Origin of the sequence: Pseudomonas saponiphila (genome assembly GCF_900105185.1) — a bacterium.
Taxonomy (GTDB): Bacteria; Pseudomonadota; Gammaproteobacteria; order Pseudomonadales; family Pseudomonadaceae; genus Aquipseudomonas; species Aquipseudomonas saponiphila.
Genome location: NZ_FNTJ01000001.1, coordinates 4,033,474 through 4,088,400, shown reverse-complemented (window position 1 = coordinate 4,088,400; position 54,927 = coordinate 4,033,474). Strand labels below are relative to the sequence as shown.

Sequence of the window (54,927 nt, the reverse complement as noted above, 5' to 3'; positions counted from 1 at the left end):
GATCTGCGACACGCGCAAAAACACCAGCTCCACCAGGGGCAAGCCCAGGGGGCTGGCGACCAGGGCGCTGTTGGTGGCGAGCAGGCCTTGATAGGCGGCCGGCGACAAAGTGGCAAAGGGCAGTCTGAGTTGGCTCATGGTGAAACTCCGATAGGGAAAAAAGTGATCAGGCACAAACAAGAGGGGTGAACAGTGGCTGCAAGGACAGTGCGCTGCGGGCCTCGTCGAGGGTTGCGCGCAGCGCTTCGTCACCGAACACCAGGCCCTGCAGATACGTGAACTGCAGGTCGAACAGGCCGAGGGTGTTCAGCACCTGGCGCAGGTAAGGCGTGAGAAAGTCCGGTTGGCGTGCCCGCGGGCCCTGGTGAAAGCCGCCGGAACTGACCAGCACCTGCACCGGACGGTCTTTCAGCAGGCCGACCTTGCCCTCCGGGCCGGAGCTGAAGGTGCGGTGAATGCGCAGCACGTAGTCGATCCACAGCTTGAGCGCGGCCGGCAGGGTGAAGTTGTGCATGGGCGTGGCAATCAGCAGGGCATCGCAGCGCTCCAGCTCACGGATCAGCCCTTCGGACACCTCGAACAGCGGCGCATCGAAGGGCGTTGGGGTGGTCAGGGCGTGGGCGTAGTCCATGCCCAGTGGCGGCAACGGATTGGCCCCCAGATCGCGCTCGACCAGCTCCAGCTGCGGATGGCGTTGGCGCAGGGCGCTCACCAGCTCCAGTGCCAACTGGTTGCCATGGGAAACCTGCCCACGGGGGCTGGCGTTGATCAGCAGCAGATTGTTCATGCCGGCTCCCCACCCTGAAGTCGCTGAGTGAAATGCATGCCCCGGGCCAGCAGCCCCTGGCGGAAATAGAAGCGCTGGGCCAGGGGCATATGCAGGCCGGTATCCAGCACCAGGTGCTCGCATTGACGCTGCACGGCCTCATCCCGCACCGCGCTCAACAGCCGCGCACCCAAGCCGCTGCGCTGAAGCTCCGGGCTCACCACCAGGTCATCGACATAGATGAAGCGCCCGTAGAGCAGGTTTTCCAGCTCGCGGTAACCCGCCAGGCCGACGATGCGCTCTGTGTCCCACGCGGCGAGCAAGCGGTAGCCCTGCTCGGTTTGCCGGGCCACTTGGGCGACATAGGCCGCCGGGCTGCCGAGGTGCGGGCGCAAGACCCGCATTAAGTCGAAACTGGCCGCCAGGGCCGCTTCGCTGTCGAGGTGTTGAAGGGTGTAGGGCATGTCCGTCATCCGCTAAAAAGAGATGGCCCACTGTAGAAGGCCGATGGCTTAAGCTACAGGGCCAAAAAATGCATAAATGACTAGGCCATGATGTTTCCTTTCGAAGTGGACCGCAGCCAGACGGCGCCGATCTATCGCCAGCTTTACCAGAGGTTTCGCGAGTCCATCGCCGATGGCCGCCTGCGCCCGGGGGATCGCGTGCCGGCGGTGCGCGCCCTGGCGGCGGAACTCAACCTGGCGCGGGGCACCGTGGAAGCGGCCTACCAGCTGCTGATAGGCGAGGGCTACCTGACTGCTCGCGGCGCCGCCGGGACCATTGTCACCCCGCAACTGGCATCGGTTGGCGCACCCACGCAGCGCCCCCCAGCGGCTCCCGCGACCCACCAAGCGACCCATGCCGGCACCTCGCCCCTGGCCCTGCAAATGGGCCTGCCAGCGCTGGACGCCTTTCCGCGCAAACTCTGGACCCGCCTGGCGGGCCGGCAACTGCGCCAGGCGGGCGTCGAAGGCCTGGTCTACCCGGACGTGCGGATTTCGGAGCACCGTGACCGGCCGTTTCGGTTGATCGTGACCGGTCATTTCGCTAACGCGTGACCGCTCATTTCGGTAGCAACGTGACCGATTTTCCGCCTGTTCCGAAACAGGTGGTCACGGCTTACCGAAATCGCCGGTCACGACTTAGCGAAAGCCTTCCCCTTCGTTGCGCATGACCTGATGCGCCGCCATCCTCGACCGATTTCGGGAGAGGAAGATGGCGGCGCCGCGAGTAGCCATGCGAAACATCAAAGAATGTCTGCGCCTCAAGTTTGAGGCCGGCTTGTCCCACGAGAAGATTGCCCGTGCCTTGCAGCTGTCCAAGGGCGTGGTTAGCAAGTACATCGCGGCGGCGCGGGTGGCCGGGCTGGACTGGCCGGCGCTGGTGGCCATGGACGAGGCCGCGCTGGCGGCCGCCTTGTTTGCACCGACGTCGACGAACAAGCCGCGCGGTGAGCGAGTGCTGCCCGATGTGCTGAGCATCCACCGCGAGTTGCGACGCAAGGGCGTGACCTTGCAGCTGCTGTGGGAGGAATATCTCGCCGCGCATGCGGGCCAGCCGACCTACCGCTACACCCAGTTCGTCGAGCACTACCGGCGCTACGCCCAGACGCTCAAACGTTCGATGCGTCAGCTGCACCGTGCGGGCGAGAAGCTATTCATCGACTATGCCGGGCCGACGCTGCCGGTGGTCGACCCGGCCACCGGCGAAGTGCGCCGGGCGCACATCTTCGTCGCCGCCCTGGGCGCCTCGAATTACACCTATGCCTGCGCGACGCCAGGCGAAACCCAGGTGGACTGGCTGACCTCGCTGGGCCAGGCTCTGACCTACTTTGGCGGCGTGCCGGAAATGGTTGTGCCGGACAATCCGCGCGCCCTGGTCGCCCAGCCGGATCGCTACGAGCCGGGCCTGAACCGGGCCACGCTGGAGTGCGCGCGTCATTACCAGACGGTGATCCTGCCGGCACGGCCACGCAAGCCTCAGGACAAGGCCAAGGCCGAGGTGGCGGTGCAGGTGGTCGAGCGCTGGATCATGGCGCGGCTGCGCCATCGGCAGTTCTTCAGCCTGCATGCGCTTAACCAGGCCATCGCCGAGCTGCTGGAGGATCTGAATCGGCGCCCGTTCAAGCGGCTCGATGGCTGCCGGCGCGACTGGTTCGAGCGCCTGGATCGCCCGGCCTTGCGAGCGCTGCCGGTGCATCCCTACGAGGTCGCCACCTTCAAGCGCTGCAAGGTCAGCATCGACTACCACATCGAGGTCAATGGCAGCTTCTACAGCGTGCCCTCCGCCCTGGCCCGGCAGAACGTGGACGTGCGACTGACGGCACACACCCTGGAAGTGCTGCATGGCAACCGGCGGGTGGCCAGCCACCTGCTGCTGGGGCGACGCGGCGCTTACAGTACCCAGCGCGAGCACATGCCCGCGGCGCACCAGGCGCATCGCGAATGGACGCCACAACGCCTGCTCGACTGGGGCGCGCGGATCGGCCCCTACACGCGCCAACTGATCGATCACCAACTGACCCACAAGCCGCACCCGGAGATGGGCTACCGCGCCTGCCTCGGCCTGCTCTCGCTGGCCCGGCGCTATGGCAATGCACGCCTGGAAGCCGCTGCCGAACGTGCCGTACACCTGCGCGCCTTCACCGGGCGCAGCGTGCGCAACCTGCTCCAGCAAGGCCTGGATCAACAGCCGCTGCCCCAGCGTGCCGCCGAAACGACCTTACCCGGCGACCACGAGAACGTCCGTGGCGCCGACTACTACCAACCCCCGCAACAGGAGCTGTTCGATGATGCCGCAACACACCCTGAATCAACTGCACCAGCTACGCCTGGACGGCATGGCCCGCGCCCTGGAAGAGCAATGGACGCTGCCGGCCAGCCACAGCCTGAGCTTCGATGAACGCCTCGGCCTACTGCTCGACCGCGAACTGGCCTGGCGTGACAACCAGCGCCTGGTACGGCTGCGCAAGAAGGCCAAGCTCAAGTACGCCAACGCCTGCCTGGAAGATCTCGACCGCCGCACCGGACGCGCCCTGGACGAGCGTCTGATCGCCACCCTGGCCAGTGGCGACTGGATCCGCCAGCAGCACAACCTGCTGCTGACCGGCCCGACCGGTGCCGGCAAAACCTGGCTGGCCTGCGCCCTGGGCAACCAGGCCTGCCGCCAGGGCTATAGCACCCTGTACCTGCGCACCCCGCGCCTGCTGGAACAACTGCGCATCGCTCATGGCGACGGCAGCTTCGGCCGTACCCTGCAACAGCTGGCAAAGGTCGACGTCCTGGTGCTGGACGACTGGGCGCTAGCCCCGCTGGAGGAAGGAGCCCGGCATGACCTGCTGGAGGTGATCGACGACCGCGCTGGCAGCCGCTCCACCATCCTGACGAGCCAACTGCCCATCGAGCACTGGCACGGCTGGATCAACGACCCGACCCTGGCCGATGCCATCCTCGACCGCCTGGTGCACAACGCCTACCGACTGACGATGAAAGGCGAGTCGCTGCGCCGAAAAAAAGCCGAGGAACAAGCCGCATCGTGACCGATGCGATTACAATCCAGAACCCGCGCAACCGGGGTGGAAGCACCGGTCACGTATTAGCGAAACGCTCGGTCACGTTCACCGAAATCCGCACGGACGCGCGCGGCTACGCCCCGTTGCGGGCGGCCATTGCCACCTACCTGGGGATTTCCCGGGGCATCAACTGCCACCCGGAACAGATTTTCGTCTGCGCCGGCTACCGCGCCTGCCTCGACCTGATCAGCCACACGCTGATGGGCCCGGGCGCCACCTGCTGGCTGGAAGAGCCCGGTTACTTCATGGCCAGGAACGCGCTGCTGGAAGCTGGCGCGCAACTGGTGCCGGTGCCCGTGGACGATCAGGGCCTGGACGTGGCGCAAGGCATCGCCCGCGCCCCGGAGGCCGGTTTCGCCGTGGTCACCCCGACCCACCAGAGCCCGCTGGGGGTGTCGCTGTCCTTGCCGCGGCGCCTGGCCCTGCTGGACTGGGCCAACCGCCAAGGCAGCTGGATCATCGAGGACGACTACGACAGCGAATATCGCTACCAGGGCAAGCCCTTGCCGGCCCTCAAGAGCCTCGACCAGCAGGGCCGCGTGCTCTACACCGGTACCTTCAGCAAAGTCCTGTTTCCAGGGCTGCGCCTGGCCTACCTGGTGGTGCCCGCCGAACAGACCGCAGCGTTCGCCCGCCAGGCGGATCGTTTGCACAACCACTGCCCGCACCTGCAGCAGGCAACGGTCGCGGCCTTTCTCAACGAGGGGCACTTTGCCCGGCACCTGAACAAAATGCGTGGCCTGTATGCGCGTCGGCGGCAGTGGCTGGTGGAGGCGTTGCACCAGCAGGTGGGTGGGCGGTTGCAGATTGATCCGCAGGCAGGGGGCATGCATGTGGTGGCTGGGCTGGGGGAGGGGGACGATGTGCAGATTGCGCGGCGGGCTCGGGAGGTGGGGATTGCGGTTGAGCCGCTGTCGCAGTGGTATCTGGGGGACGGGGGTAGGCAGGGGTTGGTGATGGGGTTCACCAATGTGGTCAGTGCGGAGCAGGCGGTGAGTGTGGCGGTGCGGTTGGCTCGGGTCATTGCATGAAAGGGAGCTACGGCCGCTGAGGCTGGAGTCTTCCCTCTGTCAGCCCCCACCATTTGGCAGGCCACACCCCCTGTGGCGAGGGAGCTTGCTCCCGCTGGGTTGCGCAGCAACCCCAACCGGCCTCACTCCGCTCGGCCAGCCCTCTGCAGCCGCTTTCAGCGCCCGAGCTTTTCCAGCGCGGCATCGGCCAGGAAGGACGACCGGCTCTTGATGTTGTGCTCGCGGACAAAGCGGTCGATCTGCTGGATGACATAACCCGGCAGGGTCACGTTGACCTTCTCGGTCTTGCCCAGGTAAGGCGCGATATCGATATCCAGCATGCCCCAGCCCATGCCCTCGAAATCGGGGTTGGCGCGGTGCTTGCGGATGGGAGAGGGCAGGGGAATGGCGTGCCCCGCACGGGCCAGCTCTTTTAGCATGACGTGGGCAATCTCGATGGCGGCACTGTAGGCGGTTTCGAAGGTTTCGCCGGCGGTGACGGCGCCGGGAATGTCGGGAATCTGGATGCCGGTGGCGGTGTGTTCGTCGCCCCATTCGATGCAGATGGGATAGTGCATGGGGATCTCCTCAATAGATGAAGGCTGAAGGGCTAGATCAGTCCAGCCAGTTTCCTGATGGCCCTGACCGTCGAAACCTGTAGCCGCTGTCGAGCGCAGCGAGGCTGCGCACGAGGACGCAGTCCTCGCCAAACCTGCCGATGCTTTTCACCTGGCTGCATACGGTTTTGTGGACATATCCGTTGCTGCGGTCACGGCCGCTTAGGGTTTCGCTCTTACAGCGACTCACTTTTGAACAGCGCAAAAGTAAGCAAAACGCTCCTGCCCCCGCATCCGGCGCCTCGCCTAGGCTCGGCGTTCCCTCACTCCGGCATTGCTCCGGGGGCCCGCCGCCACAGGCCATCCATGGCCTGGTGGCGGCTAGCTCGGCATCCATGCCGAGCTGCCCCCTGCGCAACGCCTGCGTTCGGCCTTCTGGAGGGGGCAGGAAGATCAAGATCAAGAGCAAGATCAAAAGCCAAAGCAAAACCGAGCGCGTTTTACGCGCTTTCGTAGGAGCCGGCTTGCCGGCGAATTGGCCCATAAGCCATACATCAGCCCTTGCTGACGCCTGCGCTCGGCTTCCTGAATAGCCAGGAAAATCAAAAGCCAAAGCAAAGCCATGCGCGTTTTACGCGCTGGTTGAGTTCAATGGCCTTCAGGCCTCTTGCGCTGTTCGCCACTGAATCACCTCCAGCACCGCGCAACCCTCCCGGGTGAGCAGATGCACCCCTCGGGTGACCCGCGTCAGGTCGCAGTCGGCAATGTCTTTCAGGTTAAGCGTGGACAGCGTGTCCATCAGATCCCGCACCACAGTGAAACGATGGGCAGCACTGCTGGCCAGATCGCTCAGAGAGGCTTGGGTGTCGAGGTAGAAAACGGCTTGGTTGGCGTCGTGGGTGTCGACGGCGGTAAAGCGCGAGAGTGGCTGGTCAATCATCGGTACAGCTCCTGTTTATGGAGCAATCACCTGAGTTGCCGACGACGAAGAAAATGACCGCTGTACGCGCCTATGACGACCGGAGAATCACCGCGCACAGCCGTCATAACATCCTGTCGCGGGCACCGGAAAGGCGACTGCAAAGGTGTTGTGGACGCTGATGCTGCGTTGTAATTCGACCGGCCAAGGTCGTCGCGGATGTTGCTGCGAGGGGGAACTATAGGGGCGGGGAATGGGGACCAGCAACGGTGGATTGGAGGGGATGTTTGAGTGGGTGTGTCTAGCGGCAGCAATGGCTGCGGTAAGGTAAATCGCGTTCTGTTTTTTCAGGCGTGTATGAGAGAAGCTATCGGCCAGAAGCGGACGAAAAACTAATTCCGCTCCCCATTGCTTTAGTCGTCCTGATCGCGGTCACGACACCACCGGAGGAAGCCACTAAAGGTAGTTGCGATAGGTGCTAATTCGCCCTTTAGAAGAAGGTCGAACTGACCGAACTCTACATCAAACACAGCTTGGGATGAGCGATGGTAGAGCACGATGCCTTGCCCCACTACTCCGGTAAGAGCCAGATAACCAACTGGTACTCCAAGCTCGTTGATCGCATAGGTAGTCATCTGCTCAACCTGATCTATTTCGATCAACTCATACCATCCCCGAACAGGCATTGCGCCGTGACGAAAATAAAGATCGGCTAGCTCAGTACCCTCGATTTCCAACTTGGTGACGTAAAACGAGACGTCAGCTTGGTGAGCTAGCAAATGTGCTCTATAGCCAGAGGAAGAGTTAGATTGGAGCCATTCTTCGATGTCGGAAGGGAGCATATGTTGAGGGCCAGGAGCGAAGTTTGTTCGGCAGGCTACTAGAGTATTTTTACCGTGCAAAGCTCTAGGTAAGCGCTGTCCGCTCATGGCCGTTTGCAGCCCTTCCTCAGGGGCAGCTATCAGCCAATTGCAGTCATACAGGAACGGCAGAAAACGACCCGGGGCAGGACCTCGGCTATTCGGACGCTGCCCTCAGTTCGACTTTTATCTTGAGCCGCTCCCAACTCGTTCCAACCGCAGTTGTATAAACTCCAGCAACGCGCGAACCCGTGCAGTCACGGAATGCCGGTGGCTGTACGCGCCAAGCAATTGCATCGGTGCAGGGCGCAGGTCCAGCGACACTTCCCGCAATCGGCCCGCGGCAAGGTCTTCCTGGCATGGATAGGCTGCCACTATCGCGAAACCGATACCTTGCCGCGCGCCCGCCAACGCAAGTTCTCCGCTGTTGACACGATAGCGGCTACGCACAGATACCTTCACGATTTCGCCTGTGGCGTCGAGAAACTGCCAGGGCTGGCCCTTCAATGCGCTCAGTGTAGTAATGCACGGCAAGGACTCTAGTTCGCGCACTTGGCGCGGGGTTCCCGTTTTGGCTAACAGAGCGGGGGCCGCGACCACAATGCTGGGGAGCGTCGCGAGTTCGCGGGTGATAATGGTGCTGTCATCCTGGCGCCCACGATGGAAGAGGATGGAGAGGTCCACGTCTTCCCGGAGCGCTTCTATACCGGTCAGGCGCGTGTCGCACTCCAGCTCGATGCCGGGATGGAGGCTACAGAATTCGGCCAGGATTGGGGCTAGCAGCCTTGGCGCTTCGCCTGGCATGCACATCCTCAGGGGCCCCCGCAGTTCACGTTGCACCGCGCCAAGTTCTTCCTCAGTGGAGAGCAAGGACTCGAGCAAAGGTTTTGCACGTTCATAGAGAAGTCTGCCGGCTTCAGTCATGCGCAGGTGGCGAGTACTGCGCTCCAGCAAGCGGACGCCCAATCTGCGTTCCAACGAGGCGACGTGGCGGCTGACGTTAGAGGATGGCAGGGACAGTAGGCGCGCCGCGCCTGCAAAGCTTTGTGCATCGACGACCGTCACGTATACACGGACGGTGTTCAGGTCGAGGGCATTGCGCATGATTATCCCGATTAAGGTATTAAAGTTGCCCATTTTTACATAATGGTTCTCCACATTGACGGAATCTAAGATGCCGTCTCGTCCGATGGGCTGTCGCCGATGGCGCGTCGGGACGGATTGAATAGGAGAGCCAGCGTGGAAATCGGAATACTTGGCGGCGGAATTGCGGGGTTGAGCGTGGCGCTTGCCTTGCGCAAGCAGGGACACACTCCCCGGGTATATGAGCGCCGAGCGGGGCCAGCGACCATGGGGGCAGGCGTGACGCTCTGGCCCAACGCAGGCTTTGTGCTGGAGGAACTGGGCCTCCTCCAAGACATCGCGGCAGCGGGTGGTCGGCCGCTGGTAGTGCGCCGCCAGGACGCTGCGGGCAATTCGTTGGGGGGCATCGATATCGCGCTGCTGGACCAGACAATGGGATATCCGACTCATACCATTTTGCGGAGGGACTTGCAGGCAGTGCTGCTGAACCATGCGGCACAGGCCGGAATCCCGGTGGAGTTCGGGCATCGGGCGGTGGGGATTGATCTGGAGGCCAACGGCAAAGCGGTGGCGCGCTTCGAGAACGGGGTGAGTATCTGTCCAGATCTGCTTATCGGCGCCGATGGCCGTATGGGGTCGGTGGCACGCGAGTTCGTTGCGGGGGACAACACGCCGGTTTATCAGGGATTTGTGAACTGGATAGGTGTGGCGCAAGGGGAGAGTGCGTTGCTGGGCGATGTAGCAATTCAGGATTACTGGGGGGCGGGCAATCGCTTCGGTTGCGTGGCGGTCCGGCCAGAGTTGGTCTACTGGGCAGCGGCGCAGGCGCGACCATTGTCAGGGGCGACGCCCGCAGCCGAGATGCGCAAGGAGATTGAGGATCTGTTCGCGGGATGGCCGGAGCCTATCGCCCGTGTCATCCAGGCGACGCCGGCGCACGCCATCCGAATGATTGCCGTGCACGATTTGGAGGCGCTGCACACATGGAGCCGGGCTAATGTGCTGCTGGTGGGAGATGCGGCGCACGCGCCGTTGCCGACATCGGGCCAGGGCGCTTGTCAGGCGCTGGAAGACGCTTGGCACCTTGCTAGATGCCTGGAAGGAACGAGCGGCCTTGATGAAGCCTTGCTGCGCTTCGCGAAGATCCGCGGGCCCAAGACAGCCAAGCTGGCCGAGCAGGGTCGAGTCTTCGCTCGTGGTCTGTTTGCCACTGATCCTGAAACCTGCCGCATTCGCAATGAACGCGCCAAGGCGTCCGATCCCTTGCGTGACGTGCAGGCCTTGGCGGCAGGATGGTCCCAGGGTTTGCCGATGACCGGCTCGCACAGCACGCCTATGAATGGCGCTGACTTCGGCAGTCTGTACCGCCTCTGAAAGACGCTGGCAATCTGGACAGTGCATGGCGTCTCCTACCCCGAGGCGCCGCGCTGGAGCGCCAACTCTAGCCGCGCACACCGATGCTTTTCAGATGTCGGCTTCTGGCCGATAACTGCCCGTCACGAATGCTTGTTAATGGCCGTTTGCTGTTGGCTGTGATCATTGCAGCACGCAATATTTTCGGTCTATCGATTTGCTCCTTTGCTCATTCTTGGTGATGGGTGACGACTGAGGGGCTGCTCCAGGTAGTGCGGTGCAGGACCTTCTTTTTGTGCTGGTAGGTACCAGGACTCCTGGGAGGGATAACGCGGAGTGTCACTCGAAGTTCGAATTGTATAGATAGCCTCCCTTGAGATCGCTGCGCCCGCTTCGCGGTCGTTCGCAGCCTTCGGCAGCGGCTACATGTAACGCAAACAGCAATAAAACAGGCCGGTCGGTAGGCCGCCGTCTGCTTTTGCTCTTGCTCTGGCTTTTGATCTGCCTGCCCCCTTAGACACGATGGCCGGAGAGAGGGCATGCCGAGCCTAGGCGAGGCACCGAGTGGAGGGGCACCGAGTGGAGGGGCAGGAGCCTTTGGTTACTTTGGGCTTTTCAAAGTGACTCGCTGTAAGAGCGAAACCATAAGTGGCCGTTACCGCAGCAACGGATATGCCCCCAATCTCAATGCACAATCTGCGCAAGAAACGCCTTAGCCCTCGGGCTCTTTGGCGCCCCGAAGAACTCTTCAGGCGGCGAGTCTTCAACAATGCGCCCCCCATCCAAAAACAACACCCGCTCCGCCACCTGCCGCGCAAACCCCATCTCATGGGTCACACAAAGCATGGTCATCCCACTCCCGGCCAGCTTCACCATCACATCCAACACCTCACTCACCATCTCCGGGTCCAGCGCCGAGGTCGGTTCATCAAACAACATGATCTTCGGCTCCATACACAACGCCCGGGCAATCGCCACGCGCTGTTGCTGCCCACCTGAAAGCTGGCTCGGGTACTTATCCGCCTGATTCTCAATCCCCACCTTGGCCAGAAACCCCCGCGCCAGTTCTTCAGCCTTTTTCCGCGACAACCCGCGCACTGTCATCGGTGCCAGGGTGCAGTTATCCAGTACGCTCATGTGCGGAAACAGGTTGAAGTGCTGAAACACCATGCCCACTTGGCTGCGTACCTGCGCCGCTTCGCGGGTGTTTTGCGAGAGGTCGGTACGGTCCACCAGGATGCGGCCCCTTTCGGCAATCTCCAGGCGGTTGATGCAGCGGATCAGGGTCGATTTGCCGGAGCCGGAAGGTCCGCAGAGGACGATACGTTCGCCCTGGCGCACTTTGAGGTCGATGTCGTGCAGTACATGAAAGGCGCCGTAGAACTTGTTCAGCCCGGCAATATCGATCACCACGTCGCGCAGGTCGGCTTTGGCTTTGGCTTCGGTCGTGGGTGCGGCGGAAAGCGGGGCGGTCTGGGTCAGCATGGCGGTTCTCCGTCGGTCAGTTGAAGCGCTCGGCGCGGTAGGGGGTGGGGTCGGTAAACGGGGTTTCACCGGTGACCATCTGCGCCAGCAGGTGGCCGCTCACCGGGCCCAGGGTCAGGCCGTGGTGGGCGTGGCCGAAGTTGAACCACAGGCCGGGGTGGTGCGGGGCCGGGCCGATCACCGGGCACATGTCCGGCAGGCACGGGCGGCGGCCCAGCCAGGGTTCGGCGTCGAGGCGTTCGCCCAGGGGGTAGAAGCGGCGGGCCAGGGCTTCGCAGCGGCGCAGTTGGATTTCGTTGATCGGGTCATCGCAGTCGGCGAATTCGATGCCGGTGGTCAGGCGGATGCCACCCACCATCGGCGCCAGGACGTAGCCGCCCACCGGGTCGAGGATCGGGTGTTGCAAGCGGGTGCCGGGCACGGCGGCGTAGTGCATGTGGTAGCCGCGCTTGATCGCCAGGGGAATGCGGTAGCCCAGGGGCTCGAAGATGCCGCTGGCTTGCGGGCCCAGCGCCACCACCACTTCCTGGGCGGTGATGGGGCCGAGTTCGCTCTGTACCTGCCAGCCGCCTTCGACCTGGTTCAGGGTCATGGCGTCGCCGATGACGAATTGGCCGCCGCGCTGCTTGAACAGTTCGGCATAGCCACGGGTCAGGCCGCCGGGGTCGCTGACGGTCTTGGGGTCGAGCCAGTGCAGGCCGCCCACCACGTCTGGGTGCAGGCCGGGTTCCAGGGCCAGCAGTTCAGCACGGTCCAGGACCCGGTAGTTGAGCTGGTAGTCGCGCAGGTCGGCGGCGGCGCTTTGCGCGGTTTCGAAGGCCTGTGGGTCGTTGAAGGCTTCGATCCAGCCGCCGTCGGCGATCAGCTCCAGCATGTTGGCCGGGCGGGCCAGGGCCAGGTGTTCGGTGACGCAGCGTTCGATCAGCGGCAGCATGGCGCGGGTCGCGGCGGCCAGGCCCTTGGGCGAGGAGTGGCGCCAGTATTGCAACAGCCAGGGGCCGGCCTTGGGCAGGTGGCGCAGGCTGTAGCGCACGTCCGATTGCTGGTTGAGGCCGTAGCGCACCAGCTTGGTCACTTCCCGGGGGAAGGCGTAGGGAATCACGCTGGCGCGTTCGATCAGCCCGGCGTTGCCGTGGCTGGTGCCGTTGCCCGGGGGCTGGCGGTCCAGCAGCACCACGTGGCGGCCGCGGGCCTGCAGGTGCAGGGCGCTGCTGACGCCGACGATTCCGGCGCCCAGGACGAGGGTTTGGCAATGCATGTTTCAGTCCTTATGACAGGGGCCGCGCGGCGGCCCGCTCAAGGGTTCAGTTCAGGTGCCGGCCCAGGCGGCCTTCCAGGTATTTGAGGCTGCGCCGCACACCTTCGACGATCAGCAGGTAGAGCACCGCGGCCCACAGGTAGATCTGGAAATCGAAGCTGCGGGAGAAGGCCAGCTTGGTCACCCCCATCAGGTCGTAGAGGGTGACCAGGGAGGCGATGGCGCTGGCCTTGATCATCAGGATCAGCTCGTTGCCCAGCGGCCCGATGGCGATCAGCAGCGACTGCGGCAGTATCACTTTGCGAAACGCGGTCCAGCGCGACAGGCTCAGGGCCTTGCAGGCTTCGCGCTGCCCTTGGGCCACGGCCAGCAGGCTGCCGCGCAGGATCTCCGCCTGGTAGGCGGCGGTGTTCAAGGTGAAGGCCAGCAGGGTGCAGAACCACGCCTCGCGAAAGAACCACCACAGGCCCACGTCCTGCCAGAAGCCTTTGAACGAGCCCAGGCCGTAATACAGCATGAACAGCTGGGCCAGCAGCGGCGAGCCGCGAAAGAAGTACACGTAGGCCCCGGTAAAACGCCGCAGGAACTGATTGCTGGACAGCCGCCCGAGGGCGATCAGCAGGCCGAGCACCGCGCCCAGGCTGAAGGAAATCGCCACCAGCTTGGCGGTCACCAGCAGGCCGTCGATAAAGCGCGGGCCGTAGCGCTCCAGCAGCTCCTGGTTGAGGAACAGGTTCAGCAGGTCATCCAGGCTCATGGTTGCAGGCTCCGTTGCGCACGGTTGAAGCGCCGTTCAAGAAAGCCGAACAGGTGCCCGGACAGCGCCGAGAAAAACAGGTAGCCCAGGCAGGCCACGCTGTAGAACAGCATGGGTTCCTTGGTCACGCTGACCGCGAGGTTGGTCTGGCGCATCAGGTCCACCAGGGAGATGGTCGACACCAGGGAGGTGTCCTTGAGCAGCGACAGCCAGTTGTTGGAAAGCCCCGGCAGGGCGATGCGGGTCAGTTGCGGCAGCAGCACCCGGTTGAAGGTGGTGCGCCGCGACAGGCTCAGGGCGCTGGCGGCTTCGTACTGGCCCTTGGGCAGGGTCTTGAACGCGGCCAGCCAGATCTCGCTGGAGAAGGCGGCGAACACCAGGCTGAAGGCGATCATCGCGGCGACGAAGGTGTTGATCGCCACTTCACCCGGGTAGCCCAGGGCGCCGAGGATCTTCTGCGCGGCAATCTGGCAGCCGTAGTAGATGATCAGCAGGGTCAAGAGCTCCGGCAGGCCGCGAAACACCGTGGAAAAGGTCGTGGCCCAGGCCCGCGCCCAGCGGTTTTTCGAGCGCGCGGCCAGGGCCACCAGCAGGCCCAGGGGCAGGCCGATGGGCACGCAGGCGAGCGCCAGGGCGATGGTCACCAGGGCCCCGGCGAGCAAGGCCGAGCCCCAGCCGCCGCTGGCGAAGGACAGGAGTGACAGCTGTTCGAACATGCGCGAACCCTCTGGAAGATTGAACCGTGCAGGGCGCCGCCGCGCTCAAGGGAACGCGGGGCGTGGGCTGCGGCAAAGGCGAGCGGTCAGTAGATGTCGAAGGCGAAGTAGCGGCTGGAGATCTTCTTGTAGGTGCCGTCGGCGACGATCTCGTCCAGGGCCTGGTTCAGGCGCTCGCGCAGGGCGTTGTCTTCCTTGCGCACGGCGATCGAGGCGTCGGCGGTGGTGCCGTTGACGTCGCCGATGATCTTGCAGCAGTCCTTGCCGGCGCTTTCAGCCCAGGCCAGCAGCGGGAATTTGTCGGCGATCACCCCGTCCACGCGGCCGGCGGCCAGGTCGCTGTTGGCTTCGTCCAGGGTCGGGTAGAACTTCACGTCGGCGCCGGCCGGGCCGTAGTGGTCCTCGGCGTAGATGGCCTGGGTCGAGGAGGCCTGGGCGCCCACGGTGCGGCCCTTGAAGTTGGTCTGGGCATCGGTGATGTCCGAGTCCTTGGCCACGGCCACCGACAGTGGGGTGCGGTAGTAGTGGTTGCTGAAGGCGATCTTTTTCTTGCGCTCGTCGGTGGCGATCATCGAGGCCACCACGGCATCGTATTTCTTCGCCAGCAGCGCCGGGATGATGCCTTCCCAGTCCTGGGCGACGATGGTGCACTGGACCTTCATGCGTTCGCACAGGGCGTTGGCGATGTCCACGTCAAAGCCGTGCAACTGGTTGTTGGAGTCCACGTAGTTGAAGGGCGGGTAGGCGCCTTCGGTGGCGATCTTCAGGGTTTCGGCCTGGGCCGCGGAGGCGGCGAAGATCAGGGCGCAGGCACTGGCGAAGCGGACGACGTGGTTCATGGAGCACCTCGGTTATTTATTGTTTTGCGCGGGTGGACGATGTGTAGCCAACAAATTCGTTATGCAGGGCGGCCGTGGCTTCCAGGCGTTTTTCCACCTCGGGCCCCAGGTGCTTGCACACCTCGTTGATCAGCAGGTGCACCAGCGACAGCATGGCCGCGGTGGATTCCCAGAACAGGTTGAACTCGGTGGGCACGCGGAACACCTCGTCGGCGTTCTGCTCGGCCCAGTCGCAGAAGGTGTCGGTGACCAGGGTCACCGGAATCCCGGCCTCGCGGGCCTTGTGGCACAGGGTCAGGGCGTGGCGCGAATAGCGCCGGGCCTCGAACACCACCAGGGCGCAGTCTTCGGCGGGGCTGAGCAGCACGTCGGCGAAATGCCCGGCGGCGCCGTCCACCAGGTGCACGCCGTCGCGCAGGTATTGCAGCAGGTGGACCATGGAGGCGGCGATGCCGCGCTCGGTCTGGAACCCTGCCACGTACACCCGGCGCCGGCTGGCCAGGCGCTGGACCACGGTCTGCCAGGCCGGGGTCAGGCTGTATTCATAGACCTTGACCAGCGCCGCCACTTCCAGCTCGAAGCTGCGGGGCAAGCCCTGGGTCGTCGGGTTGGGCTGCTGGCGAAATTCCTGCAGGCGGTCGCCCACCAGCCACGGGCCTTCGCCGAGGTCGTTCTTCAGGTCGTTTTTCAGATCCTTGAAATGGCTGTAGCCGATGGCGCGGCAGAAGCGGCCGACGCTGGATTCGCTGACACCGAGTTTTTCGGCGATGTCGGCGGCGGTCTGGAAGGGCAGCTCGTAGAGATTGGCCAGCATGTAGCTGGCAATCGCCCGGCCCGACGCGGTGGCGCTGGACAGGCTGCTTTCAAGGCGTTGTTTGATGGGCTGGCTCATGGCCGCTCCTTGTTTTTATTGACCGCTGGAAACGGAAAATGAATGTTTTCTGTCATGAAGTCAATATTTGACAGTTAACTGGCGTGACGCGATAGTCAGGCGCCTTCCAATAACAATTCCAATGGAGCCACCCATGTCCGAAGCGACCCTGGCGCCGGCCGCCGTCGAGTACCTCGACCTGCCTGCCTTGACCGACTTGCTGCAACGTATCTTCCTGCGTCACGGCACCAGCGCCACCACGGCCCGGGTGCTGGCCGACAACTGCGCCAGGGCCCAGCGTGACGGCTCTCACAGCCACGGGGTGTTCCGCATTCCGGGCTACCTGTCGTCCCTGGCCAGTGGCTGGGTCAATGGGCAGGCGCTGCCGCAAGTGGAGGACGTGGCCCCCGGCGTGGTGGCGGTGGATGCCGGCGGCGGCTTTGCCCAGCCGGCCCTGGCGGCGGCCCGCGCGCTGCTGCTGAGCAAGGCCCGTAGCGCCGGGATCGCGGTGCTGGCGATTCGCAATTCCCACCACTTCGCCGCCCTCTGGCCGGATGTCGAGCCCTTCGCCGAGGAAGGCCTGGTGGCCCTGAGCCTGGTCAATAGCATGACCTGCGTGGTGCCCCACGGCGCCCAGCGCCCGCTGTTCGGCACCAACCCGATTGCCTTTGCCGCACCCCGCGAGGGCGCCGAGCCGATCGTTTTCGACCTGGCCACCAGCGCTATTGCTCATGGCGATGTGCAGATCGCCAAGCGCCAGGGCCAGCAGTTGCCGCCGGGCATGGGCGTGGACCGCGACGGCCAGCCCACCTGCGACCCGGCGGCGATTCTCGACGGCGGCGCCTTGCTGCCCTTTGGCGGGCACAAGGGCTCGGCGCTGTCGATGATGGTGGAGCTGCTGGCGGCGGCGCTGACTGGCGGCAATTTCTCCTTCGAGTTCGACTGGTCGCAACACCCCGGGGCGCAAACGCCCTGGACCGGGCAACTGCTGATCGTCATCGACCCCAGCCATCTGGGCGGCGGGCATTTTGCCCAGCGCAGCGGCGAGCTGGTGCGGCAGATGCAGGCCGTGGGCTTGGAGCGCATGCCCGGGGACCGGCGCTATCGCACCCGAGCCAAATCCCTGGAGGAAGGTATTCCCCTGGCCGCCGCCGAGCTGGCGCGGCTGCGGGCCCTGGCGGGTGATGATAAGACGGGTGACGACTAGACGGCCGACGACCAAGGGCTTCATCCCTTGGCACCCGGGTCCATGAGCCCTTGGTGTTACTCCCGGTAGTGGGCCGGGTAGCGGGCCGGTCGTGGATCGGATTTGCCGCTCCCTGCCAGCCCCGCCAAAGCACTGGCAATCTGCCTCCAAGGCAGCCTGTCAGTGCGCTGGGGCCCTTTCGATAATCGCCTCCGACATTTCGTCCCCCGTTTGCGGAGCGCGCCATGCATAACAATAAGAACTGCCAGTACCCTCTGATTCCGGCCCTGCTGGTCGGCCTGTCGACCCTTGGCCTGGGCACCGTCGCCGAAGCCGAGATCATGCTGTACGACAAGGACCAGACGACCTTTTCCACCGACGGCTACATCAACGCCTTTTACGTCAACAGCAATGTCGACCGCGCCGGCGACCAGTACGACCGGCGTCAGGCGCGGGTGAAGATGGGCTTTCTGCCCAACTACCTGGGCTTCAACATGAGCAAGCAGGTGGACGACCTCAAGCTCGGCGCCCGGGCCTCGTTCTGGGTGACCATCAACGACAGCGAAACCAACGGCACCGACACCGCCATCGACGTGCGCCAGTTCTACGGCACCGTGGCCAACCCGGAGTGGGGCGAGGTGCTGATCGGCAAGGACTTTGGGCTGTTCGCCCGTTCCAACATCCTGCTCGACGAAATGCTCGCCGGGTACGGTCAGGTCAGCGACAGCCTGGGGCTGGTGGACGGCGGCGGGGTGTCGTTCGGCAACATCGGCAGCGGTTATCCCTATCCCTTTCCGTCCTCGCAAATCACCTACCGCAGCCCGCTGATGGATGGCCTGCGGGTGGCGGTGGGCATCCTCGACCCGGTGAACACCAACGACAGCAGCGCCCTGGGCAAGGCCTACCAGAAGAACCCGCGCACCGAGAGCGAGATCACCTACCAGTTCGACCTGGGCGGGGCCAAGTTCTACAGCTGGCTCAACGGCAGCTACCAGACCTCCGACAACACCGACCCCAACGTGCAGTCGGTCACCTCCAAAGGCCTGGGCTATGGCCTGCAGGCCAAGATGGGCGGCCTGTCCCTGACCGGTTCCGGGTTCCAGGCCAAGGGCATCAATCCGTTCTTCACCAACAACGCCGGCGAAGCCACGCTGCGCAATGTCGACAGCAAGGGCTACCTGCTGCAGGGCTCGTACAAACTCGGCAAGAACCGCCTGGCGCTGTCCTACGGCAAGACAAAGGACGACGGCAACGGCGTGGTCGGCAGCGGCGCCGATTACCAGACCCGGGGCGTGGCGCTGTTCCACGACATCAACGACAACCTCAAGCTGGTGGCCGAGTACAACCAGTTCGAGATCGACGGCCACCACACCACCGCGCAGAACGAAAACACCGACACCTTTGCCGTGGGCGCGGTTCTCACCTGGTAACCCCGGCGCCGGCCCTGGCGTGCGCATCGCGCCGGGGCCGGCGCCCCTCCATTCCCCATCACTCCCGCCTTTCCCGTAGGAGCCGGCTTGCCGGCGAAGCGGCCCGCCAGCCCTGCACCAAGCCGGCCGACGCCTTCGCTGGCAAGCCAGCTCCTACGCCAGCGGCGTACCGCATCCCCGCCTATTTTCCGCATAGGCGCCTTTCCCGTAGGAGCCGGCTTGCCGGCGAAGAGGCCCGCAAGCCCTGCACCAGCCCGACCGCCGCCTTCGCTGGCAAGCCAGCTCCTACGACAGCGGCGCGCCGCATCCCCGCCTATTTTCCGCATCGGCGCCTTTCCCGTAGGAGCCGGCTTGCCGGCGAAGAGGCCCGCCAACCCTGCACCAACCCGGCCGACGCCTTCGCTGGCAAGCCAGCTCCTACGACAGCGGCGTACCGCATCTCCGCCTATTTTCCGCATCGGCGCCTTTCCCGTAGGAGCCGGCTTGCCGGCGAAGAGGCCCGCCAGCCCTGCACCAACCCGACCGACGCCTTCGCTGGCAAGCCAGCTCCTACGACAGTGGCGCGCCCCATTCCCCGCCTATTTCCCGCATTGGCGCCTTTCCCGTAGGAGCCGGCTTGCCGGCGAAGAGGCCCGCAAGCCTTGCACCAGCCCGACCGACGCCTTCGCTGGCAAGCCAGCGCCTACGCCCATGGAACCGGCTACCCGCTACCCAAGTAGCATTCGTGCCCCGGGGTCGGCTTCGTACACTCGTTGCTCAGACAAACCGCGCCGGAGGCGACGATGCAGCAAGCCCAAAGCGAGGGCGTGGTCAGTGCCATGTCCCAGGCGGTCGATCCGCAGCAGGTGGCCCAGGACCTGGCTAGCCAGTTGCTGCATCCGCATTTGGGCTTCGTGCTGTTCTTCTGTTCCGCCGAGTACCCGCTGCAAGCCCTGGGCACGGCCTTGCAGCAGAGCTTCGGCGGCATTGCCCTGGTGGGCTGCACCAGCGCCGGGGAAATCACCCCGCTGGGCTACGGGCGCAATTGCGTGACCGCCATCGGTTTCGATCACCGGCATTTCTCCATCGCCGCCGAGCTGATCGACCAGATGGAGCACTTCAGCCTGATCGACGCTCAGCAGATGGTCGAACGCCTGGTGGGCGGCTGTCGCAGCAACACCCTGGCGCCGATCAAGGGCAACAGCTTCGCCCTGACCCTGCTGGACGGTCTGTCGAGCCGTGAGGAAATGGTCCTCGCCGCCCTCAGTGCGGCCCTGGGGGACATTCCGCATTTCGGCGGTTCGGCCGGCGACGACAATTACTTGACCCACACCCATGTGTATTTCGGTGGCGAGTTCCACAGCGGCGCGGCGGTGGTGGTGCTGGTCAACACCTGGCTGGATTTCGAGGTGTTCACCACCCACCACATCCTGCCGCGGGAAGAAAAGTTGGTGGTCACTGGTGCCGACAGTGCCTTGCGCCGGGTCTATGAGCTGAACGCGGAACCGGCCGCCGAGGAGTATGCGCGGCTGATCGGCGTGCCCCTGGATCAGCTCGACCACCGGGTGTTCGCCGCCCACCCGCTGGCGGTGCGGATCAACCAGCATTACTACGTGCGCGCGGTGCAGCAGGTGCACCCGGACCTGAGCCTGAGTTTCTACTGCGCGGTGGAGAACGGCATCGTTCTCACCGCCATGACCCCCGGCCCCTTGCTGCCCAACCTGCAGCAGCTGTTCGACGGCTTGCAGCAGCGCCTCGGCGGGCTGTTGCTGACCATCGGCTGCGACTGCTTTTTGCGCCGCCTGGAGCTGGAGGGGCAGGGCAGCCTGGAGCGCATCGGGGCCTTTTTGCGGGAACAGCGGGTGATGGGTTTCAACACCTACGGAGAACAGTTCAATGGCATGCACATCAACCAGACCTTCACCGGGGTCGCCATTGCCCGCAGTCGAACTCCGGCCCGCCGCTGAGCTGCAAGCGCAACTCGACTGCCTGCAACGCGAGAACCGCAAGCTGCGGCGCATCAACAGCGCGCTGATCGAACGGGTCGAATCCGGCGTCACCCGGGGCAACGATCCCTATGCGGCGTTCCAGCATTCGGTGGTGCTGGCCGAGCAGGTGCGCGAACGCACCGACGCGCTGAACCAGGCCATGGCCGAGCTCAAGGCCGGTAACCACCTGCTCAGCGAGGCGCGGCTGCGGGCCGAGACTGCGCACCAGCACCTGATCGACGCCATCGAAAGCATTTCCGACGCCTTCGTGCTGTTCGACCAGGAGCAGCGCATCGTCCTGTTCAACAGCCGCTTCCGCGCGTTCTGGACTCACAGCCGGGTGCGGATCATGGCCGGCATGCGTCTGTCGGAAGTGCGCCGGCTGATGACCAGCACCGGGCTGTTCAGCGAGGAGCCACGCAGCGCTGGTGACGAACAACTGCTGTACCGCCTGCACAACGGCCGCTGGTTGCAGGTCAGCGAACGGCCGACCCGGGAAGGCGGGCGGGTGATCCTGTTTACCGACATCACCGAGGTCAAGCACAGCGAAACCCTGCGCCGGGAACAGGCGGTGGCGCAAAAATCCCACTTGCTGCAACGGGCGGTGGACAACCTGTCCCAGGGCGTGGCCATGGTCAACGCCGAGGGCATCCTCGAACTGTGGAACCGGCGCTTCCTCGAACTCAGCGGGTTGGCCCCGGTGGCCGCGCACCGCTTGTTCGCCGAGGTCATCGGCGACAGCGAACTGAGCCTGCTGACTCCCGCCAGCCGCGACACCAATGGCCGGATGATCCACGAATGCGAACAGCGCCTGAGCGATGGCCGGGTGCTGGAGATCCGCACCCACCCGCTGCCCACCGGCGGTTTCGTCAACACCTTCACCGACATCACCGAGCGCTATCAGCACGCCGAGGCCCTGAGCGAAAGCGAACGCTGGATCCGCCTGATCACCGACCATGTGCCGGCGCTGATCGCCTACCTGAATGCCGATCTGGTGTATGAGTTCACCAACAAGGTCTACGAGGAATGGTACTGCTGGCCGCGGGGCGTGATGCTCGGCCAGAGCCTGCGCGAGGCCCACAGCGAACAGCATTACCAGCGCCTGGAGGCCTACGTGGAGCGGGCCCTGGCCGGGGAGAGCGTGACCTTCGAATTCGCCGAGACCAACGTCAACAACCAGGAGCGCTACATGCTGCGCTCCTACGTGCCCAACCGCCTGGCCAATGGCGAGGTGGTGGGGATCTTCGTGCTGATCCGCGACATCACCGAGCGCCGGCGCACCGCCGAGGCGCTGCATCAGGCCTATCAGAACCTGGAGCTGCGGGTGCGCGAGCGCACCGCCGAACTGACCACCCTCAACCAGCAACTGCTGCGCGAGATCGAAGAGCGCAGCCGGGTCGAATCGCGGCTGCGCGAGGCCAAGGCCGAGGCCGAACGGGCCAACCTGTCGAAGACCAAATTCCTCGCCGCAGTCAGCCATGACCTGCTGCAACCCCTGAACGCCGCGCGGCTGTTCACCAGCGCCTTGCTGGAACGTCGCGACCCCCAGGCCAGCAGCGCCCTGGTGCGCAATGTCAGCAACTCGCTGGAGGATGTGGAAAACCTGCTGGGCACCCTGGTGGATATTTCCAAGCTCGATGCCGGGGTGATCAAGGCCGACATCGCGCCGTTCGCCCTGAGCGAGCTGCTGGAAAACCTCGCCGCCGAGTATGCCCAGGTGGCCCGCAGCGAGGGCCTGGAACTGCACTTCGTGGCCTGCTCGGCATTGGTACGCAGCGACATCCAGCTGCTGGCGCGGATTCTGCGCAACCTGCTGAGCAACGCCATCCGCTACACCCGCCAAGGCCGCGTGGTGCTCGGTTGCCGGCGCCAGGGACATTGGCTGTCGATCGAAGTCTGGGACAGCGGCATGGGCATCGCCGCCGAGCGCCTGGAAGAAATCTTCCAGGAGTTCAAGCGCGGCGAAGAACAGCGTCCGGACCAGGATCGCGGCCTGGGCCTGGGGCTGGCCATCGTCGAGAAGATTGCCGGGATCCTCGGCCACCGTATTGGCGTGCGCTCCTGGCCCGGGCGCGGTTCAGTGTTCAGCGTGCAAGTGCCGCTCAGCGCCAGCGCGCCCTTGCCGGCGCCGCGCCTGGAACTGGGCGAGGCCCTGCTGGAGCGTTTGCAGGGCGCGCGGATCTGGGTGCTGGATAACGACGCGGCGATCTGCGCCGGCATGCGCACCCTGCTCGAAGGCTGGGGCTGCCAGGTGATCACCGCCTTGTCCGAAGAAGACCTGGCGCGCCAGGTCGACGACTACCGCGCCGACGCCGATCTGTTGATTGCCGACTACCACCTGGACCACCAACAGAACGGCATCGACGCCGTGGCGCGGATCAACGCCCGGCGCGCCCTGGCGATCCCGGCGATGATGATCACCGCCAACTACAGCAACGACCTCAAGCAGCAACTGCGTGAACTGGGCCACACCCTGATGCACAAACCGGTGCGCCCGATGAAACTCAAGACCGCCATCAGCCACTTGCTGAACCCAACGCGGCATCCCTGACAACCGTAGGAGCTGGCTTGCCGGCGAAGGGGCCCGCAAGATCGCCTTCGCCGGCAAGCCGGCTCCGACAGGCCCCCGCACAGTCACTACCAACCGTAGGAGCTGGCTTGCCAGCGAAGGTGCCCGCAAGACCGCCATCGCCGGCAAGCCGGCTCCTACAGGCTCCCGCACAGTCACTACCAACCGTAGGAGCTGGCTTGCCAGCGAAGGTGCCCGCAAGATCGCCTTCGCCGGCAAGCCGGCTCCTACAGGCCCCCGCACAGTCACTACCAACCGTAGGAGCTGGCTTGCCAGCGAAGGTGCCCGCAAGACCGCCATCGCCGGCAAGCCGGCTCCTCCAGGCCCCCCGCACAGTCACTACCAACCGTAGGAGCTGGCTTGCCAGCGAAGGTGCCCGCAAGATCGCCTTCGCCGGCAAGCCGGCTCCTACAGGCCCCCGCACAGTCACTATCAACCGTAGGAGCTGGCTTGCCAGCGAAGGGGCCCGCAAGACCGCCTTCGCCGGCAAGCCGGCTCCTACAGGATCGGCGGTACGATCGGCTGAATTCAGCGGCGCAGGTAGGCGCCGAAATCGATGTCCCCGGCACTGAGGATCGCTTGCACCCGGTTGTGCACGTTGAGCTTGCGCAAAATCGCTGAGACGTGGGCCTTCACCGTGGTTTCGGCAATGTCCAGGGTGTAGGCGATCTGTTTGTTGGATTCGCCCTTGGTCATGCGTTCCAGCACCAACAGCTGTTTGCGGGTCAGGGCCTGGAGCAGTTCCGGGGGGAAGCTCGGGGTCTCGCTGTTGCGCCGCCCCGGTTGGCTTTTCTGGGTGCGGATGATGTCCGGCGGCAGGTACACGTTGCCGTTGAGGATCTGTTCGATGGCCTCGGTCATCTGCGAGCGCGCCGAGGATTTGGTGATGAAGCCGACGGCGCCGTAGGTGATGGCCTGGAGCACGATCTGCTTGTCTTGCTCGGCGGAGACGATCACCACCGGAATGGTCGGCGCTTCGTTGCGCAGGGTGATCAGGCCGTTGAGGCCGTGCATGCCGGGCATGTTCAGGTCGAGCAGGATCAGGTCCAGGTCGTCGTGCTCCTGGGTCAGGGCCAGGGCGCTGTCCAGGTCGGCAGTTTCCATCACCTCGCTGCCGGGAAATCCGTCGCTGATGACGTTGTGGATGGCTTCGCGAAACAGTGGGTGATCGTCGGCTATCAGAATTTTATACATGGCCTTTCACCTCGTTATTGTCAGTGTGCGGGGGGCTTTTGCGGTTTCAGGGAAAGGCTTCCGGCTGGGCCGCCACCACGGGCAATCCGGCGGCTTCCCAGGCGTCCAGGCCGTCGCGATACCAGTAGAGGGAGGTATAGCCCAAGGCTGCGGCGCGTTTTACCGCGTTCCAGCTCAGCCAGCAATCGGCGCGGCAATAAAACACCAGCGGGTGTTGCCGGTTGCCGGCGCTGAGCTGCTCCAGGTAGCGGCTGAAGTAGCCTTGCCACTCGGGGCTCAGTTCGCCGTCGCCGGTATTGGCCAGCCAGTGGCTGCCTGGCAGGTTGGCGTGGGGCTCGCTGTCGATGAAGCGGCCTTGCAGCCATTGGCGGCGATAGACGTCGATCAGCAGGGGGCTGGGTTGGGCCTGGAGCAGGGCCTGCAAACCCTGGGTGTCGATGATCTGCGCGACCTCGATCCGGGTGGGTGTCGGGCTGCGGTAGAGGCTGGTGCGATAGCCGTCGGCGGAAAACAGCGGGGTTTCGGCCTGGGCCATTCCCAGGGTCAGGCTCAGGGACAGCAGGGCCAGGGTCTGCAGGGCACGGGGCATAGGGGGGATGTCCTTCTTGTTATGCGCCCATTACATGCCAGGGCGATGGCATTTGTGAATGCGACCATCGACAGCAAAAGCAGTACCAAAGTCGTAGATCGCCCACGGGCACGCGCTGTGTAGGAGCCGGCTTGCCGGCGAAGGCGGCCTTGAGTCTTGCGCTGGGCGTGCGGGCCTCTTCGCTGGCAAGCCAGCTCCTACGGTGGGTGTGTGGGCCGCGTGGAGCGCCCTTTTCTGTAGGAGCCGGCTTGCCGGCGAAAGGGGCCTTGGGTCTTGTGCTGGGCTTGCGGGCCTCTTCGCTGGCAAGCCAGCTCCTACGGTGGGTTGGGTATGGCCGGGGGGGCTCAGGTGCTTTTGCGCAGGGCGGCGTGCTGCGGGTTGAAGGTCAGCACCGCCAGCATCGAGAACACCAGGGTCAGACCCAGGCACACGGCCAGGGCCAGCAGGTTGAAGCGTTCATACAGGGCGAAGCGCACCAGCTCCACGGCGTGGGTGAAGGGGTTGAGGGCGCACAGCCAGTACAGCCACTGGCTGGCCTCTTGCATCTTCCACAGCGGGTACAGCGCCGAGGACAGGAAGAACAGCGGGAAGATCACGAAGTTCATCACCCCGGCAAAGTTCTCCAATTGGCGGATGGCGTTGGACAGCAGCAGTCCCAGGGCGCTGAGCATCAGGGCCACCAGCAGCAGCGCCGGCAGCGCGGCCAGCAGGCCCATGGCCGGCGGCTGCACGCCATACAGCCAGGCCACGGCGAGGAAGGCGTAGACCTGCAGTAGCGAGATCAGCGAGGTGGCCAACAGCTTGCTGGCCAGCAGGAAGGCCCGGGGCAGGGGGCTGGTGAGCAGCACGCGCATGCTGCCCATTTCCCGGTCGTAGACCATCGACAGCGAGCCCTGCATGCCGTTGAACAGCAGGATCATGCAGGCCAGCCCCGGGACTATGTAGACCTCGTAGGGAATGTAGGTGCTGTAGGGCTCGATGATGGCGATGCCCAGGGCCGCGCGAAAACCGGCGGCGAACACCAGCAGCCACAGCAGCGGGCGCACCAGGGCGCTGAGAAAGCGCGTGCGCTGCAGCACGAAGCGCAGCCATTCGCGCAGCACGATGCCGCGCAGACACTGCCAGTAGGCGTTCATGCGTGCGCTTCTCCGATCGGCGCCGGGCGCGGCTGGGCACTCTGGGTCAGGCGGGCGAAGGCCGCGCTCAGGTCGCCGCCCTGTTCCTCGCTGATGGCGCTGGCCAAGCCACTGGCCACCAGGCGCCCCTGATGCAGGATCAGCAACTGGTCGTCGGCCTGCACTTCGTCCAGCAGGTGGGTGGTCCAGAGCACGCTCAGGCGTTGTTCCTGGCACAGCTGACGGATGTGCCGGTTGAGCGCCAGGCGGCTGGCCGGGTCGAGGCCGGCGCTGGCTTCGTCGAGCAGCAGCAGGCGCGGCTCGTGCAGCAGGGCGCGGGCGATCTCCACCCGCCGGCGGTGGCCGCCGTTGAGGGCGCGGACGCTGTCCCGACGCCGTTCGGTGAGGCCCTGGCGCGCCAGTTCGGCGTCGATCCGTGCCTGCCCCTGGCGCCGCGACAAACCGTGCAGCGCGGCGTGGTAGTGCAGGTTCTGCTCCACGCTCAGGTCCAGGTCCAGGGTGCTTTGCTGGAACACCACGCCGAGCTGGCGCAGGGCGGCGCGGGCGGCGTTGCGCAGCGAGCAGCCGCCGACGCGGATGTCGCCCTGCTGCAGGTCGTAGAGCCTTGTCAGCAGGGCAATCAGGGTCGACTTGCCGGCGCCGTTGGGGCCCAAGAGCGCGGCGAAGCGCCCGGGGGCCAGGCTCAGGCTGACCTGATCGAGGGCCTGGCGCGGGCCATAGGCGAAGCTCAGCTGGCTGACCTCCAAAGCGTTCATGGGGTCACCACCACGCCCCAGGGATAGCGTCCGACCTTCACCGACTTGAGCACCTTGAGGCTGTTCACATCGATCACCGAGACATCGCCGCTGACCCCGTTGGTGGCCAGTAGCTGGCTCTGGTCCGGGGTGAATGCCAACTGCCAGACCCGGCGCCCCACCAGCAGGTAGTCGAGGATTTCGTAGGTCTTGGCGTCGATCACCGCCACGTGGTTGGCCGGGCCCAGGGCGACGAAGGCGTACTTGCCGTCGGCGCTGAGCTTGATGCCCACCGGCTGCACCTTGTCCGGGTGCACGCCCTTGATCTTGAAGTTCAGGGTCTTGAGCACCTGGCGCGTGGCTACGTCGAGGATGGTCACGGTGCCGCCGATTTCCGCCGAGGCCCAAAGCCTTGAGCCGTCCTGGTTGAACTCGACGAAGCGCGGGCGCTGGTCCACCAGGGTGCTGTCGGCCAGGGTCTGGGTGCTGGTGTCGATCCAGTGCAGCATGTTGGTGGTTTCGCTGGTGTTCACCGCCCACTTGCCGTCGGGGCTGACCGCCATGCCTTCGGGCTCGACCCCGACGTTGATCTGGCCGAGGACCTTGGCGGTCTCGGTGTCGATCACCGTGACCAGCGCGTCGTCCTCGTTGGACACGTACAGCCAGCGGTTGTTGGGGTGCAGGGCGAACTGCTCGGGGTCCTTGCCCGAGGGCAGCTCCTTGACGATCTTGCGGGTGGCCACGTCCAGCACCTGGACCCGGTCCGAATCGCTGGCGCAGATGTACAGCAGCTTGTTGTCATGGGACAGCAGCAGGCCGCGTGGGCGCTGGCCCACCGGCAGCGTCTCGGTAACCTCCAGGGTCTGCATGTCGATCAGGCTCAGGCTGTTGTCCTTTTCGTTGGACACCCAGGCCGTGGCGGCCATGGCGTGCCCGGCGGCGAGCAGCAGGGCCGCGCAGAGGGCGGAGCGGCAGAGAAGGGGGCGGCGCATGGCGGATTCCTTGTTGTTGTGGTTATCGGATCAGGGGTAGCGGCAGGTCACTTCGGGACGGTCGTAGCCCAGGCTGTCCATTTCGTTGAAGGGGTGCAGGAAGCCGTCCTGGGGCGAGGTGCTGACCAGGGCCCGGGGCTGCACCAGGGGAATCGGTTGGCGCAGTTCGCCGTTCCACGGGCGGTAGCTGAGCTTGCGACCCTTGAATCCGTCCAGTGGCAGTTGGTCGCTGAGCAGCAGCGCTTGCAGGGCTCGGGGTTCGGCCTGGCGCAGTTTGCTCACCGCGCTGGCGACGCTGCGCACGGCCATCCAGGCGGCGAAGTCGCGGTCATTCATCCAGCGCCCGGCCTGGGCTTCGAAGCGCTTTTGCAACTGCGCGGCGCCGAAGGTCTCGACGCTCTTGTGCCAGCCGGTTGGGGTCAGGCCCTGGGTGCCGGCCACCGGGCGCGGGTACCAGGTCTGGTAGGGCAGGTATTCGCCGAAGTCGCCGCGCTCGTCGGCCACCAGCACCACGTCGTATTCGGCGGTCTGGGTGAACAGCGGCATATCGGCCTGGGCGCTGCGGCGCTGGTCGTTGTCGAAGGTCCAGGCCTTCTCGGCGACGATCTTCAGGCCGAAGCGCTGCATGGCCCGGCGCAGGGCATCGGCGTAGGCGCGGTCGTTTTCGGTCTGGCCGACGATGAGCAAGGCCCGCTGCCATTTGCGCAGCGCCATGAATTGCACCAGGGCGTCGGCCAGCATCGCCCGGCCGGGCAGGCTGTGCAGCACATTGCCCAGGCACTGGCTGCTGCGCAGGCGGTCGTCGGGGCTGCCGGCGTTGAACAAGAGGCTGTCGGGCAGGGCCGCCGACAGTTCGCGCAAGCTGGCCGCCGGGGCATTCACCACGAACAGCCGCAGGCCCTGGTCGTGCTGGGCCCTGGCCGCTTGCAGCAGGGCCGCGGGACTGTCGACGCTGACGCTGTCGAGCTGGAACTGCTGCTTGAGAAAGCGCCCGGTGCTGTTGCTGTCGACAATCGCCAACTGGGCGCCTTGCAGCCCGGCGTCGGCTGGCTCGGGGATGATGTTCGACAGCAGCGGGCCGGGATCGGGGCGATAGCCCAGGTAGCCGATGCGCACCTGCAAGGGTTCCTCGCCGGCCTGGCTGGCGCTCAGGGGCAGCAGGAGCGAGGCCAGGGCCAGCAGGCAAGTCGGGATGAGCGGGGCAGGCTTGTGCATAAGGCACTCCACGGCAGGTGGCGCCAGCATAGGAACAGTGCCGGGACGGGGAAATATGCAGAAAGTAGCGCCCGGGCAGTACCAAGGTAGTAACCCGGTGCGGGTGCGGCGGTCTTAGCATGGTTCCAACTGCCCCGACCCTGGCCCGAATCCGCCCCCGAGCCCGAACCTTGAGAGCGACGCCCATGCGCATCATCAAAGTGCTGCTCCTGCCCTTGCTGCTGATCCTCAGCCTGATCGGCGTCGATCGCCTGCACGGTCCGCGTCCGGTCGTGCCCCTGGCGGTGCCGCTGGTTCCGGGGCGCTAGGCATGTCGGCGCTGTGGCGGATCAACCTGTGGGTGACCGCGTTCTTTGCCGTGGTGACCCTGGCCTGCGCCGGCTTGCTGCTGCATCAGGCGGTGGCCGATGTCGAACGTGAATTGCAGTCCGCCGAGGCCGTGGTGGAGTACCTGAGCGACAGCGCCGAGCGCAACCCGGCGGGCCTGCAACCGCATCTCACCCAGAGCCTGCGCCATGTGCGGGTGCACTGGCTGGGGCCGGACGAGGCGGCGCGCATGCCCGAGCAGGCCGGGCTGGACGCCTGGCTTGGCCGCCAGCTGTTCAGCGACCGCCGCCACAGCGCCCGCGAACTGGACCTGGGCGACGGCCGCCGGGTGCTGATCGCGGTGGACGCGCGCGACGAGATCGACGAGGTCTGGGATTCCCTGCAACAGCTGTTGAGCCTGTGCGGCCTGGCCCTGCTTTTGAGCCTGCTGACCATCCGCTGGGCGGTGCGCCGCGGCATGGGGCTGCTGGATGATCTGCTGCGGGCCTTGCAGCAAGTGTCCGGCGGGCAACTGGCGGTGCGCCTGCGCGAAACCGGCCTGCCGGAAGCGCGACAGCTGGCCGGGCACTTCAACCGCATGACCACGACCCTGGAACAGACCCGCGCCGACAACGCGCAACTGACCCAGGCCCTGCTGGCGGTGCAGGAGCGCGAGCGCACCTACCTGGCGCAGACCCTGCACGACGACCTCGGGCAATACCTGGCGGGCATCCGCGCCCAGGTCTGCCTGCTGCGCATGGTGGCCGACCAGCCGACGGTGGTGGAACACACGGCCCAGGCCCTGGAGCTCAATTGCGAGCGTTTGCAGCAAGGCTTTCGCGCCCTGGTGCAGGACCTGTACCCGGTGGTGCTGCAGCACCTGCCGCTGGCCGAGGCGGTCGGCCTGCTGGTGAACCAATGGCAGGACAGCCAGGGCATCGACTGCCAATTGCGGGTTGGCGCCGACCTGCCGACGTTGCCCGACGCGAGCAAGACCCACCTCTACCGCCTGCTGCAAGAAGCGCTGACCAATGTCGCCCGGCACGCCGGCGCCAGCCAGGTGCGGGTGCGCCTGCAACGCAGCGCCCGGGGCCTGCGCCTGCTGGTGCGCGACAACGGCTGCGGCGCGCGTCAGCCCCAGCGCCCCGGCGTCGGCCTGCACTCGATGGCCGAACGGGCCCGCAGCCTGGGGGGCGAACTGCAGATCCTCAGCCGTCCCGGCGCCGGCTGGGCGCTGGCCTTGAACATGCCCCTGAACATGCCCATGGAGGCCTGATGAACATCTTGTTGGTGGATGACCACGCCGTGGTCCGCCAGGGTTATGCCAGCCTGCTGCGCGCGGTACTGCCGGCGATGCAGGTGCGCGAAGCGGCCAGCGGCGAAGAGGCCCTGGCCCGAGTGGCTGAAGAGGTGCCGCAACTGGTGATCATGGATTTCGGCCTGCCGGGCATCAGCGGCCTGGAAACCACCCGCCGCCTGCGCCAGCGCCTGCCGCAACTGCGGGTGCTGTTCTTCAGCATGCACGACGAACTGCCGCTGGTGCGCCAGGCCCTGGAGGCCGGCGCCTCGGGCTACCTGACCAAGAACTCCGCGCCCCAGGTGCTGATCGAAGCGGTGCACCGAGTGCTGGCCGGGCATGCCTACATCGAACAGCCCCTGGCCACGCAACTGGCCTGCATCCCGGCGCAGAATGCCAGCGACCCGCGTCTGCAGAGCATGACCCAGCGCGAGCTGGAGATCTTCGTGATGCTGGCCAAGGGCACCCCGGCGCGGGTGATTGCCGAGCAGCTGTGCATCAGCGCCAAGACCGTGTCCAACCACCTGACCTTGCTCAAGAGCAAGCTGCAGGTCAGCTCTCATGCGGAGTTGGTGCATCTGGGGATTGATATGGGGGTGGTGCGGGTGGCGGGGTGAGGGGGTATGGTTTGGCAAATTTTGTCAAAAGCGGACAAAGCCATGAGCACCATGAACATCTCCCTGCCGGACGCTCTCAAGTCCTTTGTCGACGATCAAGTCAGTCAGCGCGGCTACAGCACCAGCAGTGAATATGTGCGTGAGCTGATTCGCAAGGATCAGGATCGGCAACATCTGCGTGGCCTGTTGTTGGCCGGTGCTCAATCGGCGCCGGGCACTGCTGTGCAGCGTGACTATTTCGAATCCCTGCGTGCCAGGGTTCACAAGGCGCGAGGATGAAAGCCAAGCCGGTCATGCCACGTGCCCTTGCCAGCCAGGACGTGGGAGGCGCTATCAGCGACTAGCTTGACCAACAGGCCGAGCAGGCTGCGCTCGGTTTTATCGATGCTCTGGAAAATGCCTATCTTCATATCGGCCGCCATCCGGCCTCGGGTATGTCTCGCTACGCCCACGAGTTGGATCTGCCGGGGGTGCTTTGCTGGCCGCTGAAACGCTATCCCTATCTGGTGTTCTACGTTGAGCGCGATGAGCACATCGACGTATGGCGGGTTTTGCATGGTATGCGGGACTTTCCTGAGTGGTTGGCTGAAGGTGTTTACCGGTAGTGGTGGGGGCTTTTTGGGGTGAGGGGAGGTGCGACGTATCCGTTGCTGCCATTTTGGCCGCTGACGGTTTAGCTCTTACAGCGAGTCCCTTTTTACAAACGTCGGAGTGCCGGCCCAGCAAAAAGGAACCAAAAACGCTTGCCTCTCCATGGGCCCCTCGCTGGGGCTGGGAAAGGGCCTGAAGATCAAAAGCCAAGTTCGTTTACGCACTGTCCGTAGGAGCCGGCTTGCCGGCGAAGAGGCCCGCAAGACATGTAGCGCTTGAGCGGACGCCTTCGCTGGCAAGCCAGCTCCTACGGAGGGGGCAGAAGCGTTTTGCTCACTTTTGTCTGGGCCGGCATTCCGGTTTTTCAAAAGTGAGTCGCTGTAAGAGCGAAACCGTAAGTGGCAGCACCCGCAGTGCCGGATATCCCCCCCCGGTCCCCTCACTTATCCCATGTCCCCGGACACCCCTGGCACCCCTCCATATTGGCATCCTGAAAATTCCCATAATGCTGCCGCGCCCCACGCAGGTCGGCGCGTGCCAGATTGCTCTCGCCGAACTTGGCTTCCTGCAGATTGGCCTCGCTCAGATTGGCCCCTTGCAGATCGGCCTTGTTCAACCAGGCCATCTCCAGATCGGCCGCTTGCAAGTTGGCCTGGTGCAGTTTGGCCCCGGATAGCCGGGCAAATTGCAGATAGGCCGCGCTGAGGTTGGCGTTCTTAAATTGCGCGCCCTGGGCAAACAGGCCCCAGCCCTGAATCGCCATCAGCTTGGCGTCGGTGAAGTCCGCCAGCCGCAGGTTGCTCTGTTGCAGGCTGGCGCGGGTCAGGTTGGCGCCGGAGAGGCGGGCCTGTTCCAGGTTGGCCAGGTCCAGCTGGGCATGGCGCAGGTCGGCGCCGGAGAGGTCGGCGCCGGTCAGGTTCATCTTGCGCAGGTCCTGGTTGGCCAGGTGGGCGCCGCGCAGGTTGGCGCCGGGGCATTGGCTGGATTCGGCGATCAGGCAGCCGTTGATGGTCAGGGGCACGTCGTTGCCGTCGTCGTCGACGTTCACCGCGAAGGCGGGGGACAGGCTCAACAGCAGGACCAGGGGCAGGTAGTTCATGGTGCGGTTCTCCAGGCGGGAGTGAAGGCGGGTTGGGCGAGGCGCGGGCTGGCGCTCGGCCGGCGCCCTGGGGGGCGTAGCCGTGGTGAACCCGGCCCCTGGGGTGTGTCGGCACATCCCAGGGGCTGGTTTTGGGGCCGCTGTGCGGCCCAGCGGGAGCAAGCTCCCTCGCCACCAGTCGGTCAGCGTTGGGCCGTCTTGTTATCCCAGCTCGGGATCTTGAACACCCAGAACGAGCCACCTTGGGCCACCGGCTTGGTCAGCTCGGCCATGTCGCCGCCCCACAGCGGCACCGCGCCGCCGTAGCCCACGGTCACGCCGATGTACTGCTCGCCGTCCTGTTCCCAGGTGATGGGTGGCGAGACGATGCCGCTGCCGGTTTGGAATTTCCACAGCTCCTTGCCGGTCTTGGCGTCGAAGGCCTTGAAGAAGCCGTCGCCGGTGCCGGTGAACACCAGGTTGCCCTTGGTCGCCAGGACCCCGGCCCACAATGGCAGGTGTTCCTTGTGCTCCCACACCAGTTTGCCGGTGGTCGGGTCCATGGCGCGCAGGGTGCCGACGTGGTCGTCGTACATGCGCTTGATGCGAAAACCCATGCCCAGGTAGGCCGAGCCTTTCTTGTAGTTCACTTCCTCGGTCCAGTACTCCTCCTTCCACTGGTTGCCGGGGATGTAGAACAGCCCGGTGTCCTGGCTGTAGGCCATGGGGTTCCAGTTCTTGCCCCCCAGGAACGGCGGCGAGACTTCCACCGGCTTGCCCTTGGTTTCGCCTGGCAGCGGCTTGGCCGGACGTTGGCCGGGGTTCTCCACTGGGCGCCCGGTCTTGAGGTCGATATGGCTGGCCCAGGTGATGTTGTCGACGAAGGGGAAGGCGTTCTGCAACTTGCCGTTGTTGCGGTCCACCACATAGAAGAAGCCGTTGCGGTCGGCGTGGCCGGTGGCCTTGACCACCTTGCCGTCCTTGTTCTTGTAGTCGAACAGCACCAGTTCGTTGTTGCCGGAGAAGTCCCAGGCGTCGTTGGGGGTGTGCTGGTAGAACCATTTGACTTCGCCGGTGCTCGGGTCGACGCCGACCTGGCCCGAGGTGTACAGGCTGTCGTAGTCGTGGGGGTTGCCGTCTTTGGCGGTCCGCGCCCAGGTGTTCCAGGGCCCCGGGTTGCCAGCGCCGACGATGATGGTGTTGGTTTCGGCATCGAAGCTGGCGCTCTGCCAAGGGGCGCCGCCGCCGTGGCTCCAGGCTTCGACCTTGCCGGTTTCGGTGGTCTTGTCGTCGGGCCAGGACGGCGCCTTGACGTCGCCGGTGGGGGTGCTGTCCTTGCCGTTCAGGCGGCCCATGTGGCCTTCGACGAAGGGCCGCATCCACACCTCTTCGCCGGTCTCCGGGTCGCGGGCGAACAGCTGGCCGACCACACCGAATTCATCGCCGGAACTGCCGTGGATCAGCAGCACCTTGCCGCTGGTCTTGTCCTTGATCAGCACCGGGGCGCCGGTCATGGTGTAGCCCGCGCTGTGGTCGCCGAATTTCTTGTTCCACACCACCTTGCCGGTGTTCTTGTCCAGGGCGATGACCCGGGCATCGAGGGTGCCGAAGTAGATCTTGTCGCCGTAGATCGCCGCGCCGCGGTTGACCACGTCGCAGCACGGGCGAATGTTGTCCGGCAGGCGGTGGTTGTAGGTCCACAGGCGCTTGCCGGTCTTGGCGTCGAGGGCGAACACCCGGGAGTAGGAGCCGGTGACGTAGACCACGCCGTCGCTGACGATGGCCTGGGATTCCTGGCCGCGCTGCTTCTCGTCGCCGAAGGAGTAGGACCAGGCCGGGGTCAGCTTGAACACGTTCTGGTCGTTGACCTGGGCCAGGGGGCTCCAGCGCTGGGCGTTGGTGCCCATGCCGTACTGCAGCACGTCCTTGGTGGTCAGGTGGTCGTTGGCGATGTCTTCCCAGGTCACGTTCTTGCTGGCAGGTGCCGCCGGGGCGGTGGCCGCTGTGGCCGCCGCGCCCAGGGACAGGCTGCCGGCCAGCAGCAGGGCCTGGACGGCGAGGCTCAGGGGGGAGAGGGCGGGTAGCGATCTTATTGTCATGGTTGCAGTTCCCAGTGGAGGTTTTGGCCTGACTAGGGTCTGCCGTGGGGTGGGTGTTGAGATACGGAAAAAGTCCCGCCCTTGCCGGGAATAGTTCCCGGGCGGCACCTGATTTAGGCCCGCGCCACAAGCCCTACTACCAAGGGAGTAGGGCGCGACCACCAAAGCAGCATACGGCCACCCGCCGGCTGTTTCTAAGATGGCGCCATGGCCTCTGTAGCGAGGTCTTGCGTGCAATCTTGAGGGCATAACAATGACAACAAAACGCAACGCCTTGCTCGCGGTAGGGCTGCTCACCGGTGCCTTGGCCACCGGCGCTGTATGGGCCCATGGCAACGTGGTGCCCCAGGCGGTGGAAACCAAGGGCCTGACGCCAATCAAGGACGCTGGGGTAACGGTCGATGGCGACGGCTGGGCCTCGGTCAACCCGTACCGCACCTCGCCCGAGCACGACAAGGCGGTGGAAATCGGTGCTTCGGCCTACAACCAGAACTGCGCCGCCTGCCATGGCCTGGAAGCCAAGTCCGGCGGTATTGCGCCGGATCTGCGCATGCTGGATGCCGGCGAAGCCGGGGATGAATGGTTCGTCGAGCGGGTGCGCAACGGCGCGGTGCGCGATGGCCGGGTATACATGCCGAAGATGGCCGACTACCTGAGCCAGGAAGCCTTGTGGGCGGTGCGCACCTACCTGGACAGCGTGCGCGTCGAGGAGTGATCGCCATGGGCCGCTTCGCCCTGTTCCTGGCTGGCCTGCTGCTGTGTTGCGTCACGGCCCAGGCCGGGGTGCGCAACTACGACACGATGATCGCCTCCGGTGAGTTGAAGGTGGCGGTGTATCAGGATTTTGCCCCCTACAGCTTCCAGGACCAGGGGCAGCCCCGGGGTGTCGATGTCGAGCTGGCGCAAGCCCTGGCCGAGGCCCTGGGGGTACGCCTGCAACTGATCTGGGCGCCCCCGGGAGAGAAGCTCGACGACGATCTGCGGGACTACATCTGGCGCGGCAGCCCGCTGCGCCACCAGCAGTTGGCCGACCTGATGATGCGCGTGCCCTACGACCACGACTACGCGCAAAAGCGCAACGAACTGGGGGAGCTGGCCAACGACCACGTGGTGATGTTCGGCCCCTATCAGGAGGAACGCTGGCAGGTGGCATTCGACCGTCGCCGGCTGGAGTCAGTAGCCAGCGTCGCGGTGTTCCAGGAGCACCCGATCGGGGTCGAGGTGGACAGCGTGCCGTCGTTCTACCTGACCTCGGTGTTCAACGGCATGCTCAGTGCCAAGACCCACCATTACCCCAGCGTGCTGCAGGCCTTCGCTGCCATGCAGGCCGGGCAGGTGGACGCGGTGATGGCCATGCGCGGCGAGATCGACTGGCAGTTGCACCAGGCCGCTGACCCGCAGTTGGCCCTGGCGGAAAACGCCTACCCGAACATGGGCAAGCAAGTGTGGGAGATCGGCATGGCGGTGCATGAAAGCAATCGCCAGCTGGCCTATGCCGTGGAGGAGGCCCTGGAAGGGCTGATCCGCGACGGTCGCCTGCAGGCGCTGTATGCCCGTTATGGCCTGCGTTACGAGGTCCCACAGATGTATCAATAGGAGCTGCGATGAACTGGCGAGCGACCTGTCTGCTGGCGTGCTGGCTGCCCTTGGCGACCCCGGCGCTGGCTGCCGATCCGCAAGGCTCGGGTGTGGATCCGGTGCCCTCGGTGATGTGGGCCTTCTACCACAAGCAACTGCTGGGGGACGCGGCGTTCGTCTTCGATGACCGGGTCAAGCTGCTGGCGCCGCCCTTTGCCGAGGATGCGCGGCAGGTGCCCCTGGAGATCGACGCCCGGGCCTTCACCGGCGACGTGGTGCGCATCCTCGCCTGGGCCGAGCTCAACCCCTTGCCGCGCATCGTCGATTTCGCACCGGGGCAGCGGGTGCTGCCCTGGCTGTCGATCCGCATCCGCATCGAGCAGGCCACGCCGCTGCGCGCCGCGGTGCAGACCCGCGATGGCCTGTGGCACGTGGGCTCGACCCTGATCGATGCCGCGGGTGGTGGTTGCACCGCGCCCAGCGTGGTGCGTACCCAGCCCGGCTGGGAAGAGCACATCGGCGAAGTGCTGGGCGGGCGTTATCCGCGCGACGACAGCAGCCGTTTGCGTTTGCAAGTCTCCCACCCGATGGACAACGGCCTGGTCAGCGGCATCCCCGAGTTCTTTCTCAACCACGCCGAACTGCGTGACCAGAACGATCAGCCCCTGGCCAGCCTCGAACTGTTCCCGGCGGTCAGCGAAAACCCCAACCTGGGGTTCGATATCCAGGGGGCAGGGCAGACCCGCTTGCTGCTGCGCGACAACAGCGGCAACCAGTTCGAGGCCAAGCTGCCCTGACCGCATCCTTTGACCCACCCGAGCCGAGGCGCGCCATGCGTTGGATCCTGCTGTTGCTGCTATGCCTGGGCCTGCCGGCCCGGGCCGACCTGGACTATGACCTCAAGCCCCGGCAGATCGCCGCCGGCACCTGGCTGCTGGAAGGCAGCACCGACAACTTTGCCAAGGCCAATGGCGGCAACATCGTCAACACCGGGTTCATCGTCACCGACAGCGGGGTGGTGGTGATCGACAGCGGCCCGTCCAAGCGCTACGGCGAAGCCTTGCGCCGGGCGATTGCCGCCACCACCGACAAACCGGTGATCCAACTGCTGCTGACCCACCATCACCCCGACCATGTGCTGGGCAACCAGGCTTTTGGCGATGTGCCCATCGGCGCCCTGGCCGGCACCAGTGACCTGCTGCGCCAGCAGGGGGACGCCATGGCCGAGAATATGTACCGCATGGTCGGCGACTGGATGCGCGGCACCGAGGTGGTGCTGCCGACCCAGGTGCTGGAACCCGGCACGCTGGAGGTCGGCGGGCATCGCTTGCGCCTGCTGGGCCTGAGTGGGCACACCGGTGCTGACCTGGCGATTTTCGATGAGAACACCGGGGTGCTGTTTGCCGGTGACCTGGTGTTCTACGAGCGTGCGCTGACCACCCCCAACAGCCCGGGGCTTGCGGTCTGGCTCAAGGACCTGGACACCTTGCAGGCCCTGCCGTGGAAACTGATCGTACCCGGCCATGGCCCAGTGGCGGCGGATGCCGCGCCCTTTGCCCAGATGCGCGATTACCTGGGCTGGCTCGACGGGTTGATGCGCGACGGCGCGGCCCGTGGCGACGACATGGCCGAGATGATCCGCCGCCCGATCCCCGAGCGCTTTGCCGGCATCAGCTTGACTCGTTATGAGCTGATTCGCAGCGTCAGCCACCTGTACCCGCGTTACGAGCGCCAGCGCCTGCAGCGCCTCGACGGCCTGTAGGAGCCGGCTTGCCGGCGAAGGCGATCTTGCGGGCCCTTTCGCTGGCAAGCCAGCTCCCACGGTAGGCAGGTACATCGCGTGAGGCCTTTTGTGGGAGCCGGCTTGCCGGCGAAGGCGGTCTTGCGGGCCTCTTCGCTGGCAAGCCAGCTCCCACGGTAGGTAGATTGCGTGAGGCCTTTTGTGGGAGCCGGCTTGCCGGCGAAGGCGATCTCGCGGGCCTCTTCGCTGGCAAGCCAGCTCCTACGGTGCGGGTGCATGGCGCGGGCTTGCCGCTCGCTGCTTGCCGCTTGCCACTGCCCCTTGCCACTTGCCACTGCCCCTCCAGTACCAAGGAACTAGAAAACTCCGCACTGCGGGCAATTGTTGGCAAACAGGCCGGGACCAAGAATTCCCGGCAGACCGGGAAAATTTCCCGGGAACAACAATAACCGCCGAGGTAGCCGTCATGACCCAACCCCCACGTCGTCCCTTTTTCGCCGTGAGCCTGGTGCTCAGCGCCATGCTGCTGTCCAGCGCGGCCCTGGCCGCCGTCACCGATGAGGAGATCCTCCAGGACCCGAAGAACCCGCAGCAGATCGTCACCAACGGCCTGGGGGTCCAGGGTCAGCGCTACAGCCCGCTGGACCTGCTCAACGTCGATAACGTCAAGGAGCTGCGGCCGGTCTGGGCCTTCTCCTTCGGCGGCGAGAAGCAGCGCGGCCAGCAGGCCCAGCCGCTGATCAAGGACGGGGTGATGTACATGACCGGCTCCTACTCGCGGGTGTTCGCGGTGGATGCGCGCACCGGCAAGAAGCTCTGGCAGTACGATGCGCGCCTGCCGGACGACATCCGCCCGTGCTGTGACGTGATCAACCGCGGCGTGGCGCTGTATGGCGACCTGGTGTTCTTCGGCACCCTGGATGCCAAGCTGGTGGCCCTGAACAAGGACACCGGCAAGGTGGTGTGGAGCAAGAAGGTCGCCGACCACAAAGAGGGCTATTCCATCAGCGCGGCGCCGATGATCGTCAACGGCAAGCTGATCACCGGGGTCGCCGGCGGCGAGTTCGGCGTGGTCGGCAAGATCCAGGCCTACGACCCGAAAAACGGCGAGCTGCTGTGGATGCGTCCCACGGTGGAAGGCCACATGGGCTACGTGTACAAGGACGGCAAGGCGATCGAGAACGGTATTTCCGGTGGCGAGGCGGGCAAGACCTGGCCGGGTGATCTGTGGAAGACCGGCGGCGCGGCGCCGTGGCTGGGCGGCTACTACGACCCGGAAACCAACCTGCTGCTGTTCGGCACCGGCAACCCGGCGCCGTGGAACTCCCACCTGCGCCCCGGCGACAACCTGTATTCCTCCTCGCGCCTGGCCCTGAACCCGGACGACGGCACCATCAAGTGGCACTTCCAGAGCACCCCCCACGACGGCTGGGACTTCGACGGCGTCAACGAGCTGATCTCCTTCAACTACAAGGAGGGCGGCAAGGAGATCAAGGCCGCCGCCACCGCTGACCGCAACGGCTTCTTCTACGTGCTCGATCGCACCAACGGCAAGTTCATCCGCGGCTTCCCCTTTGTCGACAAGATCACCTGGGCCACCGGCCTGGATAAGAACGGCCGGCCGATCTACAACGAGGCCAGCCGCCCAGGCGCCCCGGGCAGCGAGAGCAAGGGCAGTTCGGTGTTCGTCGCCCCGGCCTTCCTCGGCGCCAAGAACTGGATGCCCATGGCCTACAACCGCGACACCGGGTTGTTCTATGTACCGTCCAACGAATGGGGCATGGACATCTGGAACGAAGGCATCGCCTACAAGAAGGGCGCGGCGTTCCTCGGCGCGGGCTTCACCATCAAGCCGTTGAATGAGGACTACATCGGCGTGCTGCGGGCCATCGACCCGATCAGCGGCAAGGAAGTCTGGCGCCACAAGAACTTCGCGCCGCTGTGGGGCGGGGTGCTGACCACCAAGGGCAACCTGGTGTTCACCGGCACGCCTGAAGGCTTCCTCCAGGCGTTCAACGCCAAGACTGGCGAGAAGGTCTGGGAATTCCAGACCGGCTCCGGAGTCCTGGGCTCCCCCGTGACCTGGGAAATGGACGGCGAGCAGTACGTCTCGGTGCTGTCCGGTTGGGGCGGCGCGGTGCCGCTGTGGGGCGGCGAAGTGGCCAAGCGGGTCAAGGACTTCAACCAGGGCGGCATGCTCTGGACCTTCAAACTGCCCAAGGACCTGGTCTCCAAACGCTAACCCCTCCTTGCAACTGACCGTAGGAGCTGGCTTGCCAGCGAAGAGGCCCGCAAGACCGCCTTCGCCGGCAAGCCGGCTCCTACAAAGCCCCGGGATATCCCTGTCGACCGTAGGAGCCAGCTTGCTGGCGAAGAGGCCCGCAAGAGCGCTTTCGCCGGCAAGCCGGCTCCCGCACAGGGCAATCAACCTACGACCAAATGACGAGAGCTCCCCCTGCCAACGATGCATTCGTCCGGCAGGCGGGGCTCTCTACCATCGGTCCATCGCCTGTCGTTGGACAGGCCTCGACCAGCAGAGGCTCAGCATGATCTACGCACAACCCGGAACCCCAGGCGCCGTCGTGTCCTTCAAGCCACGCTACGGCAATTTCATCGGCGGCCAGTTCGTGCCGCCGGTGGAAGGCCAGTACTTCACCAACACCTCGCCGGTCAACGGCGAAGTGATCGCCGAATTCCCCCGTTCCAGCGCCGCCGATATCGACAAGGCCCTGGACGCCGCCCATGCCGCCGCCGATGCCTGGGGCAAGACTTCGCCCCAGGACCGCTCGCTGGTGCTGCTGAAGATCGCCGACCGCATCGAGCAGAACCTGGAGCTCCTCGCGGTCAGCGAGACCTGGGACAACGGCAAGGCGGTACGCGAAACCCTCAACGCCGACGTGCCCCTGGCCGCCGACCACTTCCGCTACTTCGCCGGTTGCATCCGCGCCCAGGAAGGCGGCGCCGCGGAAATCAACGAACTGACCACCGCCTACCACTTCCACGAACCCCTGGGCGTGGTCGGGCAGATCATCCCGTGGAACTTCCCGCTGCTGATGGCCGCCTGGAAGCTGGCCCCGGCCCTGGCCGCCGGCAACTGCGTGGTGCTCAAGCCCGCCGAGCAGACCCCGCTATCGATCATGATCTTCGCCGAGCTGATCGCCGACCTGCTGCCCGCCGGGGTGCTGAACATCGTCCAGGGTTTCGGCCGCGAAGCCGGCGAGGCCCTGGCCACCAGCAAGCGCATCGCCAAGATCGCCTTCACCGGCTCGACCCCGGTGGGCTCGCACATCATGAAATGCGCCGCCGAGAACATCATTCCGTCCACCGTGGAACTGGGCGGCAAGTCGCCGAACATCTTCTTCGAAGACATCATGCAGGCCGAACCGAAGTTCATCGAAAAGGCCGCCGAAGGCCTGGTGCTGGCGTTCTTCAACCAGGGTGAAGTCTGCACCTGCCCATCCCGGGCCCTGGTCCAGGAATCGATCTACGAGCCGTTCATGGCCGAGGTGATGAAGAAGATCGTCAAGATCAAGCGCGGCAATCCGCTGGACACCGAGACCATGGTCGGTGCCCAGGCCTCGCAGCAGCAGTACGAGAAGATCCTCTCCTACCTGCAGATCGCCCAGGAGGAGGGCGCCGAGCTGCTCACCGGTGGCGCCGCGGAGCTGTTGGACGGTGACCTGTCCAGCGGCTATTACATCCAGCCGACCCTGCTCAAGGGCCACAACAAGATGCGCGTGTTCCAGGAAGAGATCTTCGGTCCGGTGGTGGGCGTGACCACCTTCAAGGACGAAGCCGAAGCCCTGGCGATTGCCAACGACAGCGAGTTCGGCCTGGGCGCCGGGCTGTGGACCCGCGACATCAACCGCGCCTACCGCATGGGCCGGGCGATCAAGGCCGGCCGCGTGTGGACCAACTGCTACCACCTGTACCCGGCGCACGCCGCGTTCGGTGGCTACAAGAAATCCGGCGTCGGCCGTGAAACCCACAAAATGATGCTCGACCACTACCAGCAGACCAAGAATCTGCTGGTGAGCTACGACATCAACCCCCTGGGCTTCTTCTAAGGGCAACAACAGGCGCGGTGGTTGGGTGCCACCGCGCTTGTGCGGGACGGACACGGGGAGGGCTCATGGGTGGGCACCTCCCCGTGTGCGTTGTGAGCGCAGCTACCGGGGCAAGCCCGCACCAGCACCATCCCTATAGGAGCCAGCTTGCTGGCGAAGAAGCCCGCAAGATCACCCCAATCTCCCCCTACCAACGCACCCCGCCAGCTCGTCCCAAAGTAGCATTCGGCCGCCACGCGCCCCGTGCATTAATGCCTCTACCGGAATCCCCCGGCACAACAAGAGGCTTGACCCCATGTGGCATAAACCCGCGTACACCGACCTGCGTATCGGCTTTGAAGTGACCATGTACTTCGCCAACCGCTGAGCCGTCCCGCTCCGGCCGGTACTGGTGTCGACCGGAGCTCTTTGCCCCTAAGGAGCGCGTCATGCATATCCGCATTCTCGGTTCTGCGGCGGGCGGCGGTTTTCCCCAGTGGAACTGCAACTGCCGCAACTGCGCCGGGGTGCGCGCCGGCAGCCTGCGCGCCCAGCGGCGCAGCCAGTCGTCGATCGCCCTGAGCGACCACGGCAACGAGTGGATCCTGTGCAACGCCTCGCCGGACATTCGCGCGCAGCTGGAGTCTTTCCCGGTGCTGCAGCCGGCCCGGCACTTGCGCGACACCGCCCTGGCCGGGGTGATCCTGCTGGACAGCCAGATTGACCACTGCACCGGCCTGCTCAGCTTGCGCGAAGGCTGCCCGCATCAGGTCTGGTGTACCGAGATGGTCCATCAGGACCTGTGCAGCGGCTTCCCTTTGTTCACCATGCTCAGCCACTGGAACGGCGGCTTGCAGTGGCAACCCATTCACCTCGATGGTCGCGAGTTCAGCCTGCCGGCCTGCCCGGAGCTCGCCTTGCGGGCCATCGCCCTGCGCAGCAGCGCGCCGCCGTATTCGCCCCATCGTGGCAACCCGCACCCGGGGGACAACATCGGCCTGTTCGTCGAGGACCGGCGCAGCGGCGCCAGCCTGTTCTACGCCCCGGGGCTGGGGCAGGTGGATGAGGCCCTGTTGCAATGGATGGAGCGCGCCGACTGCCTGCTGGTGGACGGCACCCTGTGGCGCGACGATGAAATGCGCGTCTGTGGCGTCGGCGACAAGCTGGGCAGCGAAATGGGCCACCTGGCGCAAAGCGGCCCCGGCGGCATGCTTGAAGTGCTGGAGCGTTTTCCCCGGGCGCGCAAGGTGCTGATCCACATCAACAACACCAACCCGATCCTCGACGAAGACTCCGCCGAGCGCGCGGAACTGACCCGCCGCGGCATCGAAGTGGCGCATGACGGCATGGATATTCACCTCTGATTCGCATATCGCACGCCGTATGCCGCGAACCGCACACCGCACACCGTAGGAGCCAGCTTGCTGGCGAAGGGGCCCGCATGACCGCCTTCGCCGGCAAGCCGGCTCCTACAGTGCGTTGGGCGCGCGAGATCGCTTTCGCCGGCACGCAGGGGCGGATCACCACCACCCAATGGTCGGATTGCTTTCAGCAACGGATGCTTTAGGCTGGCGTTCTCCTTTCAGAACAATAAGAAAACAGGCTGCCGCCATGAGCCAGAATCTCAGTCTGCTGCGCAAGTTCGTGTCTCCGGAAATCATCTTTGGCGCCGGTTGCCGGCATAACGTCGGCAACTATGCGAAGACCTTCGGTGCGCGCAAGGTGCTGGTGGTCAGCGACCCCGGGGTGATCGCCGCCGGTTGGGTCGCCGACGTCGAGGCCAGCCTCCAGGCCCAGGGCGTCGACTATTGCCTGTACAGCCAGGTGTCGCCCAACCCGCGGGTGGAGGAGGTGATGCAGGGCGCCGAGGTCTACCGCGAAAACGCCTGCGATGTGATTGTCGCCGTCGGCGGCGGCAGCCCCATGGATTGCGGCAAGGGCATCGGCATCGTGGTGGCCCACGGGCGCAGCATCCTGGAGTTCGAAGGGGTGGACATGATCCGCGTGCCGAGCCCGCCCCTGATCATGATTCCCACCACCGCCGGCACCTCGGCGGACGTCTCGCAGTTCGTCATCATCTCCAACCAGCAGGAACGGATGAAGTTCTCCATCGTCAGCAAGGCGGTGGTGCCGGATGTGTCGCTGATCGACCCGGAAACCACCCTGGGCATGGATCCGTTTCTCTCCGCCTGCACCGGCATCGACGCCCTGGTGCACGCGATCGAGGCTTTCGTTTCCACCGGCCGCGGGCCGCTCACCGATCCCCATGCCCTGGAAGCCATGCGCCTGATCAACGGCAACCTGGTGCAGATGATCGCCAACCCCGGGGACATCGCCCTGCGCGAGCAGATCATGCTCGGCAGCATGCAGGCCGGGCTGGCGTTCTCCAACGCGATTCTCGGCGCGGTGCATGCCATGTCCCACAGCCTGGGAGGCTTTCTCGACCTGCCTCACGGGCTGTGCAACGCGGTGCTGGTGGAGCATGTGGTGGCCTTCAACTACAGCGCGGCGCCGGAGCGTTTCAAGGTGATCGCCGAAACCTTCGGCATCGACTGCCGCGGGCTCAACCAGCGGCAGATCTGTGGGCGCCTGGTGGAGCATCTGATCGCCCTCAAGCACGCCATCGGCTTCCACGAAACCCTGGGCCTGCATGGGGTCAGCAGCAGCGACATTCCGTTCCTTTCCCAGCATGCGATGGATGATCCGTGCATCCTCACCAACCCTCGCGAATCCAGCCAGCGTGATGTCGAGGTGGTGTATGGCGAGGCCCTCTGACGACCAGCAACGGGCCCTGGCCGGGCTCTTGGGGCTGGGCAATCACTCGGCGCGCAAGAGCCACTACCCGGAACTGGCGGCGCGCCTGGAAGACCTGGAAACCGAACGCAACCGCTACAAGTGGCTGTTCGAGCACGCGGTGCACGGGATCTTCCAGGCCAGCCTGCAGGCCGGCCTGCGCGCGGCCAACCCGGCCCTGGCGCGTATGCTGGGGTATCAGGACCCGCAGGAAGTGCTGTTTTCCCTGGCCGACCTGGCGGGCAATCTGTTCGTCGGCGGCGCCGCGGAACTGGCGGTCATTGGCGAGCAGTTGCAAAGCCAGCGCAGCCTGCTGGGTTATGAAACCCAGTTGCGACGCAAGGACGGCAGCAGCATCGACGTGCTGATGAACCTGCTGCTCAAGCCCGACCAGGACGGGCTGGTGGAGGGGTTCGTCGCCGACATCACCGAGCGCAAGCTGGCCCAGCAGCATCTGGAGCAGCTCAACGACCAGTTGGAGCAGCGGGTTGCTGCGCGCACCGATGAACTGCTGGAAGCCAACCGCAACCTGCAACAGCAGATCGCCCGGCGCGAGCGTATCGAGCGCGACCTGCGCGAGGCCCGGGACGCCGCCGAGGCGGCCAACCGCAGCAAGGACAAGTACCTGGCCGCCGCCAGCCACGACCTGTTGCAACCCTTGAATGCCGCGCGCCTGCTGATCTCCACCCTGCGCGAGCGGCGTCTGCCAGCGGCCGAGCAACTGCTGGTGGAGCGCACCCACCAGGCCCTGGAAGGCGCCGAGGACCTGCTCACCGATCTGCTGGACATCTCCAGGCTCGATCAGGCCGCGGTCAAGCCGGACCCGGCGGTCTATCGCCTGGATGAATTGCTCGCGCCGCTGGTTTCGGAGTTCCAGTCGGTGGCCGAGGCGGCGGGCCTGGAGCTGCGGGTGAAGTTCGGTGACTTCGCCCTGTTCACCGACCTGCGGCTGCTGACGCGGATTCTGCGCAACTTCCTCAGCAATGCCTGCCGCTACACCGAGCGCGGCAGCATTCTGCTGGCGGCGCGGCGCCGGGGCGAGCAGTTGCGACTGGAGGTGTGGGACACCGGGCGCGGCATTGCCGCCGACCGCCTGGAGTCGATCTTCCTGGAATTCAACCAGCTGGATGTGGGGCGCGCCGCCGACCGCAAGGGGGTGGGCCTGGGGCTGGCGATCGTCGAGCGCATCGCCAAGATTCTCGGTTACCGGGTACAGGTGCAATCGTGGCCGGGACGCGGTTCGCGGTTCAGCATCGAGGTGCCCCTGGCGGCCCGGGTGCCGTTGCCCATCAGCTTGCAGGCGCCGCAGCCGGGCACCGGCAACCCGCTGCCAGGGCGGCGTTTGCTGGTGCTGGACAACGAGCTGAGCATCCTTGAAAGCATGGCCGCGTTGCTCGGGCAGTGGGGCTGCGAAGTGCTCATCGCCACCGATCAGGCGGCCGCCCTGGCGGTGCTCCAGGGCCGGGCGCCGGAACTGATCCTGGCGGATTTTCACCTGGATCACGGGGTCACCGGGTGCCAGGTGGTGCAGCACTTGCGCGAGCATTTCCAGCAGCCGCTGCCGGCGGTGATCATCACCGCCGACCGCAGCGACCAGTGTCGCCGGGCGTTGCAGCAACTGGGGGCGCCGCTGCTCAACAAACCGGTGAAGCCGGGTAAGCTGCGGGCCGTGCTCAGCCAGTTGCTGGGCTAGGGCCGGGCCAGCGGTACCGGGCATTTCAGTACGGGCGGTCGGGTGCGGGGCTTCTGGCATGGGCGCAGGCTTGCCGCTAAGATGCCGCTCTTTTTTTCAAGGACGAAGCCGGCTCCTGCGCCAGTGCGCCGGGCCGCCGTTGACCCATCGATGAAACCCTTGTCCTCGTACCACCCGCTGCTGTACTGGCTGCGGGTGCGCCAGAAACGCCTGATGCGCCACCTGGCCTGGCGCTGTTCCGGGCGCCGTTACGCCCGGCCCGAGGGCGGCAGCCCGCGCTTGCCCCATCGGCTGATCAAGCACACCTCGAAGCTGATTCGCACCCTGGGCGATTCCGACCTGGCGCTGCAGCACAACAAGGTGATCAACCTCAAGCTGGCGGTGGCCTGCATCGATGGCGTGCGCATTGCCCCCGGCGAGTATTTCTCCTTCTGCAAGCTGGTGGGCCGGCCCAGTCGCCGGCGTGGTTTTGTCGAGGGCATGGAGCTGTCGTTCGGCGAGGCCCGCAGCGGCATCGGCGGTGGCATCTGCCAGTTGAGCAACCTGATTCACTGGATGGCGATTCACTCGCCGCTTGAGGTGGTGGAGCGGGCCAACCACAGTTTCGACCCGTTCCCCGACGAGGGCCGGGTGCTGCCCTTCGGTTCCGGCGCGGCGATCTTCTACAACTACATCGACCTGGTGCTGTACAACCCCGGGCCGCAGACCTTGCAGCTCAAGCTGCATGTGGGGGCGCAGCAGCTGGAGGGCGAGCTGCTCTGCGAGCGGCCGCGCGAGCATCGTTATCACGTCTATCAGCGGGCCCATCGCTTTGTGCGCGAGGGCACCCGGGTGTACCGCGAGAACCAGATCTGGCGCGACATTCGCACCAAGGGCCAGGACGCCGAGCTGCTGCGCCAGGAATGCCTGTATCGCAACCGGGTGCTGGTCAAGTACCCAGTGGCCGAGGCGCTGCTCGATCAGCCGGCGCCGGGCTCAGAGGATGCCCAGCAGCCACAGTAGGCCCAGGTAGATCGCGGCGCCGCCCAGGGGCCAGACCACCAGCAGGCGGGTCTGGCTGAAGAACGCTGGCGCGGCCTCCACCAGGGTCGACTCCTCCAGCTGTTGCAGGGTCCTGGCGGGCATGCCGTCCTCGACCGGGGCGTTGAGCTGGGCCTCGATCAGCGGTTCCACGGCCTCGACTTTGCGCATCAGCGTCCGGCCCGAGGCGAACAGGGCGGCGCCGACGAAGATCAGCAGGTAGATCAGCAGGAACTTCCAGTGGGAGGAGTAGCTCAGGTCGATGAAGCTGGGTGTCGGGCTGTTGTCCCAGAACCAGTCCAGGGCCCGGGTGTTTTCCGAAACCATGAGGGTGAACTGCTGAATCGGGCGGTTGATGGTGCTCGCCATGGCGGTGTAGCTGTCCAGGCGCCAGTGGAGCATTTTCAGGGTGGAGAACAGCGTGGAAATCAGCGCGCCGGTGAACAGCAATGTGCCTGCGGCGATCTGCAGCCGGTACTTCAATTGGGCCTGGGTGTAGTTCATCTGTGCGTCCTGCCAGAAAAAAGTGGCGCAATACTATATTTCACCGGCACGCCCCGATAGGGGCGCTGCTGCGCAGGCTATCCTTGGCTCCCTCTCTGCTCGGACGAATCAGCCCATGCTGCAGGTACAAGGCGTCTTCAAGCGTTACTCCACGCCCCAGGGCCCGCTGGCGGTGCTGCAGGGCGTGGACCTGCAGCTGCAGCGCGGCAGCAGTCTGGCGCTGATGGGCGAGTCGGGCAGTGGCAAGAGCACCTTGCTGCACCTGATCGCCGGGCTCGATCGGGTCGACGCCGGCAGCATCCGCATCGGCGGGCAGCACCTGGAGCAGATGACCGAGGGCCAGCGCGCCGACTGGCGCCGTACTGAAGTGGGCCTGGTGTTCCAGCAGTTCAATCTGATCAGCAGCCTGCGGGTGGAAGACAACCTGAGCTTCCAGGCGCGCCTGGCCGGGCGCTTCGATCCGCTGTGGCAGGCGAAGCTGGTGGCGCGCCTGGGCCTGGGGGAGCTGCTGCGGCGCTATCCGGAGCAGCTCTCCGGCGGCCAGCAGCAGCGGGTTGCCCTGGGCCGGGCCCTGGCGGCGAAACCCGGGTTGCTGCTGGCGGACGAACCCACCGGCAGCCTCGACGAAGCCACCAGCGACGAGGTGCTGGATTTGCTCCTGGAGCTGTTGGCCGACAGCCCCACCAGCCTGCTGATGGTCACCCACAGCCAGCGGGTGGCCAGCCGCCTGCAACAGACCGTGGTGCTGCATCGGGGTCGTCTGGCCGACCCGGTCGGGGGTTGAGATGCGGGTCCTGGTGACGGCGCTGCAGGCGTTGCTGAGCCATTGGCGTCGGCATCCGCTGCAGTTTTTCAGCGTGCTCACCGGGCTGTGGCTGGCCACCAGCCTGTTGACCGGAGTACTGGCCCTCAACAGCCAGGCCCGGGACAGTTATGCGCGGGCCAGCCAACTGATCGGCGGCGAGCCCCAGGCCAGCCTGAGCAGCCCCAGTGGCGCCAGTGTTGCCCAGCAGTGGTTCGTCGACCTGCGCCGGGCCGGCTGGCCGGTGTCGCCGGTGCTGCAGGGGCGCCTGCAGTTGCCGGGCCATGACGACCTGTCCCTGCAAGTGATGGGCATCGAGCCGTTATCCCTGCCTGCCGGTGCCGCGGTGGCCGGGCAGACGCTGGCGCTGCAGCAGATGGTCGAATTCTTCAGCCCGCCGGGGGTGACCTGGGTGGCGCCACAAACCCTGGCCAGCCTGGGCTTGCAACCGGGCGAGCAGCCCTCGGCACTCAACGGCCAGCGTTTGCCGCCGCTGCGGGTGCGGGCGGACATGGCCCCGGGAGTGCTGTTGATGGACATCGGCTTTGCCCAGCAGGTGCTGGGCCAGCCCGGGCAGTTGAGCCGGCTGTTGCTGCCCAGGGAGTTTGCCGCCAGCGCGCCGCCGTTGCCCGAGGCCCTGAGGGGGCAATTGGTGTTGCGCCAGGGGCAGGCACAGGGCGATCTGGCGCGCCTGACCGAGAGTTTTCACCTGAACCTGGATGCCCTGGGGTTCCTGTCCTTCGCGGTCGGGCTGTTTATCGTGCATGCCGCCATCGGCCTGGCCCTGGAACAGCGGCGGGGCTTGCTGCGCACCTTGCGGGCCTGCGGGGTCAGTGCGCGCTTGCTGATCCTCTGCCTGAGCCTGGAGCTGGGAGGGCTGGCGCTGTTGGGTGCGGTGGCGGGAGTGGTCAGCGGCTACTGGCTGGCTGGCGTGTTGCTGCCGGACGTGGCCGCCAGCCTGCGGGGTTTGTACGGCGCGCAAGTGGCGGGGCAGTTGAGCCTGAGTCCCTGGTGGTGGTTCAGCGGTATCGGCCTGAGCCTGTTGGGCGCCTTGCTGGCCGGTGGCGCCAGCCTGCTGCGGGCGGCGCGCCTGCCGCTGTTGGCCCTGGCCAATCCCCAGGCCTGGCATCAGGCCCATGCCCGTTGGCTGCGCCGTCAGGGCGTGGTGGCTGGCCTGGCGGTGCTGGTGGCCCTGGCGGCCTGGCAATGGGGTGACAGCCTGGCCAGTGGCTTCGTGTTGATGGCGGCCTTGCTGCTGGAGGCCGCCCTGGGCCTGCCGGTGCTGCTCGATGCGGTGCTGGGCGGCTTGCTGGGGCGCAGTCGCGGGGTGCTGGGGCAGTGGTTTCTCGCCGATTGCCGACAACAGTTGCCAGCCCTGAGCCTGGCCTTGATGGCGCTACTGCTGGCCCTGGCGGCGAATATCGGCGCTGGCAGCATGACCGCGGGTTTTCGCGAGACTTTCAACGACTGGCTGGAGCAACGCTTGAGCGCCGAGCTGTACGTCAATCCGCAAACCCCCGAACAGGCCCGGCAGCTGCGCGACTGGCTGGCGTTGCAGCCCCAGGTGACGGCGCTGTTGCCCAGTTGGCAAGTGGCGTTGCAGATCCAGGGCTGGCCGGCGGACCTGTACGGGGTGGTCGAGCATGACAGCTACCGTGAGCACTGGCCGTTGCTGGAGGCGGCGGGCGCCGATCCCTGGGCGCGATTGGCGGCCGAGGACAGCCTGATGCTCAGCGAGCAGCTGGCCCGGCGGCTCAAGCTGCGGGTCGGCGATCGCCTGGAACTGTCGGTGCCGCAAGGGCAGTGGACACCACAGGTGGTGGGGATCTACGCCGATTACGGCAATCCCCGGGGGCACCTGCTGGTGAACGTCGAGCACCTGCTGCGGTACTGGCCGGACTTGACGCCAAACCGCTTCAACCTGCGCCTTGCGCCGGCGGCGGTGCCGGCGCTGGTCGGCGCCCTGCAACGGCAATTTCACCTGGATGACAGTCGGGTCGTCGATCAGGCCCGGCTCAAGGGCTGGTCGCAACAGGTCTTCGAACGCACCTTCGCCGCCACCGCGGCGCTCAACAGCCTGACCCTGGGGGTGTCCGGGGTGGCGCTGTTCATCAGCCTGCTGACCCAGAGCCAGAGCCGCCTGGGCCAGTTGGCGCCGCTCTGGGCCCTGGGCGTGGGGCGGCGTCAGTTGCTGCTGCTGAACCTGGCCCAGACCTGGCTGCTGGCCTTGCTCACTCTGGTCCTGGCGCTGCCCTTGGGGATTGTCCTGGCCTGGTGCCTGGACACTGTGATCAACGTCCAGGCCTTTGGCTGGCGTCTGCCGCTGCGGGTGTTTCCCGGGCAGCTGGTGCAACTGCTGGGGCTGGCGATGCTGGCGACCCTGCTGGCTTCGGCCTGGCCGCTGCTTCGCCTGTACCGTGCCCAACCGGCGGATCTGTTGAGGACCTTTGCCCATGAAGATTGAGCGCTTGAGCAGGGCTCTGGCGGGGCTGCTACTGGCCTTGCTGGGCGGTTGCGAACCTGCCGCCGAGCCGCCCCAGGGGTTTGCCGGGCTGGGCAATGAGGCCGCGGCCTTCGCCCCGGTGCTGCCGGGGCGCAGGTTCGGCTTTCCTGCCGATCATGGTCCCCACGACGGTTTTCGCATCGAGTGGTGGTACCTGACCGCCGACCTCAAGGACGCTCAAGGCCGCCGCTTCGGCGTGCAGTGGACGCTGTTTCGCAGCGCCTTGCGCGCCGCGCCGGAGCAGCCCGGCTGGAGTGCGCCGCTGGTCTGGCTGGGGCACGCGGCGGCGACGTCGGCCAGCAGCCATCATGCCGCCGAGCGTTATGCCCGGGGCGGGGTGGGGCAGGCCGGGGTCACGGCGCAGCCGTTCCAGGCCTGGATCGATGACTGGCGCCTGAGCAGCCTGTCCAGCGGCGACAATCCCCTGGCACGGATGCAGGTGCAGGCCAGCGGACCGGGGTTTGCCTATCGGTTGCAACTGTCCAGCAGCCGGCCTTTGGTACTGCAGGGCGAGGGCGGTTACAGCCGCAAGTCCGATCAGGGGCAGGCGTCCTATTACTACAGCCAGCCGTTTTTCCAGGCCTCGGGCCAGTTGCAGATCGACGGCCAGTGGTACGAGGTCAGCGGCCCGGCCTGGCTCGATCGGGAGTGGAGCAGCCAGCCCCTGGCGGCCGATCAGAGCGGTTGGGACTGGTTCTCCCTGCATCTGGACAGCGGCGAACGACTGATGCTGTTCCGGGTCCGACAGGACAGTCGCGCGCCCTATATCACCGGCACCTGGATCAATGCCGACGGCAGCACCCAGAACCTGGCACAGGAACAGATCCGCATGACGGCGCTGGATACGGCTCAGGTCGAGGGGCGGCGCCTGCCGATCGCCTGGCAATTGAGCATCCCCGACAAGGGCCTGGACATCAGGACCCGGGCCTTGAATCCCCAGTCCTGGATGCGGCTGAGCATTCCCTACTGGGAAGGACCGATCACGCTGGAGGGCAGCCACGGCGGCAGCGGCTATCTGGAGATGACCGGGTATTGAGCGGCGGTGTGCGTGGCAGCGTCCAGCGTTGCAGTTTTATTCAGAATCGGCCCACGGACATTCCCGGGCAGTTGCACTAGAATGCCAAGCGTTCGCCCGGTGCAAGGGCTCTTTACCGGTGCATGGATTGCCAAGGCCAGAGCACTGGGCGAACACCTTCCTCTGTCGCGTTCGGCGATGTTCCTGCTTCACCCTTCCCAAGCTTGCGCTTGCCCCAGATCTGCCTCGGCGGTGCTTACAGCGCCAGCGGTTGCAGGCTCACTTGGCGGGCCAGCAGGCTGATAAACCCGGGCAGCGGCCGGGTGCAACCCTGCACGCTCAGCAGGATGATGGAGGCGCCGATGGCCAGGGCCGCGCCACCGTCCTCGTCCACCTGGAGCAACTGTCCGGTGATGTGCAGTCCGTCCTTGTCCCTGGTCATTTGCGGCTCAGGCCCGGCGCTGGCCCACAGGTTGTGCTGCCAGCGGAACTCATCCTCCAGACTCAGCTCTACTTCGTGCTCCTGGGCCACCTGGGGCGGCGCTCCCAGCCATTGGCCGCGGCCTTCGCCGAACGCGCAGCGGAAGTCGACCCACAAGGCAGACGACGGGTCGCTGTGGAGGGCGGTGAGCGTGATGCGCATGTCAGGTGTTTCCGTTGTCGAGGGGCGAGGGCGTGTGGTCCATGGACCGTTCAGGCGCCAAGGCTGCAGGGGCCGGCCGCGCCTGGCAAGTTGTCCGGGGGCTTTTTATTGCGCTGTTGCGTGGCTGGGGCAGAGAATGCCCCCGGCCCGAGCGGGCCGCCGATGAACGGCCCAGGTGCTGGAGATTAGGGATTGATCTGGTTGAAGCGTTTTCTGATGACGGTGGGCGGGCTGGCGCTGGTGCTGGTGCTGATTGCACTTTGGGTGGCCTTGATGGACTTCAGCAAGGCTCCCGCCCATGGGTTGGCCGAGCATCCCAATGCCCAGTGGCAGGGCGCGGCCGATGGGGGGCATTACATTGAAATCACCCGCGCCGAGCCGCCTTATTACTTCATTCAAGTGCGGTATGAAAGTGGCCACCTGTGGGATGAAGGCTGGCTTAAATATGAGGGCGGCGACGGTGAAACCTTGAGTGCCAACGAAGTACTCGCATTCGACGGCGATGGAGTTATTTACCTGCAACAGCGCAAAGTGCTGAGCGCGGATAAGTCCGGGGCCAATTGAGGTCGTGCGGCCCGTGCGCCGTCAGTGGTTCAAGCGGGGTTGCTGCAAATAATGCTGGTTGAATGAGCCTGAATATAACTGTGCAATAAGTTGCGCATAAGAACTTAAACATATTTGTACTAGAGGTTTATCAATCTATATAAGAAAAATCCTATATTTTTGCCTGAGGTGTTCCGTTAGGGTTTTGCCACCTGAATGGATATCCGGTAGTTCCAGTGCGCACTTTGTTTCCCACCTCTGTCAGACTTTTCTATAAAGAGCGTAATCAGCGCATCTGTCTGAGTAAGGTGGCGGGCATGGAAAGTGGCCACCTATGAGCTACTCGCGCAAGTTGTATTCCCATCACCTCAAACTCGCCCAGGCCCCGGTGCACGAGCACAGTTTCGCCGGCGAGGACGTGCGCTTCTCCAACGAATACGAAGCCCTGGAAAACGAGCTGGGCAAAGCCCAGTCGCTGCATGCCAACGGTCAGATCGACTGGCTGAAGGTCCAGGAGCAAAGCGAAGCCCTGTTGCGTGATCAATCCAAGGATCTGCGGGTCGCCGCCTGGCTGACCTGGGCCCTGCATCAGCGCGAGTCTTTCCCTGGCCTGCTGGCGGGCCTGGGGTTGTTGCGCCACCTGTGCGAGCACCATTGGCAGCAGGTGCACCCGGCCAAGCCGCGCACCCGTGCGGCGGCGATCGCCTGGCTGGTGCCGCGCCTGCAGGAAGCCCTCGACGACGATGTGCCGGTCAAGGAGCAACTGCCGCTGTTTCGGCGTCTGGTGGAGCAGATCCAGGGGCTGGACGGCATCCTGACCCGGCACCTGGGGGACGAAGCGCCCTTGCTGCTGCCGATCTGCCGGCGTCTGCAGGGCATGGTCACCCGGGCGGCGGACCAGCAGCCTGAACCCGGCGCCGTGGGCAGTGTGGTGGCCCAGGTCAAGCAGGCGGCGGCGCAGCTCTTTACCCCCGGCTCGCCCATCGATAACGAAAAGGACG

52 protein-coding genes and 2 pseudogenes (2 of these 54 cut by a window edge) are annotated in these 54,927 nt (G+C 65.4%); 31 read left to right on the top strand and 23 right to left on the bottom strand.

Annotation, left to right across the window (positions count from 1 at the left end; genetic code table 11):
* The 3 genes in view from BLV47_RS18970 to BLV47_RS18960 are tightly spaced (at most 28 nt apart) and all read right to left on the bottom strand, a layout consistent with a single transcriptional unit that may run on beyond the window.
* Positions 1 to 138, bottom strand: the start of a protein-coding gene (locus tag BLV47_RS18970; protein ID WP_092316100.1) for a carboxymuconolactone decarboxylase family protein. Its footprint begins 294 nt before the window's first position; the window shows 138 of its 432 coding nt (coding positions 1–138); its start codon is at positions 136 to 138; its stop codon lies beyond the left edge, outside the window.
* Between the two features lie 28 nt (positions 139 to 166).
* A complete protein-coding gene (locus tag BLV47_RS18965) occupies positions 167 to 787 on the bottom strand; it encodes an FMN-dependent NADH-azoreductase (protein ID WP_092316098.1) in 621 nt (206 codons plus the stop codon).
* The gene (locus tag BLV47_RS18960) at positions 784 to 1,230 is read right to left on the bottom strand and encodes a GNAT family N-acetyltransferase (RefSeq protein WP_092316096.1); all 447 of its coding nucleotides are present in this window, start codon (positions 1,228 to 1,230) and stop codon (positions 784 to 786) included. Before BLV47_RS18960 ends, BLV47_RS18965 begins: the two co-directional genes overlap by 4 nt.
* Before the next feature lie 87 nt (positions 1,231 to 1,317).
* On the opposite strand from BLV47_RS18960, the pseudogene BLV47_RS18955 reads away from it, so the two are divergent.
* The 4 genes and pseudogenes from BLV47_RS18955 to pdxR form a co-directional block, all read left to right on the top strand.
* Positions 1,318 to 1,761: pseudogene (locus tag BLV47_RS18955) on the top strand (GntR family transcriptional regulator); the annotation flags it as partial.
* Positions 1,762 to 1,981: 220 nt separating this feature from the next.
* Positions 1,982 to 3,667 (top strand): IS21 family transposase, encoded by a 1,686-nt coding sequence (gene istA / locus BLV47_RS18950; protein ID WP_062838241.1) that lies wholly within the window; start codon positions 1,982 to 1,984, stop codon positions 3,665 to 3,667.
* Complete coding sequence (istB, locus tag BLV47_RS18945) at positions 3,555 to 4,304, top strand: IS21-like element IS1474 family helper ATPase IstB (RefSeq protein WP_062838242.1); 750 nt, start codon at positions 3,555 to 3,557, stop codon at positions 4,302 to 4,304. The genes istA and istB overlap by 113 nt, the downstream gene beginning before the upstream one ends.
* Before the next feature lie 95 nt (positions 4,305 to 4,399).
* A pseudogene (pdxR, locus tag BLV47_RS18940) lies at positions 4,400 to 5,368 on the top strand (MocR-like pyridoxine biosynthesis transcription factor PdxR); the annotation flags it as partial.
* A gap of 155 nt (positions 5,369 to 5,523) precedes the next feature.
* On the opposite strand, the gene BLV47_RS18935 reads toward pdxR, so the two are convergent.
* The 4 genes from BLV47_RS18935 to BLV47_RS18915 form a co-directional block, all read right to left on the bottom strand.
* Positions 5,524 to 5,925, bottom strand: a complete 402-nt coding sequence (locus BLV47_RS18935) for a type II toxin-antitoxin system HicB family antitoxin (protein ID WP_092316094.1) — start codon at positions 5,923 to 5,925, stop codon at positions 5,524 to 5,526.
* A 637-nt stretch (positions 5,926 to 6,562) separates the two neighbouring features.
* Complete coding sequence (locus tag BLV47_RS18925; RefSeq protein WP_092316092.1) at positions 6,563 to 6,844, bottom strand: hypothetical protein; 282 nt, start codon at positions 6,842 to 6,844, stop codon at positions 6,563 to 6,565.
* A 392-nt stretch (positions 6,845 to 7,236) separates the two neighbouring features.
* Complete coding sequence (locus BLV47_RS18920) at positions 7,237 to 7,752, bottom strand: hypothetical protein (RefSeq protein WP_143038288.1); 516 nt, start codon at positions 7,750 to 7,752, stop codon at positions 7,237 to 7,239.
* Between the two features lie 117 nt (positions 7,753 to 7,869).
* Positions 7,870 to 8,820 carry a LysR family transcriptional regulator gene (locus BLV47_RS18915; protein ID WP_244168909.1) on the bottom strand — a complete coding sequence of 317 codons (951 nt, stop codon included), beginning with the start codon at positions 8,818 to 8,820 and terminating at the stop codon, positions 7,870 to 7,872.
* Positions 8,821 to 8,922: 102 nt separating this feature from the next.
* Between BLV47_RS18915 and BLV47_RS18910 the strand changes: the two genes are divergently transcribed.
* Positions 8,923 to 10,140 carry an FAD-dependent monooxygenase gene (locus tag BLV47_RS18910; protein WP_092316088.1) on the top strand — a complete coding sequence of 406 codons (1,218 nt, stop codon included), beginning with the start codon at positions 8,923 to 8,925 and terminating at the stop codon, positions 10,138 to 10,140.
* A 663-nt stretch (positions 10,141 to 10,803) separates the two neighbouring features.
* Here BLV47_RS18910 and BLV47_RS18905 read toward each other — a convergent pair.
* The 6 genes from BLV47_RS18905 to BLV47_RS18880 all read right to left on the bottom strand — a co-directional run bounded on the left by BLV47_RS18905 (position 10,804) and on the right by BLV47_RS18880 (position 16,066).
* Positions 10,804 to 11,604 carry an amino acid ABC transporter ATP-binding protein gene (locus BLV47_RS18905; protein ID WP_425272162.1) on the bottom strand — a complete coding sequence of 267 codons (801 nt, stop codon included), beginning with the start codon at positions 11,602 to 11,604 and terminating at the stop codon, positions 10,804 to 10,806.
* A 16-nt stretch (positions 11,605 to 11,620) separates the two neighbouring features.
* Positions 11,621 to 12,862, bottom strand: coding sequence for an NAD(P)/FAD-dependent oxidoreductase (locus tag BLV47_RS18900; RefSeq protein WP_092316086.1), 1,242 nt, complete (start codon positions 12,860 to 12,862; stop codon positions 11,621 to 11,623).
* Positions 12,863 to 12,908: 46 nt separating this feature from the next.
* Positions 12,909 to 13,619 (bottom strand): ABC transporter permease, encoded by a 711-nt coding sequence (locus BLV47_RS18895; RefSeq protein ID WP_092316084.1) that lies wholly within the window; start codon positions 13,617 to 13,619, stop codon positions 12,909 to 12,911.
* Positions 13,616 to 14,335 carry an ABC transporter permease gene (locus tag BLV47_RS18890; RefSeq protein ID WP_092316082.1) on the bottom strand — a complete coding sequence of 240 codons (720 nt, stop codon included), beginning with the start codon at positions 14,333 to 14,335 and terminating at the stop codon, positions 13,616 to 13,618. The genes BLV47_RS18895 and BLV47_RS18890 overlap by 4 nt, the downstream gene beginning before the upstream one ends.
* A gap of 86 nt (positions 14,336 to 14,421) precedes the next feature.
* A complete protein-coding gene (locus BLV47_RS18885; RefSeq protein WP_092316080.1) occupies positions 14,422 to 15,174 on the bottom strand; it encodes a transporter substrate-binding domain-containing protein in 753 nt (250 codons plus the stop codon).
* Between the two features lie 16 nt (positions 15,175 to 15,190).
* On the bottom strand, positions 15,191 to 16,066 hold the full coding sequence (locus BLV47_RS18880) for a MurR/RpiR family transcriptional regulator (protein ID WP_092316078.1): 876 nt from the start codon (positions 16,064 to 16,066) through the stop codon (positions 15,191 to 15,193).
* A 133-nt stretch (positions 16,067 to 16,199) separates the two neighbouring features.
* Between BLV47_RS18880 and BLV47_RS18875 the strand changes: the two genes are divergently transcribed.
* From BLV47_RS18875 to nahK, 4 genes are all read left to right on the top strand, one after another.
* Positions 16,200 to 17,252, top strand: coding sequence for an Ldh family oxidoreductase (locus BLV47_RS18875; RefSeq protein WP_092316076.1), 1,053 nt, complete (start codon positions 16,200 to 16,202; stop codon positions 17,250 to 17,252).
* A gap of 224 nt (positions 17,253 to 17,476) precedes the next feature.
* Entirely contained in the window at positions 17,477 to 18,661 is a 1,185-nt protein-coding gene (locus BLV47_RS18870; protein WP_092316074.1) for a porin, read from the top strand.
* Positions 18,662 to 19,443: 782 nt separating this feature from the next.
* On the top strand, positions 19,444 to 20,607 hold the full coding sequence (nosP, locus tag BLV47_RS18865; RefSeq protein WP_092316072.1) for a nitric oxide-sensing protein NosP: 1,164 nt from the start codon (positions 19,444 to 19,446) through the stop codon (positions 20,605 to 20,607).
* Positions 20,537 to 23,179 carry a hybrid sensor histidine kinase/response regulator NahK/ErcS' gene (nahK, locus tag BLV47_RS18860; protein ID WP_092316070.1) on the top strand — a complete coding sequence of 881 codons (2,643 nt, stop codon included), beginning with the start codon at positions 20,537 to 20,539 and terminating at the stop codon, positions 23,177 to 23,179. The genes nosP and nahK overlap by 71 nt, the downstream gene beginning before the upstream one ends.
* A 546-nt stretch (positions 23,180 to 23,725) precedes the next feature.
* On the opposite strand, the gene BLV47_RS18855 is transcribed toward nahK, so the two are convergent.
* The 6 genes from BLV47_RS18855 to BLV47_RS18830 form a co-directional block, all read right to left on the bottom strand.
* On the bottom strand, positions 23,726 to 24,391 hold the full coding sequence (locus BLV47_RS18855; RefSeq protein ID WP_092316068.1) for a response regulator transcription factor: 666 nt from the start codon (positions 24,389 to 24,391) through the stop codon (positions 23,726 to 23,728).
* A 46-nt stretch (positions 24,392 to 24,437) separates the two neighbouring features.
* Positions 24,438 to 24,980 carry a PQQ-dependent catabolism-associated CXXCW motif protein gene (locus tag BLV47_RS18850; protein ID WP_092316066.1) on the bottom strand — a complete coding sequence of 181 codons (543 nt, stop codon included), beginning with the start codon at positions 24,978 to 24,980 and terminating at the stop codon, positions 24,438 to 24,440.
* A gap of 344 nt (positions 24,981 to 25,324) precedes the next feature.
* Positions 25,325 to 26,116 carry an ABC transporter permease gene (locus tag BLV47_RS18845; RefSeq protein WP_092316064.1) on the bottom strand — a complete coding sequence of 264 codons (792 nt, stop codon included), beginning with the start codon at positions 26,114 to 26,116 and terminating at the stop codon, positions 25,325 to 25,327.
* Positions 26,113 to 26,871: an ABC transporter ATP-binding protein gene (locus BLV47_RS18840; protein ID WP_092316062.1), complete on the bottom strand. Its 759-nt coding sequence runs from the start codon at positions 26,869 to 26,871 to the stop codon at positions 26,113 to 26,115. Before BLV47_RS18840 ends, BLV47_RS18845 begins: the two co-directional genes overlap by 4 nt.
* A complete protein-coding gene (locus BLV47_RS18835; RefSeq protein ID WP_092316060.1) occupies positions 26,868 to 27,842 on the bottom strand; it encodes a YVTN family beta-propeller repeat protein in 975 nt (324 codons plus the stop codon). The genes BLV47_RS18840 and BLV47_RS18835 overlap by 4 nt, the downstream gene beginning before the upstream one ends.
* Positions 27,843 to 27,872: 30 nt before the next feature.
* Positions 27,873 to 29,057: an ABC transporter substrate-binding protein gene (locus tag BLV47_RS18830; protein WP_092316058.1), complete on the bottom strand. Its 1,185-nt coding sequence runs from the start codon at positions 29,055 to 29,057 to the stop codon at positions 27,873 to 27,875.
* A gap of 185 nt (positions 29,058 to 29,242) precedes the next feature.
* Here BLV47_RS18830 and BLV47_RS36760 point away from each other — a divergent pair, with 185 nt between their 5' ends.
* From BLV47_RS36760 to BLV47_RS18810, 5 genes are all read left to right on the top strand, one after another.
* Positions 29,243 to 29,365, top strand: a complete 123-nt coding sequence (locus tag BLV47_RS36760; protein WP_019092738.1) for a hypothetical protein — start codon at positions 29,243 to 29,245, stop codon at positions 29,363 to 29,365.
* A 2-nt stretch (positions 29,366 to 29,367) separates the two neighbouring features.
* Entirely contained in the window at positions 29,368 to 30,639 is a 1,272-nt protein-coding gene (locus tag BLV47_RS18825; protein WP_092316056.1) for a sensor histidine kinase, read from the top strand.
* On the top strand, positions 30,639 to 31,277 hold the full coding sequence (locus BLV47_RS18820; RefSeq protein WP_092316054.1) for a response regulator: 639 nt from the start codon (positions 30,639 to 30,641) through the stop codon (positions 31,275 to 31,277). Before BLV47_RS18825 ends, BLV47_RS18820 begins: the two co-directional genes overlap by 1 nt.
* Positions 31,278 to 31,319: 42 nt before the next feature.
* Entirely contained in the window at positions 31,320 to 31,556 is a 237-nt protein-coding gene (locus tag BLV47_RS18815; RefSeq protein ID WP_092316052.1) for a type II toxin-antitoxin system ParD family antitoxin, read from the top strand.
* Positions 31,557 to 31,657: 101 nt separating this feature from the next.
* Complete coding sequence (locus BLV47_RS18810) at positions 31,658 to 31,882, top strand: type II toxin-antitoxin system RelE/ParE family toxin (protein WP_244168941.1); 225 nt, start codon at positions 31,658 to 31,660, stop codon at positions 31,880 to 31,882.
* Between the two features lie 425 nt (positions 31,883 to 32,307).
* On the opposite strand, the gene BLV47_RS18805 is transcribed toward BLV47_RS18810, so the two are convergent.
* Together BLV47_RS18805 and exaA are read right to left on the bottom strand one after the other, a co-directional pair.
* Positions 32,308 to 32,967: a pentapeptide repeat-containing protein gene (locus tag BLV47_RS18805; protein WP_092316050.1), complete on the bottom strand. Its 660-nt coding sequence runs from the start codon at positions 32,965 to 32,967 to the stop codon at positions 32,308 to 32,310.
* A gap of 182 nt (positions 32,968 to 33,149) precedes the next feature.
* A complete protein-coding gene (gene exaA, locus BLV47_RS18800) occupies positions 33,150 to 35,045 on the bottom strand; it encodes a quinoprotein ethanol dehydrogenase (RefSeq protein WP_092316048.1) in 1,896 nt (631 codons plus the stop codon).
* 253 nt (positions 35,046 to 35,298) lie between these two features.
* Between exaA and pedF the strand changes: the two genes are divergently transcribed.
* From pedF to BLV47_RS18745, 12 genes are all read left to right on the top strand, one after another.
* Positions 35,299 to 35,760: a cytochrome c-550 PedF gene (gene pedF, locus BLV47_RS18795; protein ID WP_092316046.1), complete on the top strand. Its 462-nt coding sequence runs from the start codon at positions 35,299 to 35,301 to the stop codon at positions 35,758 to 35,760.
* 5 nt (positions 35,761 to 35,765) lie between these two features.
* The gene (locus tag BLV47_RS18790; protein ID WP_092316044.1) at positions 35,766 to 36,641 is read left to right on the top strand and encodes a substrate-binding periplasmic protein; all 876 of its coding nucleotides are present in this window, start codon (positions 35,766 to 35,768) and stop codon (positions 36,639 to 36,641) included.
* A gap of 8 nt (positions 36,642 to 36,649) precedes the next feature.
* Positions 36,650 to 37,420 (top strand): quinoprotein dehydrogenase-associated SoxYZ-like carrier, encoded by a 771-nt coding sequence (locus BLV47_RS18785; protein WP_092316042.1) that lies wholly within the window; start codon positions 36,650 to 36,652, stop codon positions 37,418 to 37,420.
* Positions 37,421 to 37,455: 35 nt separating this feature from the next.
* The gene (locus BLV47_RS18780; protein ID WP_092316040.1) at positions 37,456 to 38,385 is read left to right on the top strand and encodes a quinoprotein relay system zinc metallohydrolase 1; all 930 of its coding nucleotides are present in this window, start codon (positions 37,456 to 37,458) and stop codon (positions 38,383 to 38,385) included.
* Positions 38,386 to 38,830: 445 nt separating this feature from the next.
* Positions 38,831 to 40,606 (top strand): PQQ-dependent alcohol dehydrogenase PedH, encoded by a 1,776-nt coding sequence (gene pedH, locus BLV47_RS18775; protein WP_092316038.1) that lies wholly within the window; start codon positions 38,831 to 38,833, stop codon positions 40,604 to 40,606.
* A 304-nt stretch (positions 40,607 to 40,910) separates the two neighbouring features.
* Positions 40,911 to 42,431 (top strand): acetaldehyde dehydrogenase ExaC, encoded by a 1,521-nt coding sequence (exaC, locus tag BLV47_RS18770; RefSeq protein ID WP_092316036.1) that lies wholly within the window; start codon positions 40,911 to 40,913, stop codon positions 42,429 to 42,431.
* A gap of 295 nt (positions 42,432 to 42,726) precedes the next feature.
* Positions 42,727 to 42,798, top strand: coding sequence for a pyrroloquinoline quinone precursor peptide PqqA (gene pqqA, locus BLV47_RS18765; RefSeq protein ID WP_011060521.1), 72 nt, complete (start codon positions 42,727 to 42,729; stop codon positions 42,796 to 42,798).
* Positions 42,799 to 42,859: 61 nt separating this feature from the next.
* Entirely contained in the window at positions 42,860 to 43,774 is a 915-nt protein-coding gene (pqqB, locus tag BLV47_RS18760) for a pyrroloquinoline quinone biosynthesis protein PqqB (protein WP_092316034.1), read from the top strand.
* Positions 43,775 to 43,851: 77 nt separating this feature from the next.
* Positions 43,852 to 43,977 (top strand): immunoglobulin domain-containing protein, encoded by a 126-nt coding sequence (locus BLV47_RS36755; RefSeq protein WP_265534531.1) that lies wholly within the window; start codon positions 43,852 to 43,854, stop codon positions 43,975 to 43,977.
* Between the two features lie 44 nt (positions 43,978 to 44,021).
* A complete protein-coding gene (gene ercA, locus BLV47_RS18755; RefSeq protein WP_092316032.1) occupies positions 44,022 to 45,185 on the top strand; it encodes an alcohol dehydrogenase-like regulatory protein ErcA in 1,164 nt (387 codons plus the stop codon).
* The gene (locus BLV47_RS18750; protein WP_092316030.1) at positions 45,169 to 46,896 is read left to right on the top strand and encodes a hybrid sensor histidine kinase/response regulator; all 1,728 of its coding nucleotides are present in this window, start codon (positions 45,169 to 45,171) and stop codon (positions 46,894 to 46,896) included. The genes ercA and BLV47_RS18750 overlap by 17 nt, the downstream gene beginning before the upstream one ends.
* Before the next feature lie 150 nt (positions 46,897 to 47,046).
* Entirely contained in the window at positions 47,047 to 47,898 is an 852-nt protein-coding gene (locus BLV47_RS18745; protein ID WP_092316028.1) for a VanW family protein, read from the top strand.
* On the opposite strand, the gene BLV47_RS18740 is transcribed toward BLV47_RS18745, so the two are convergent.
* Positions 47,872 to 48,420 (bottom strand): YniB family protein, encoded by a 549-nt coding sequence (locus BLV47_RS18740; RefSeq protein ID WP_092316026.1) that lies wholly within the window; start codon positions 48,418 to 48,420, stop codon positions 47,872 to 47,874. The two genes, BLV47_RS18745 and BLV47_RS18740, sit on opposite strands and share 27 nt — an antisense overlap.
* Positions 48,421 to 48,535: 115 nt before the next feature.
* On the opposite strand from BLV47_RS18740, the gene BLV47_RS18735 reads away from it, so the two are divergent.
* The 3 genes from BLV47_RS18735 to BLV47_RS18725 are packed head-to-tail and all read left to right on the top strand — an operon-like array spanning position 48,536 to position 52,761.
* Positions 48,536 to 49,204, top strand: a complete 669-nt coding sequence (locus tag BLV47_RS18735) for an ABC transporter ATP-binding protein (RefSeq protein WP_092316024.1) — start codon at positions 48,536 to 48,538, stop codon at positions 49,202 to 49,204.
* Position 49,205: 1 nt separating this feature from the next.
* Positions 49,206 to 51,686 carry an ABC transporter permease gene (locus BLV47_RS18730; RefSeq protein ID WP_092316022.1) on the top strand — a complete coding sequence of 827 codons (2,481 nt, stop codon included), beginning with the start codon at positions 49,206 to 49,208 and terminating at the stop codon, positions 51,684 to 51,686.
* Positions 51,676 to 52,761 (top strand): lipocalin-like domain-containing protein, encoded by a 1,086-nt coding sequence (locus BLV47_RS18725; RefSeq protein ID WP_092316020.1) that lies wholly within the window; start codon positions 51,676 to 51,678, stop codon positions 52,759 to 52,761. Before BLV47_RS18730 ends, BLV47_RS18725 begins: the two co-directional genes overlap by 11 nt.
* Positions 52,762 to 52,996: 235 nt before the next feature.
* Here the strand turns inward: BLV47_RS18725 and BLV47_RS18720 are convergent, their stop codons facing one another.
* Positions 52,997 to 53,383 carry a hypothetical protein gene (locus BLV47_RS18720; RefSeq protein WP_092316018.1) on the bottom strand — a complete coding sequence of 129 codons (387 nt, stop codon included), beginning with the start codon at positions 53,381 to 53,383 and terminating at the stop codon, positions 52,997 to 52,999.
* Between the two features lie 192 nt (positions 53,384 to 53,575).
* Here BLV47_RS18720 and BLV47_RS18715 point away from each other — a divergent pair, with 192 nt between their 5' ends.
* Positions 53,576 to 53,947: a hypothetical protein gene (locus BLV47_RS18715; protein WP_092316016.1), complete on the top strand. Its 372-nt coding sequence runs from the start codon at positions 53,576 to 53,578 to the stop codon at positions 53,945 to 53,947.
* Between the two features lie 313 nt (positions 53,948 to 54,260).
* On the top strand, positions 54,261 to 54,927 hold the start of the coding sequence (gene tssA, locus BLV47_RS18710) for a type VI secretion system protein TssA (RefSeq protein WP_092316014.1). Its footprint extends 890 nt past the window's final position; the window shows 667 of its 1,557 coding nt (coding positions 1–667); it begins with the start codon at positions 54,261 to 54,263; its stop codon lies off the right edge, out of view.

Bases quoted from the DNA above. Each gene is read 5' to 3' on its own strand.
- BLV47_RS18830 (WP_092316058.1), bottom strand. From the start codon at position 29,057: ATGCACAAGCCTGCCCCGCTCATCCCGACTTGCCTGCTGGCCCTGGCC.
- BLV47_RS18750 (WP_092316030.1), top strand. From the start codon at position 45,169: ATGGCGAGGCCCTCTGACGACCAGCAACGGGCCCTGGCCGGGCTCTTG.
- pedF (WP_092316046.1), top strand. From the start codon at position 35,299: ATGACAACAAAACGCAACGCCTTGCTCGCGGTAGGGCTGCTCACCGGT.
- BLV47_RS18840 (WP_092316062.1), bottom strand. From the start codon at position 26,871: ATGAACGCTTTGGAGGTCAGCCAGCTGAGCTTCGCCTATGGCCCGCGC.
- BLV47_RS18825 (WP_092316056.1), top strand. From the start codon at position 29,368: ATGTCGGCGCTGTGGCGGATCAACCTGTGGGTGACCGCGTTCTTTGCC.
- BLV47_RS18790 (WP_092316044.1), top strand. From the start codon at position 35,766: ATGGGCCGCTTCGCCCTGTTCCTGGCTGGCCTGCTGCTGTGTTGCGTC.
- exaA (WP_092316048.1), bottom strand. From the start codon at position 35,045: ATGACAATAAGATCGCTACCCGCCCTCTCCCCCCTGAGCCTCGCCGTC.
- BLV47_RS18850 (WP_092316066.1), bottom strand. From the start codon at position 24,980: ATGCCCCGTGCCCTGCAGACCCTGGCCCTGCTGTCCCTGAGCCTGACC.
- BLV47_RS18730 (WP_092316022.1), top strand. From the start codon at position 49,206: ATGCGGGTCCTGGTGACGGCGCTGCAGGCGTTGCTGAGCCATTGGCGT.
- BLV47_RS18745 (WP_092316028.1), top strand. From the start codon at position 47,047: ATGAAACCCTTGTCCTCGTACCACCCGCTGCTGTACTGGCTGCGGGTG.
- BLV47_RS18845 (WP_092316064.1), bottom strand. From the start codon at position 26,116: ATGAACGCCTACTGGCAGTGTCTGCGCGGCATCGTGCTGCGCGAATGG.
- BLV47_RS36755 (WP_265534531.1), top strand. From the start codon at position 43,852: ATGACCGCCTTCGCCGGCAAGCCGGCTCCTACAGTGCGTTGGGCGCGC.
- ercA (WP_092316032.1), top strand. From the start codon at position 44,022: ATGAGCCAGAATCTCAGTCTGCTGCGCAAGTTCGTGTCTCCGGAAATC.
- BLV47_RS18920 (WP_143038288.1), bottom strand. From the start codon at position 7,752: ATGAGCGGACAGCGCTTACCTAGAGCTTTGCACGGTAAAAATACTCTA.
- BLV47_RS18895 (WP_092316084.1), bottom strand. From the start codon at position 13,619: ATGAGCCTGGATGACCTGCTGAACCTGTTCCTCAACCAGGAGCTGCTG.
- BLV47_RS18835 (WP_092316060.1), bottom strand. From the start codon at position 27,842: ATGCGCCGCCCCCTTCTCTGCCGCTCCGCCCTCTGCGCGGCCCTGCTG.
- istB (WP_062838242.1), top strand. From the start codon at position 3,555: ATGATGCCGCAACACACCCTGAATCAACTGCACCAGCTACGCCTGGAC.
- BLV47_RS18780 (WP_092316040.1), top strand. From the start codon at position 37,456: ATGCGTTGGATCCTGCTGTTGCTGCTATGCCTGGGCCTGCCGGCCCGG.
- BLV47_RS18870 (WP_092316074.1), top strand. From the start codon at position 17,477: ATGCATAACAATAAGAACTGCCAGTACCCTCTGATTCCGGCCCTGCTG.
- BLV47_RS18965 (WP_092316098.1), bottom strand. From the start codon at position 787: ATGAACAATCTGCTGCTGATCAACGCCAGCCCCCGTGGGCAGGTTTCC.
- nahK (WP_092316070.1), top strand. From the start codon at position 20,537: ATGGCATGCACATCAACCAGACCTTCACCGGGGTCGCCATTGCCCGCA.
- BLV47_RS18935 (WP_092316094.1), bottom strand. From the start codon at position 5,925: ATGCACTATCCCATCTGCATCGAATGGGGCGACGAACACACCGCCACC.
- BLV47_RS18880 (WP_092316078.1), bottom strand. From the start codon at position 16,066: ATGAGCCAGCCCATCAAACAACGCCTTGAAAGCAGCCTGTCCAGCGCC.
- BLV47_RS18885 (WP_092316080.1), bottom strand. From the start codon at position 15,174: ATGAACCACGTCGTCCGCTTCGCCAGTGCCTGCGCCCTGATCTTCGCC.
- BLV47_RS18805 (WP_092316050.1), bottom strand. From the start codon at position 32,967: ATGAACTACCTGCCCCTGGTCCTGCTGTTGAGCCTGTCCCCCGCCTTC.
- BLV47_RS18820 (WP_092316054.1), top strand. From the start codon at position 30,639: ATGAACATCTTGTTGGTGGATGACCACGCCGTGGTCCGCCAGGGTTAT.
- BLV47_RS18855 (WP_092316068.1), bottom strand. From the start codon at position 24,391: ATGTATAAAATTCTGATAGCCGACGATCACCCACTGTTTCGCGAAGCC.
- BLV47_RS18875 (WP_092316076.1), top strand. From the start codon at position 16,200: ATGTCCGAAGCGACCCTGGCGCCGGCCGCCGTCGAGTACCTCGACCTG.
- istA (WP_062838241.1), top strand. From the start codon at position 1,982: ATGGCGGCGCCGCGAGTAGCCATGCGAAACATCAAAGAATGTCTGCGC.
- BLV47_RS18720 (WP_092316018.1), bottom strand. From the start codon at position 53,383: ATGCGCATCACGCTCACCGCCCTCCACAGCGACCCGTCGTCTGCCTTG.
- BLV47_RS18815 (WP_092316052.1), top strand. From the start codon at position 31,320: ATGAGCACCATGAACATCTCCCTGCCGGACGCTCTCAAGTCCTTTGTC.
- BLV47_RS18905 (WP_425272162.1), bottom strand. From the start codon at position 11,604: ATGCTGACCCAGACCGCCCCGCTTTCCGCCGCACCCACGACCGAAGCC.
- nosP (WP_092316072.1), top strand. From the start codon at position 19,444: ATGCAGCAAGCCCAAAGCGAGGGCGTGGTCAGTGCCATGTCCCAGGCG.
- BLV47_RS18735 (WP_092316024.1), top strand. From the start codon at position 48,536: ATGCTGCAGGTACAAGGCGTCTTCAAGCGTTACTCCACGCCCCAGGGC.
- BLV47_RS18960 (WP_092316096.1), bottom strand. From the start codon at position 1,230: ATGCCCTACACCCTTCAACACCTCGACAGCGAAGCGGCCCTGGCGGCC.
- exaC (WP_092316036.1), top strand. From the start codon at position 40,911: ATGATCTACGCACAACCCGGAACCCCAGGCGCCGTCGTGTCCTTCAAG.
- BLV47_RS18915 (WP_244168909.1), bottom strand. From the start codon at position 8,820: ATGGGCAACTTTAATACCTTAATCGGGATAATCATGCGCAATGCCCTC.
- BLV47_RS18785 (WP_092316042.1), top strand. From the start codon at position 36,650: ATGAACTGGCGAGCGACCTGTCTGCTGGCGTGCTGGCTGCCCTTGGCG.
- BLV47_RS18890 (WP_092316082.1), bottom strand. From the start codon at position 14,335: ATGTTCGAACAGCTGTCACTCCTGTCCTTCGCCAGCGGCGGCTGGGGC.
- BLV47_RS18725 (WP_092316020.1), top strand. From the start codon at position 51,676: ATGAAGATTGAGCGCTTGAGCAGGGCTCTGGCGGGGCTGCTACTGGCC.
- pqqB (WP_092316034.1), top strand. From the start codon at position 42,860: ATGCATATCCGCATTCTCGGTTCTGCGGCGGGCGGCGGTTTTCCCCAG.
- BLV47_RS18740 (WP_092316026.1), bottom strand. From the start codon at position 48,420: ATGAACTACACCCAGGCCCAATTGAAGTACCGGCTGCAGATCGCCGCA.
- BLV47_RS18900 (WP_092316086.1), bottom strand. From the start codon at position 12,862: ATGCATTGCCAAACCCTCGTCCTGGGCGCCGGAATCGTCGGCGTCAGC.
- pedH (WP_092316038.1), top strand. From the start codon at position 38,831: ATGACCCAACCCCCACGTCGTCCCTTTTTCGCCGTGAGCCTGGTGCTC.
- BLV47_RS18925 (WP_092316092.1), bottom strand. From the start codon at position 6,844: ATGATTGACCAGCCACTCTCGCGCTTTACCGCCGTCGACACCCACGAC.
- BLV47_RS36760 (WP_019092738.1), top strand. From the start codon at position 29,243: ATGCGCATCATCAAAGTGCTGCTCCTGCCCTTGCTGCTGATCCTCAGC.